The organism is Pseudomonas sp. RC2C2, from assembly GCF_018390435.1.
Lineage (GTDB): Bacteria > Pseudomonadota > Gammaproteobacteria > Pseudomonadales > Pseudomonadaceae > Aquipseudomonas > Aquipseudomonas donghuensis.
Genome location: NZ_JAHBAX010000002.1, coordinates 245,001 through 301,203, shown reverse-complemented (window position 1 = coordinate 301,203; position 56,203 = coordinate 245,001). Strand labels below are relative to the sequence as shown.

The 56,203-nt window shown below is 63.3% G+C and carries 51 protein-coding genes, 2 rRNA genes and 1 pseudogene (2 of these 54 only partly in view); 27 read left to right on the top strand and 27 right to left on the bottom strand.

Going from position 1 to position 56,203, the window contains the following annotated elements:
- Together KHO53_RS19835 and KHO53_RS19830 are read right to left on the bottom strand one after the other, a co-directional pair.
- A protein-coding gene (locus KHO53_RS19835) for an autotransporter assembly complex protein TamA (RefSeq protein WP_010220425.1) crosses the window boundary here: on the bottom strand, positions 1–624 show its start. It extends 1,119 nt beyond the left edge of the window; 624 of the gene's 1,743 nt are visible here — the first part of the coding sequence; its start codon is at positions 622–624; its stop codon lies beyond the left edge, outside the window.
- A 66-nt stretch (positions 625–690) separates the two neighbouring features.
- On the bottom strand, positions 691–1,341 hold the full coding sequence (locus KHO53_RS19830) for a GNAT family N-acetyltransferase (protein ID WP_010220426.1): 651 nt from the start codon (positions 1,339–1,341) through the stop codon (positions 691–693).
- A 162-nt stretch (positions 1,342–1,503) separates the two neighbouring features.
- On the opposite strand from KHO53_RS19830, the gene xthA reads away from it, so the two are divergent.
- The 3 genes from xthA (at position 1,504) to KHO53_RS19815 (ending at position 5,017) form a co-directional block, all read left to right on the top strand.
- Positions 1,504–2,316 (top strand): exodeoxyribonuclease III, encoded by an 813-nt coding sequence (gene xthA / locus KHO53_RS19825; RefSeq protein WP_010220427.1) that lies wholly within the window; start codon positions 1,504–1,506, stop codon positions 2,314–2,316.
- 196 nt (positions 2,317–2,512) lie between these two features.
- Positions 2,513–3,829: a substrate-binding domain-containing protein gene (locus tag KHO53_RS19820; protein ID WP_010220428.1), complete on the top strand. Its 1,317-nt coding sequence runs from the start codon at positions 2,513–2,515 to the stop codon at positions 3,827–3,829.
- Between the two features lie 165 nt (positions 3,830–3,994).
- Positions 3,995–5,017, top strand: a complete 1,023-nt coding sequence (locus KHO53_RS19815; RefSeq protein ID WP_100783299.1) for a TerC family protein — start codon at positions 3,995–3,997, stop codon at positions 5,015–5,017.
- Here the strand turns inward: KHO53_RS19815 and KHO53_RS19810 are convergent.
- Positions 5,011–6,240: an acyl-CoA dehydrogenase gene (locus tag KHO53_RS19810; protein ID WP_010220430.1), complete on the bottom strand. Its 1,230-nt coding sequence runs from the start codon at positions 6,238–6,240 to the stop codon at positions 5,011–5,013. The genes KHO53_RS19815 and KHO53_RS19810 overlap by 7 nt on opposite strands.
- 138 nt (positions 6,241–6,378) lie before the next feature.
- On the opposite strand from KHO53_RS19810, the gene KHO53_RS19805 reads away from it, so the two are divergent.
- Positions 6,379–7,317: a LysR family transcriptional regulator gene (locus KHO53_RS19805; protein WP_036994511.1), complete on the top strand. Its 939-nt coding sequence runs from the start codon at positions 6,379–6,381 to the stop codon at positions 7,315–7,317.
- A 32-nt stretch (positions 7,318–7,349) separates the two neighbouring features.
- Here the strand turns inward: KHO53_RS19805 and KHO53_RS19800 are convergent, their stop codons facing one another.
- On the bottom strand, positions 7,350–8,279 hold the full coding sequence (locus tag KHO53_RS19800; protein ID WP_213570697.1) for an IS110 family RNA-guided transposase: 930 nt from the start codon (positions 8,277–8,279) through the stop codon (positions 7,350–7,352).
- A 311-nt stretch (positions 8,280–8,590) separates the two neighbouring features.
- On the opposite strand from KHO53_RS19800, the gene KHO53_RS19795 reads away from it, so the two are divergent.
- Positions 8,591–8,992, top strand: a complete 402-nt coding sequence (locus KHO53_RS19795) for a MerR family transcriptional regulator (RefSeq protein WP_010226535.1) — start codon at positions 8,591–8,593, stop codon at positions 8,990–8,992.
- 19 nt (positions 8,993–9,011) lie between these two features.
- Complete coding sequence (locus KHO53_RS19790) at positions 9,012–9,911, top strand: hydroxymethylglutaryl-CoA lyase (protein WP_010226536.1); 900 nt, start codon at positions 9,012–9,014, stop codon at positions 9,909–9,911.
- 538 nt (positions 9,912–10,449) lie between these two features.
- Here the strand turns inward: KHO53_RS19790 and KHO53_RS19785 are convergent.
- A complete protein-coding gene (locus tag KHO53_RS19785; protein WP_010226538.1) occupies positions 10,450–10,971 on the bottom strand; it encodes an MgtC/SapB family protein in 522 nt (173 codons plus the stop codon).
- A gap of 142 nt (positions 10,972–11,113) precedes the next feature.
- Here KHO53_RS19785 and KHO53_RS19780 point away from each other — a divergent pair, with 142 nt between their 5' ends.
- From KHO53_RS19780 to KHO53_RS19760, 5 genes are all read left to right on the top strand, one after another.
- Positions 11,114–11,356, top strand: coding sequence for a DUF3203 family protein (locus tag KHO53_RS19780; protein ID WP_010226539.1), 243 nt, complete (start codon positions 11,114–11,116; stop codon positions 11,354–11,356).
- 121 nt (positions 11,357–11,477) lie between these two features.
- On the top strand, positions 11,478–12,890 hold the full coding sequence (gene ccoG / locus KHO53_RS19775) for a cytochrome c oxidase accessory protein CcoG (RefSeq protein WP_010226540.1): 1,413 nt from the start codon (positions 11,478–11,480) through the stop codon (positions 12,888–12,890).
- A 41-nt stretch (positions 12,891–12,931) separates the two neighbouring features.
- Positions 12,932–14,341 carry a GntR family transcriptional regulator MpaR gene (mapR, locus tag KHO53_RS19770; protein ID WP_010226541.1) on the top strand — a complete coding sequence of 470 codons (1,410 nt, stop codon included), beginning with the start codon at positions 12,932–12,934 and terminating at the stop codon, positions 14,339–14,341.
- A 65-nt stretch (positions 14,342–14,406) separates the two neighbouring features.
- Complete coding sequence (locus tag KHO53_RS19765) at positions 14,407–16,341, top strand: PoNe immunity protein domain-containing protein (protein ID WP_249684627.1); 1,935 nt, start codon at positions 14,407–14,409, stop codon at positions 16,339–16,341.
- Positions 16,342–16,423: 82 nt separating this feature from the next.
- On the top strand, positions 16,424–18,517 hold the full coding sequence (locus KHO53_RS19760; RefSeq protein ID WP_213570695.1) for a hybrid sensor histidine kinase/response regulator: 2,094 nt from the start codon (positions 16,424–16,426) through the stop codon (positions 18,515–18,517).
- On the opposite strand, the gene KHO53_RS19755 is transcribed toward KHO53_RS19760, so the two are convergent.
- Together KHO53_RS19755 and KHO53_RS19750 are read right to left on the bottom strand one after the other, a co-directional pair.
- A complete protein-coding gene (locus tag KHO53_RS19755; protein ID WP_213570694.1) occupies positions 18,518–19,264 on the bottom strand; it encodes an SDR family oxidoreductase in 747 nt (248 codons plus the stop codon).
- 61 nt (positions 19,265–19,325) lie between these two features.
- A complete protein-coding gene (locus KHO53_RS19750; RefSeq protein WP_213570693.1) occupies positions 19,326–20,483 on the bottom strand; it encodes a sterol desaturase family protein in 1,158 nt (385 codons plus the stop codon).
- A gap of 175 nt (positions 20,484–20,658) precedes the next feature.
- On the opposite strand from KHO53_RS19750, the gene KHO53_RS19745 reads away from it, so the two are divergent.
- Genes KHO53_RS19745 through KHO53_RS19730 form a run of 4 tightly spaced genes read left to right on the top strand, consistent with a single transcriptional unit; the run spans position 20,659 to position 24,145 of the window.
- Complete coding sequence (locus KHO53_RS19745) at positions 20,659–22,368, top strand: copper resistance system multicopper oxidase (protein WP_010226551.1); 1,710 nt, start codon at positions 20,659–20,661, stop codon at positions 22,366–22,368.
- Complete coding sequence (locus KHO53_RS19740) at positions 22,361–23,257, top strand: copper resistance protein B (protein ID WP_213570692.1); 897 nt, start codon at positions 22,361–22,363, stop codon at positions 23,255–23,257. The genes KHO53_RS19745 and KHO53_RS19740 overlap by 8 nt, the downstream gene beginning before the upstream one ends.
- Before the next feature lie 14 nt (positions 23,258–23,271).
- Entirely contained in the window at positions 23,272–23,700 is a 429-nt protein-coding gene (locus KHO53_RS19735; protein ID WP_010226555.1) for a DUF411 domain-containing protein, read from the top strand.
- 10 nt (positions 23,701–23,710) lie between these two features.
- A complete protein-coding gene (locus KHO53_RS19730) occupies positions 23,711–24,145 on the top strand; it encodes a YqaA family protein (protein WP_010226557.1) in 435 nt (144 codons plus the stop codon).
- Here KHO53_RS19730 and KHO53_RS19725 read toward each other — a convergent pair.
- The 6 genes from KHO53_RS19725 to KHO53_RS19700 form a co-directional block, all read right to left on the bottom strand.
- Positions 24,142–24,726 carry a DinB family protein gene (locus tag KHO53_RS19725; protein ID WP_010226559.1) on the bottom strand — a complete coding sequence of 195 codons (585 nt, stop codon included), beginning with the start codon at positions 24,724–24,726 and terminating at the stop codon, positions 24,142–24,144. The two genes, KHO53_RS19730 and KHO53_RS19725, sit on opposite strands and share 4 nt — an antisense overlap.
- Before the next feature lie 10 nt (positions 24,727–24,736).
- Positions 24,737–25,855 (bottom strand): cell division protein ZapE, encoded by a 1,119-nt coding sequence (gene zapE, locus KHO53_RS19720; RefSeq protein WP_213570691.1) that lies wholly within the window; start codon positions 25,853–25,855, stop codon positions 24,737–24,739.
- A 189-nt stretch (positions 25,856–26,044) separates the two neighbouring features.
- The gene (locus tag KHO53_RS19715; protein ID WP_213570690.1) at positions 26,045–27,193 is read right to left on the bottom strand and encodes a PQQ-dependent sugar dehydrogenase; all 1,149 of its coding nucleotides are present in this window, start codon (positions 27,191–27,193) and stop codon (positions 26,045–26,047) included.
- A 30-nt stretch (positions 27,194–27,223) separates the two neighbouring features.
- Positions 27,224–27,544: a hypothetical protein gene (locus KHO53_RS19710; protein WP_100782865.1), complete on the bottom strand. Its 321-nt coding sequence runs from the start codon at positions 27,542–27,544 to the stop codon at positions 27,224–27,226.
- 125 nt (positions 27,545–27,669) lie between these two features.
- Positions 27,670–28,629: an agmatinase gene (speB, locus tag KHO53_RS19705; RefSeq protein WP_100782864.1), complete on the bottom strand. Its 960-nt coding sequence runs from the start codon at positions 28,627–28,629 to the stop codon at positions 27,670–27,672.
- A gap of 21 nt (positions 28,630–28,650) precedes the next feature.
- Positions 28,651–29,730, bottom strand: a complete 1,080-nt coding sequence (locus KHO53_RS19700; protein ID WP_213570689.1) for an extracellular solute-binding protein — start codon at positions 29,728–29,730, stop codon at positions 28,651–28,653.
- Positions 29,731–29,830: 100 nt separating this feature from the next.
- Between KHO53_RS19700 and KHO53_RS19695 the strand changes: the two genes are divergently transcribed.
- The gene (locus KHO53_RS19695; protein WP_036994498.1) at positions 29,831–30,721 is read left to right on the top strand and encodes a LysR family transcriptional regulator; all 891 of its coding nucleotides are present in this window, start codon (positions 29,831–29,833) and stop codon (positions 30,719–30,721) included.
- Position 30,722: 1 nt separating this feature from the next.
- Here KHO53_RS19695 and KHO53_RS19690 read toward each other — a convergent pair whose 3' ends face one another.
- The 3 genes and pseudogenes from KHO53_RS19690 to KHO53_RS19680 all read right to left on the bottom strand — a co-directional run.
- Positions 30,723–33,158, bottom strand: a complete 2,436-nt coding sequence (locus KHO53_RS19690; protein WP_213570688.1) for a TonB-dependent receptor — start codon at positions 33,156–33,158, stop codon at positions 30,723–30,725.
- A gap of 199 nt (positions 33,159–33,357) precedes the next feature.
- Positions 33,358–34,233: a FecR family protein gene (locus KHO53_RS19685; RefSeq protein ID WP_026001517.1), complete on the bottom strand. Its 876-nt coding sequence runs from the start codon at positions 34,231–34,233 to the stop codon at positions 33,358–33,360.
- 7 nt (positions 34,234–34,240) lie between these two features.
- Positions 34,241–34,744 (bottom strand): annotated as a pseudogene (locus KHO53_RS19680) (RNA polymerase sigma factor); the annotation flags it as partial.
- 135 nt (positions 34,745–34,879) lie between these two features.
- Here KHO53_RS19680 and KHO53_RS19675 point away from each other — a divergent pair.
- A complete protein-coding gene (locus KHO53_RS19675; RefSeq protein WP_036994493.1) occupies positions 34,880–35,356 on the top strand; it encodes an LEA/WHy family protein in 477 nt (158 codons plus the stop codon).
- Between the two features lie 3 nt (positions 35,357–35,359).
- On the opposite strand, the gene KHO53_RS19670 is transcribed toward KHO53_RS19675, so the two are convergent.
- The gene (locus KHO53_RS19670) at positions 35,360–36,289 is read right to left on the bottom strand and encodes a carbon-nitrogen hydrolase family protein (RefSeq protein ID WP_213570687.1); all 930 of its coding nucleotides are present in this window, start codon (positions 36,287–36,289) and stop codon (positions 35,360–35,362) included.
- A gap of 87 nt (positions 36,290–36,376) precedes the next feature.
- Between KHO53_RS19670 and KHO53_RS19665 the strand changes: the two genes are divergently transcribed.
- Entirely contained in the window at positions 36,377–37,285 is a 909-nt protein-coding gene (locus KHO53_RS19665) for a LysR family transcriptional regulator (protein WP_213570686.1), read from the top strand.
- Positions 37,286–37,288: 3 nt separating this feature from the next.
- On the opposite strand, the gene KHO53_RS19660 is transcribed toward KHO53_RS19665, so the two are convergent.
- Positions 37,289–37,543, bottom strand: a complete 255-nt coding sequence (locus KHO53_RS19660; protein WP_010226580.1) for a hypothetical protein — start codon at positions 37,541–37,543, stop codon at positions 37,289–37,291.
- 130 nt (positions 37,544–37,673) lie between these two features.
- Between KHO53_RS19660 and KHO53_RS19655 the strand changes: the two genes are divergently transcribed.
- Positions 37,674–37,994, top strand: coding sequence for an ElaB/YgaM/YqjD family protein (locus KHO53_RS19655; RefSeq protein WP_036994490.1), 321 nt, complete (start codon positions 37,674–37,676; stop codon positions 37,992–37,994).
- A 54-nt stretch (positions 37,995–38,048) separates the two neighbouring features.
- Here KHO53_RS19655 and KHO53_RS19650 read toward each other — a convergent pair whose 3' ends face one another.
- Both KHO53_RS19650 and KHO53_RS19645 read right to left on the bottom strand, forming a co-directional pair.
- The gene (locus tag KHO53_RS19650; protein ID WP_010226584.1) at positions 38,049–38,663 is read right to left on the bottom strand and encodes a response regulator transcription factor; all 615 of its coding nucleotides are present in this window, start codon (positions 38,661–38,663) and stop codon (positions 38,049–38,051) included.
- Position 38,664: 1 nt separating this feature from the next.
- A complete protein-coding gene (locus KHO53_RS19645; RefSeq protein ID WP_283772030.1) occupies positions 38,665–40,470 on the bottom strand; it encodes a PAS domain-containing sensor histidine kinase in 1,806 nt (601 codons plus the stop codon).
- Positions 40,471–40,661: 191 nt separating this feature from the next.
- Between KHO53_RS19645 and KHO53_RS19640 the strand changes: the two genes are divergently transcribed.
- From KHO53_RS19640 to KHO53_RS19630, 3 genes are all read left to right on the top strand, one after another.
- Positions 40,662–42,284, top strand: coding sequence for an acyl-CoA synthetase (locus KHO53_RS19640; protein ID WP_010226591.1), 1,623 nt, complete (start codon positions 40,662–40,664; stop codon positions 42,282–42,284).
- Between the two features lie 24 nt (positions 42,285–42,308).
- Positions 42,309–44,078 (top strand): acyl-CoA dehydrogenase C-terminal domain-containing protein, encoded by a 1,770-nt coding sequence (locus KHO53_RS19635; RefSeq protein WP_213570685.1) that lies wholly within the window; start codon positions 42,309–42,311, stop codon positions 44,076–44,078.
- A 192-nt stretch (positions 44,079–44,270) separates the two neighbouring features.
- Positions 44,271–45,272, top strand: coding sequence for a FecR family protein (locus KHO53_RS19630; protein WP_010226595.1), 1,002 nt, complete (start codon positions 44,271–44,273; stop codon positions 45,270–45,272).
- Between the two features lie 26 nt (positions 45,273–45,298).
- Here the strand turns inward: KHO53_RS19630 and KHO53_RS19625 are convergent, their stop codons facing one another.
- Entirely contained in the window at positions 45,299–46,618 is a 1,320-nt protein-coding gene (locus KHO53_RS19625; protein WP_010226597.1) for a Na+/H+ antiporter family protein, read from the bottom strand.
- Between the two features lie 269 nt (positions 46,619–46,887).
- Here KHO53_RS19625 and KHO53_RS19620 point away from each other — a divergent pair, with 269 nt between their 5' ends.
- The 3 genes from KHO53_RS19620 (at position 46,888) to KHO53_RS19610 (ending at position 51,023) form a co-directional block, all read left to right on the top strand.
- Positions 46,888–49,035: a methyl-accepting chemotaxis protein gene (locus KHO53_RS19620; RefSeq protein ID WP_213570684.1), complete on the top strand. Its 2,148-nt coding sequence runs from the start codon at positions 46,888–46,890 to the stop codon at positions 49,033–49,035.
- Positions 49,036–49,188: 153 nt separating this feature from the next.
- Positions 49,189–50,175, top strand: a complete 987-nt coding sequence (locus tag KHO53_RS19615; RefSeq protein WP_010226601.1) for an ABC transporter substrate-binding protein — start codon at positions 49,189–49,191, stop codon at positions 50,173–50,175.
- On the top strand, positions 50,172–51,023 hold the full coding sequence (locus tag KHO53_RS19610; RefSeq protein ID WP_026001520.1) for an ABC transporter permease: 852 nt from the start codon (positions 50,172–50,174) through the stop codon (positions 51,021–51,023). Before KHO53_RS19615 ends, KHO53_RS19610 begins: the two co-directional genes overlap by 4 nt.
- Positions 51,024–51,089: 66 nt before the next feature.
- Here KHO53_RS19610 and KHO53_RS19605 read toward each other — a convergent pair whose 3' ends face one another.
- Genes KHO53_RS19605 through KHO53_RS19590 form a run of 4 tightly spaced genes read right to left on the bottom strand, consistent with a single transcriptional unit; the run spans position 51,090 to position 53,696 of the window.
- Positions 51,090–52,409: a sensor histidine kinase gene (locus KHO53_RS19605; protein ID WP_010226605.1), complete on the bottom strand. Its 1,320-nt coding sequence runs from the start codon at positions 52,407–52,409 to the stop codon at positions 51,090–51,092.
- Complete coding sequence (locus tag KHO53_RS19600; protein WP_010226607.1) at positions 52,406–53,074, bottom strand: response regulator transcription factor; 669 nt, start codon at positions 53,072–53,074, stop codon at positions 52,406–52,408. The genes KHO53_RS19605 and KHO53_RS19600 overlap by 4 nt, the downstream gene beginning before the upstream one ends.
- The gene (locus tag KHO53_RS19595) at positions 53,074–53,376 is read right to left on the bottom strand and encodes a PepSY domain-containing protein (protein WP_010226609.1); all 303 of its coding nucleotides are present in this window, start codon (positions 53,374–53,376) and stop codon (positions 53,074–53,076) included. The genes KHO53_RS19600 and KHO53_RS19595 overlap by 1 nt, the downstream gene beginning before the upstream one ends.
- Positions 53,377–53,387: 11 nt before the next feature.
- Positions 53,388–53,696: a PepSY domain-containing protein gene (locus KHO53_RS19590; RefSeq protein WP_010226611.1), complete on the bottom strand. Its 309-nt coding sequence runs from the start codon at positions 53,694–53,696 to the stop codon at positions 53,388–53,390.
- A gap of 159 nt (positions 53,697–53,855) precedes the next feature.
- On the opposite strand from KHO53_RS19590, the gene KHO53_RS19585 reads away from it, so the two are divergent.
- Both KHO53_RS19585 and queD read left to right on the top strand, forming a co-directional pair.
- The gene (locus KHO53_RS19585; protein WP_159388327.1) at positions 53,856–54,938 is read left to right on the top strand and encodes a patatin-like phospholipase family protein; all 1,083 of its coding nucleotides are present in this window, start codon (positions 53,856–53,858) and stop codon (positions 54,936–54,938) included.
- Between the two features lie 49 nt (positions 54,939–54,987).
- Positions 54,988–55,344, top strand: a complete 357-nt coding sequence (gene queD, locus KHO53_RS19580; RefSeq protein WP_010226613.1) for a 6-carboxytetrahydropterin synthase QueD — start codon at positions 54,988–54,990, stop codon at positions 55,342–55,344.
- A gap of 150 nt (positions 55,345–55,494) precedes the next feature.
- On the opposite strand, the gene rrf is transcribed toward queD, so the two are convergent.
- Together rrf and KHO53_RS19570 are read right to left on the bottom strand one after the other, a co-directional pair.
- A 5S ribosomal RNA gene (gene rrf, locus KHO53_RS19575) occupies positions 55,495–55,610 on the bottom strand.
- Between the two features lie 137 nt (positions 55,611–55,747).
- Positions 55,748–56,203, bottom strand: a 23S ribosomal RNA gene (locus KHO53_RS19570) (it continues 2,434 nt past the right edge of the window).

Here is a 56,203-nt window from a genome sequence, read left to right as displayed (position 1 = left end):
GTCTTCATCGAGCGGCGTATCGCCAGCAAAGCTGACCTTGCCCAGGCGGTAGCGCGGACCACTGTCGTAGATCAGCTCGATATCGGCAACGCCAGCCTGGGGGTCGACCGCCAGGCGCTGGCGGACGAAGCGGCCACTGAAAAACCCGTAGCGCGAGGCCTGGTTCTGGATCAGGCGCTTGGCGTCTTCGTAGTGGCCATGGTTGAGCACCGCGCCTGAGCGCAACGCCTTGCTGTCGGGAATGCGGAAGGCCTTGAGTTCACTGGCCGGGCCATCGATGCGAATGGTCACATCACGCAAGTGCACCGGCTCGCCTGGGTCGATCGTCAATACCAGCTGCGGGCCCTTGTCGGCCTTGGCCGGCGGTTTGACCTCGCTGTCGATCTGCGCCTGGTAATAGCCCAGGGCCTGGGAGGCCTTGCGTGCCTGCTCGACTGCGCCGCGACTGAAGCGCAGCAGCGCCTCTTCATCGCGTTTACCAAGGCTGCCGATATAGCCTTCGACATTGGCCTTGAGTTCGTTATTGGCAGGTTTGACCCGGACAACCAGCTCGCTTTGCGCATACGCGCCGATGCTGGCAACCCATAGAATCAAACCGCAGGTAAATCGTCCTGAATACGTCATAGGCGCGGATGCTACCAGAGCTTGGCGGCAGCATGGAGCCCGAGGTTTTCCTCACTGCTACGCAATTCAGGCCGATACCTGCTGTGACGACTGCGGATTGGGGTGAAAGAACACGTGTTCGCGGACCGGGCCTACAGCGATCTCGCCAATTTCCTGGTAGCCCTGACGCTGGTAAAACGCCAGGTAGTGCTCGTTGCCGGTGTCCAGCACCACGCCTTGGGAATGCTCATCCACGGCACACCAGTCGTGCACAGCCTGTAACAACTGTTCGCCGTAGTGCTTGCCCTGAAACTGCGGGTGGATCCCCAGCAGCGGCAGTACATGCACCGCGTCACTGGGCAGACAGGCCGCCAGCGCAGCCTGGTAATCCAGGTAGCGGCGGGTACAGCGAAACCCGGTGCTGAGCACCATGCGCATGCGCCAGGCCCAGCTTTCGGTGATGCCCAGACGCCGCTGCGGCGGGGCAATCAGGGCGATGCCGATCAAGCGGTCTTCAACCAGCAGGCCAATGGCGGGTAAATCCTGGAGAAAATGCTGCTTGACCCGCTCGCGCACGGTGGCGCGAATACGCTGGTCGAACCCGGGACGCTGGGCCTCGAACAGAAAGGCAAAGGTCGGTTCGTGGCGATAGGCGTGATACAACAGGGAGCGCGCCTCGCGGCTGTAGCCGCCATCGAGCAGACGGACTTCAGCCGGTGCGGCAGTCGATTCGGGCATGCTGGCAAACCTCCGGAAATGGGCATTCATTGCCTTTGAGGTGTGCGGGGTGCCAACGTTCACCTCGTGCCACAGGTTAGCAACCTCTCGAGTGGATCGCCATGCTGGCCGACGTCGCCGATGTCGGCTAGGATCCTGGGTTTTACCAGGATTGTGCTGCCCATGAAGATCGTCTCGTTCAACATCAATGGCCTGCGTGCCCGGCCCCACCAGTTGGCGGCGTTGATCGAAAAGCACCAGCCCGACGTCATCGGCCTGCAGGAAACCAAAGTCAGCGACGAGCAGTTCCCGCTCGCTGAGGTCCAGGCCCTGGGCTACCACGTGCACTTTCATGGCCAGAAGGGCCACTACGGCGTCGCCCTGCTCTCGCGCCAGGCGCCACTGAGCCTGCACAAGGGTTTCAGCACCGATGAAGAAGAAGCCCAGCGACGCTTCATCTGGGGCACCTTCGCTGATGCCGATGGCACCCCGATCACCATCATGAACGGCTACTTTCCCCAGGGCGAGAGCCGCGACCACCCAACCAAGTTCCCGGCCAAGCAGCGCTTTTACAGCGACCTGCAGACACTGCTCGAGACCCAGTTCCAGAACGACCAGCCGTTGCTGGTGATGGGGGATGTGAACATTTCGCCGGAAGACTGCGACATTGGCATCGGCGCCGACAACGCCAAGCGCTGGCTGAAGACCGGCAAGTGCAGCTTCCTGCCGGAAGAGCGCGAGTGGATGGCGCGTCTGAAGAGCTGGGGCCTGGTCGACAGCTTCCGCCACCTGCACCCGGAAGTGGCTGACCGTTTCAGCTGGTTCGACTACCGCAGCCGCGGCTTTGAAGACGAGCCCAAACGCGGCCTGCGCATCGACCTGATCATGGCCTCCCAGGGGCTGCTGCCACGGATCAAGGATGCCGGGGTCGACTATGACCTGCGCGGGATGGAAAAACCTTCGGACCACGCGCCGATCTGGCTTGAGCTGGGCTAGTTCAGACGCAGCCCCTGTGGGAGCAGCTTGCCAGCGATGAGACCCGGCTGGCCAAGCACGGTTCGGCCGTGGAAAAGCATCGCCGGCAAGCCGGCTCCCACAGGATTGGCGCAGGTTGGCAAAAACGCTGTCATCTTTTGGTCACCCTTCCGTCTTAATCTCCCGGCACACCCTTTGCCCATGAGTGCCAGACGGCATGTTGCGCCACCTCTCCCTGCTTGTGCTTTGCCTGTTCCCGCTGATTGGCGCCGCTGCCCCGCAGGCGCAATTGCGTATCCAGGGCTCCAACACCATCGGTGCCGCGTTGGCACCGGCGCTGGTCACAGGCTTGCTCGAGCAACAAGGCGCCAGTGCCATCAGCATCGTCAGTGGCGACGCCGCCAACGAACGCCAGGTCCGTGCCCGAGACAGTAACGGCCAGGCCTTGCGCATCGATATCGCCGCCCACGGATCCAGTACCGGTTTCACCGCACTCAAGTCCGGCCAGGCGGAACTGGCTGCCTCCTCCCGTCCGATCAAGCCGGTTGAGCTGAGCGAGCTGCAAGCCCTGGGTGACCTCAACAGTGCCGCCGCCGAGCAGGTCATTGCCCTGGATGGTGTCGCGGTGATCGTCCACCCCGACAACCCGTTGCCGCAGCTGACCACTGTCCAGCTGGCACAGGTTTTTTCCGGGCAAATCCGCAATTGGGAGCAATTGGGTATCGGCAGCGGCCCCATCAACCTGTACGCCCGCGATGACCGCTCCGGGACCTTCGAAACCTTCAAGGCCCTGGTGCTCGACCCAGCACAACACCCCCTGGCCGACACTGCCCGGCGCTTCGAATCGGCCGAGCAACTGGCCAGCCAGGTGCTCGGCGATCGCCAGGCCATCGGCTTCAGCAGCCTGGCCACGGTGCATGGCGCCAAGGTCGTGGCGATTGCCGACGGTGCGTCCCAGGCCATGCTGCCGACACCGGCCCTGGTGGCCAGCGAAGACTATCCGCTGTCGCGACGGTTGTTCTTTTATCTGCCGCCCGGTCAGGCCAATCCACTGGCCCGCGCCCTGGTCGAGTTCGCCCAAAGCGCCCAGGGCCAGGCCATCGTTACCCATAACGGCTTCGTCGGCCAGCAGGTGCAGAGCATCAAGGTACAGCCACGCAAGGAGATGCCCCGCCGCTACCTTGACCTGGCCAGCGATGCCCGGCGCCTGTCGGTGAATTTTCGCTTCCAGGAGGGCAACGCCAGCCTCGACAACAAGGCCCTGCGCGATGTGCAACGGGTGGTCCAGTACCTGCAGGCGCAGCACAAGCTGGCCAACAAGGTGGTGCTGGTGGGGTTTGGCGATGCCAAGGATGACCCGCAGCGCGCCGCCCTGCTCTCGCGGCTGCGAGCCATGGCGGTGCGTCGGGAACTGGCCCGCAGCGGCGTTGAACTGCGCGAGATCATCGGCCTGGGCGATGAACTGCCGGTGGCGGCCAACACCGCCGAACAAGGGCGGATCCGCAATCGCCGCGTCGAGGTGTGGGTCTACTGAGCTGCCGAAGGCTGGCCTGGGCAAACAATTGTTACAGGCTCGATTGGGCGCTCACCCTCCCCGGGGCTAGGCTTGTCCTTAGTGACGCCGGGCCCCTCTGACGGCTGCCAAGCCGCCATGTCGGAGTCACTGTTGCTCAGCAACGTCGACATCAAGGAGGGGCTCATGGCAGCTCTACAGGTATTTCTCGATAACGACTTCCTCGGCACCAGCCTGTGGTTCTGGCTGGCCTTTCTCGGCATCGTCCTGACCCTGCTGGTGCTGGACCTGGGCGTACTGCACCGCAAATTGCACGAAATCGAAATGCGCGAAAGCCTGCTGCTGTATGCCGGCTACTTCAGCGTTGGCGTGCTGTTCGGCGTATGGCTGTGGTTCGAGCTGGGCGCGCAGAAGGCCCTGGAATTCTATACCGGCTTTCTCATCGAGCAGTCGTTGTCGATGGACAACGTGTTCGTCATGGCAATGATCTTCAGCTTCTTCGCCATCCCCCGCCGCTACCAGCACCGGGTGCTGTTCTGGGGCATTCTCGGGGTAGTGGTGCTGCGGGCGATCATGATTGGCCTGGGCAGTGCGCTGGTGCAGGAGTTCGACTGGATCCTCTATGTGTTCGGTGCCTTCCTGCTGTGCACGGGAGTGAAAATGCTGTTCTCCGGCACAGAACCCCACCCGGACCTGGCGAACAATCCGGTGCTCAAATTCGTCCGCCGACACCTGCGGGTCACCGACGAGCTGCACGGCCCGCGTTTTTTCGTGCACATCACCCCGGCCGGGCAGAGCAAGGCGCTGCGCTATGCCACGCCGCTGTTCCTGGCCCTGGTACTGATCGAGCTGGCCGACCTGGTGTTCGCCGTCGACAGCGTGCCGGCAATCTTTGCCATCACCCAGGACCCGTTCATTGTCTACACCTCGAACATCTTCGCCATTCTCGGGTTGCGGGCGCTGTACTTTGCCCTGGCGGCGCTGATGCACCGCTTTATTTACCTCAAGTACGCCTTGGCGCTGGTGCTGGTGTTCATCGGCAGCAAGATTTTCTACCACGGCCTGATCGGTGCCGTGCCGCCGATGCTGTCGCTGGGGGTGACCATTGCCCTGCTTAGCGCTGGGGTGTTGTGTTCACTGTACTCGACCCGTTCGCGGGGCAAGCCCGCCCCAGGAAAAGAGACGGGCTTGCGCGGCAAGCATCAGTGACCGCTACGGAGCAGTTCCCTGGGCACGTACTTGCCGATCTCGTACTTGCCGATCGCCGCGCGGTGCACTTCGTCCGGGCCGTCGGCCAGGCGCAGGGTGCGCTGCATGGCGTACATGTAGGCCAGCGGGAAATCAGCCGAGACGCCGGCGCCGCCATGGATCTGGATTGCCCGGTCGATGACCTTGAGGGCCACGTTCGGTGCCACCACCTTGATCTGGGCGATTTCGCTGCGGGCGACCTTGTTGCCGACGGTGTCCATCATGTACGCGGCCTTGAGGGTCAGCAGCCGGGCCATGTCGATTTCCATCCGCGAGTCGGCAATCTTGTCGACGTTGCCACCCAGGCGCGCCAACGGCCGGCCAAAGGCGGTACGTTCCACCGAGCGCTTGCACATCAGTTCCAGGGCACGCTCCGCCATGCCGATCGAGCGCATGCAGTGGTGGATGCGCCCCGGGCCAAGGCGCCCCTGGGCGATCTCGAAACCGCGGCCCTCGCCGAGCAGCACGTTCTCGTAAGGCACGCGCACGTTCTCGAACAGCACTTCGGCATGGCCATGGGGCGCGTCGTCGTAGCCGAACACCGGCAGCGGGCGCACGATCTTCACCCCGGGAGTGTCGGTGGGCACCAGGATCATCGAATGCTGCTGGTGACGCGGGCCTTCCGGGTTGCTCAGGCCCATGAAGATCATGATCTTGCAGCGCGGATCGCAGGCCCCGGAAGTCCACCACTTACGACCATTGATCACCCACTCGTCACCGTCGCGCACGGCGCGGGCGGCCATATTGGTAGCATCGGACGAAGCCACATCGGGTTCGGTCATGGCGAACGCCGAGCGGATATCACCACGCAGCAGCGGCTCAAGCCATTGGCGCTTCTGTGCTTCATTGGCGTAACGCACCAGCACTTCCATGTTGCCGGTGTCCGGCGCCGAGCAGTTGAACGGCTCGGGGCCGAGCAGCGAGCGGCCCATGATTTCCGCCAGGGGGGCATACTCGAGGTTGGTCAGGCCCGCGCCCAGCTCCGACTCGGGCAGAAACAGGTTCCACAAGCCCTCGGCCTTGGCCTTGGCCTTGAGCTCTTCCATGATCGCCGTCGGCTGCCAGCGATCGCCTTCGGCAACCTGGCGCTCGAACACCGCTTCGGCGGGATAGACATAGGCCTCCATGAACGCCGTGACACGTTCACGCAGCGCCTGGACCTTGGGTGAATAGGCGAAATCCATGGGCAGTACCTTCAGTAGAAAAGGGATCTGATATCGATCCTAGATCAGCAGGCAAAATCCACCTAGTCTATTCTCAGCGTGTATAAACATTCATAACCGATATATGATCCACGGATAACACCAATAAGAGCAGCGCCCATGAACCTGAGCAAGGTCGACCTGAATCTGTTCATCGTCTTCGATGCCATCTACACCGAAGCCAACCTGACCCGGGCCGGGCAGATCGTCGGCATTACCCAGCCGGCGGTATCCAACGCCCTGGCGCGCCTGCGCGAAACCTTCAATGACCCGCTGTTCGTGCGCACCGCCCAGGGCATGGTGCCCACGCCGATGGCGCAAAACATCATCGGCCCGGTGCGCAATGCCCTCTCGCTGCTGCGCGTGTCGGTGCAGGAGAGCCGCATCTTCAACCCGCTGCAGGCCAACAAGACCTTTCGCATCAGCATGACCGACCTCACCGAGGCGGTGATCTTGCCGCTGCTGTTCCAACGCCTGCGCCGCCTGGCGCCGGCGGTGGCGATCGAAAGCTTTTTGTGCAAGCGCCGGGAAACCACCAAGGAACTGGCCGCCGGGCGCCTGGACTTTGCCGTCGATGCGCCGCTCAACACCGACCCGCAGGTGCGCCACGTCAAACTGATGCAGGACCGTTACGTCTGCGCCATGCGCCAGGGCCATCCGCTGTTCAAGGACCCGCTCAGCCTGGACGACTACCTGGGCATGACCCACATTCATATCTCCAGCCGGCGCAACGGCCTGGGTTATGTCGACCTGGCCCTGGGCAAGATGGGCGTGCAGCGCAAGATTGCCCTGCGCTCCCAGCATTACCTGATGGCTTCCCAGGTGCTGCAGCAGACCGACATGGTCATGACCGTTCCGGAGCGTTTCGCCCGTCGCCACCAGCTCAACCATGTCAGCCTGCCGGTGGATGTACCGCCACTGGAAACCCATCTGTATTGGCACGAAAGCACCGACCAGGACCCGGCCAACCGCTGGATGCGCGAACAGATCATCGAGCTGTGCCAGGGCGTGGTGGCGCAGGATGAGCGGGCGGCCAAGGCTGAGGTGCCGTTGCAGTGAACACAGAGCCATTGTGGGAGCAACTGTCTTGATCAGGCTGTTTGCACTCGCCAAGGGGTATTGTCCCGCAGCATTGCATTCAGCCTGACGATCAGCACCCGCATGCAGGCTACGAGGGCCACTTTGGCGCACTTGCCACGCTCCCGAAGTGCTTCGTAGCGTGCTTTAAATTCCGTGTTGTGGCGGATGATGATCCAGCTCGACATGTACAGAACTCGCCTTACATGCGCCCGCCCCCCCCATATCTGGCGGTGCCCTCGATGGCTACCGCTATCGTTGTTGTAAGGCGCTACGCCCACCCGCGCGGCGATTTGACGGCGGTCCAACTGCCCCAGTTCAGGCAGTGAGGCGAGCAGATTTGCGGCGGTTACCCGACCGATTCCGCTCACCGCCAACAACTGACGCGCCCTGGTATCGTCAAGTTGCACCATCGCCTGGTCAATTTCTTCGTCGAGGCGTTTGATCAGCACTTTCAGCTGTTCTATGTGCTCATCAAAGTGGGCCATCACCATTGCCGAGCGGCATTGCAGGCGACGCCGTTTGTAGTCATCACGGCTCTGCACAAATTGGGCGCGCTGCTTCACCAACTCGCGCAGTTCTTCGCGTTCCGGGCTGATCGGTTGGCCTTGAGGAGCGCTGAGGTGTGCAGCGAAGTCCGCAAGGACCTCGGCGTCGATCTTGTCGGTTTTGGCTTTTTTACCCATGGCATCGGCGAATTTCCGCGCACGGGCTGGATTGATGCAGATGGTTTCGAAACCCGCCGAGCGCAATGCAATCAGCACTTCTTTCTCGTAGCCGCCGGTCGCTTCGATCAGCACTCGACTGATCTTGAAGTCCTTCAGACGCTCAAGCAACGCCTCGAAGCCTGCGGAGTTGTTGGCCACTTCGAAGCGGATTTTCTGAGGTTTGATGCAGATTTCCAAAGTGGCTTTGGCAGTGTCGATTCCAACAGAAGACAACATGGCTGAACCCTCTTACACTCAGTTGTGAGAGCGCTCTGGCTTGGCCCACGCTTGTGATTCGAGAGGCGCTCAATCAACTGTTCGGGCTCGGGCCAGAGTGGAGAGGTGAATGGCAGCTTTGCTCCCACGCGTGCTTTAAGCACTACCGGCGTACAGCTTGCCATTCACCGCTCTCACTTCTGATTCTATTCCTACCTCAAGACACAAGCCGGCGTTACCGGCGATGCAGGGCATAGCCCTGCCAATCCCTGCTTGACGTATACGTCAACCTGCAATTAGCTTAGCTCCATGCCCTTTTACCGAGCCAAGCAATGAGCAGCCAGACCTACAGCATTTCCGACCTGTCCCGCGAGCTGGACATTACCACCCGGGCGATCCGCTTCTATGAAGAACAGGGCCTGCTCAGCCCGGAACGCCGAGGCCTGGAACGGGTCTACTCGGCCCGCGACAAGGTCAGCCTGAAGCTGATTCTGCGCGGCAAGCGCATTGGCTTTTCCCTGGCCGAATGCCGTGAGCTGATCGAGCTCTATGACCCTTCCAGCGGCAACCTGAAGCAGTTGCACAGCATGCTGGCGAAGATCGCCGAACGCCGTGCCCAACTCGAACAGCAACTGCTCGACATCCAGCAGATGCAACTGGAGCTGGATACAGCCGAGGAACGCTGCGAGCAAGCCCTGGCCGCGACCCTGAACAACCAGAAAAACAGCCATTGAGCCCTGAGGAACCCTGCCCATGTCATTGCCTGAAAAAGTCCGCCTGGTCGAAGTCGGCCCGCGCGACGGCCTGCAGAACGAAGCCCAGCCCATCAGCGTGGCCGACAAGGTCCGGCTGGTCGATGACCTGAGCGCCGCCGGCCTGTCTTACATCGAGGTGGGTAGCTTCGTTTCGCCCAAGTGGGTGCCGCAGATGGCCGGTTCCGCCGAGGTGTTCGCCAATATCCAGCAACACAGTGGCGTGACCTACGCAGCCCTGGCGCCGAACCTGCGCGGTTTCGAAGATGCGCTGGCAGCCGGGGTCAAGGAGGTGGCCGTGTTCGCGGCGGCGTCCGAGGCGTTTTCCCAGCGCAACATCAACTGCTCGATCAGCGACAGCCTGCAGCGCTTCGCGCCGATCATGGCAGCGGCGCGTCAACACGGGGTGCGGGTGCGCGGTTATGTGTCCTGCGTGCTGGGTTGCCCCTATGAAGGCACGATCAGCGCCGAGCAGGTCGCCCCGGTGGCCCGCGAGCTGCACGACATGGGCTGCTATGAAGTGTCGCTGGGCGACACCATCGGCACCGGTACCCCCGGGGCCACCCGGCGCCTGTTCGAAGTGGTCGGCGCCCAGGTGCCACGCGAGCAACTGGCCGGGCACTTTCATGACACCTATGGCCAGGCCCTGGCCAACGTCTATGCCAGCCTGCTCGAAGGCATCAGCGTGTTCGACAGCTCTGTTGCGGGCCTCGGCGGCTGCCCCTATGCCAAAGGCGCCAGCGGTAACGTTGCCAGCGAAGACGTGCTGTACATGCTCCAGGGCCTGGGCATCGACACCGGTATCGACCTGGAGCGCTTGATTGCCGCGGGCTTGCGTATCAGTGCGGTACTCGGCCGTACCACCGGTTCGCGGGTGGCACGCGCGCGGAACGCACGCTGAACACAGGCGGTAACAGCCCAATCACCCCCTGGGTGTTACCGCGCCCGCACTTTTCAGGGAAATTCCGGGTAACACGGAAACAAATCGACAGAATTTCCCGGGACCGTTTTTTGATAAAACCTTCAAGCCATTGATTTTATTGGGTTTTAAAAAGTTGGCACGGCACCTGCTATATCTCAGGTACAAGAACAATAAAAAGTGCGACATACCCAATAAAAATAAGACGAAACGACTCTGACATAACAAGAACAACACGACAGAGGCGCAGCTAACAGATTTTTTTGGAGAGGATGTGCTTTCCAGGGGCTTGCCCCGCAACCGGACACAAAACAATAAAACTACCCCAAGGTAGCGCAGGTCACGGTTGGATCAGCAATGATGAAGGTAGATCAGCGCTCAAAAAAATACGTTTGCTCTTGATCCCGGATGGGGATCGCCAGTGATGCAGAGGCAACGGTCACCAAAAACAACAATAGGCCGCCCTCCAATAACAAAAATGAGAGCACGCAACAATCTTTGAGGGGAGCTTAGGCTCCCCTCAGTGCTTCCCGCCCTCGCCGTTTTCGTCCTCGTCCTTCTCAAAGCGATTGACCACCAACGGCATCACCCCCAATACCAGCAAGGCCAGCACGGTGCTGATCACCGCCGTAGCTTCACGCCCCATGCCCGCTGCCACGCCGATCGCCGCTGTCATCCACAGGCCCGCCGCGGTGGTCAGGCCTTTGACATTGCTGACGTCCTGGTCGTGCCCCTTGAGAATGGTCCCGGCGCCAAGAAAACCGATCCCGGCGACGATCCCCTGCACCACCCGGCTCAATGCCGCATCGTCGGCCCCGGCCATGCGCGGCACCAGTACGAACAGCGCCGCGCCGAGGGCCACCAGCATATGGGTGCGTACCCCGGCGGCCTTGCCCTTGAGCTCGCGCTCAAAGCCGAGAATGGCACCCAGCAGCGCGGCCATGACCAGGCGCACTGTCACCTGGGTAAGCTGCTTGGCATCGGTGATGTCGGCAAACTCCGCCACCAGGGTAATCCAGACTTGATGCCACCAGGCGTCCATGGGCTTTGTCCGTGCAGGAGGGATTATTCGATGGACAACGGCCGCACCTGCAAGTGCGCCACTGACCGCTGATCGGTTGCCGCCAGCATCCCGTGCGCTCGCGCGGTCCCAAACATAGGACCCCAGCAACGAGGAAGCGGCCATGCCTATTGAAATTGACCAGACCAACCAGCGCTGCACCCTGATCGGCGATCACAACGCACGCATCGAGGGCGAAGCCACGCAGGTGCGGATCGTCACCGACGAAGCCCTGCGCATGTCGGTTGCCGAGCTCAACGGCGAACGCGTACCGATCACTGAACAAGAAGCCGACGCCCTGACTGTAGCGGGTGCGGTGGATGGTCGCAGGCACCTCAAGAGCACCGAGGAGGGCTCGATAATCTGAGGCCTGCAGGCTTTTTACGGAAAATCTGATACGGTTTTTATCGAAATAGCTGAGCCTGTTATGCAAACAGATGGGGCGCCATAGTGCTCTGGCCTGATCGAGGCCTGATGAGCGACGAACCATGAGCGATAGAATTCCCGTCCAGATCGTTGAAATTGCTGAGCCTTCCACTTTCAAGAAGAAGCCTGCCAGCAGCGACAGACAGATCCACACCCGTAGTTTCACCGGCTTGTTTCGTAACCTGCGCCTGGCGGGTGCGGGTTTTCTGTTTTTGCTGTTCTTCGGCACCGTCTGGTTGAACTGGGACGGTCGTCAGGCCGTGCTTTGGGACTTGGCCGATAGCAAGTTCCACATTTTCGGCGCCACTTTCTGGCCACAGGATTTCATCCTGCTCTCGGCCTTGCTGATCATCTGCGCCTTCGGCCTGTTTGCCATCACCGTGTTCGCCGGCCGAGTCTGGTGTGGCTATACCTGCCCACAGAGTTCCTGGACCTGGATCTTCATGTGGTGCGAAAAGGTCACCGAAGGTGAACGCAACCAGCGCATCAAGCTGGATGCCGCGCCGTGGAGCCTGAACAAACTGGCCCGGCGCTCGGCCAAGCACACCTTGTGGCTGGGCATCAGCCTGCTCACCGGGCTGACCTTCGTCGGCTATTTCACCCCGATCCGCCCGCTGGCCGAGGAACTGTTCACCCTGCAACTGGGCGGTGTCAGCCTGTTCTGGATTCTGTTCTTCACCGGCGCCACCTACATCAACGCCGGCTGGCTGCGTGAAGCGGTGTGCATGCACATGTGCCCGTATGCGCGTTTCCAGAGCGTGATGTTCGACAAGGACACCCTGACCGTCGCCTACGACCCGGCCCGTGGCGAGTCCCGCGGCCCGCGCAAAAAGGAAGTCGACCACAAGGCCAAAGGCCTGGGCGATTGCATCGATTGCCATATGTGCGTGCAGGTCTGCCCGACCGGTATCGACATCCGTGACGGCCTGCAGATGGAGTGCATTGGTTGCGCTGCCTGTATCGATGCCTGTGATTCGATCATGGACAAGATGGGCTACGCCCGCGGCCTGGTCGGCTACAAGTCCGAACACACCCTGCAAGGCGGCACCACCAACTGGCTGCGGCCGCGCCTGCTCGGTTACGTCACCGCCCTGGTGGTAATGATCGGCGCCCTGGTCATCGCCCTGCAGCAGCGGCCGATGGTGTCGATGGACGTGATCAAGGACCGTGGCCTGTTCCGCGAGAACAATGCCGGGCAAATCGAGAACATCTACACCCTCAAGGTCATCAACAAGACCCAGCAAGCCCAGCACTATCGCCTGCGCCTGCTCGATGCCGAAGGCTTCGAACTGCACGGCAAGACCGAGTTCAGCCTGGCAGCCGGGGAAATGAGCGACTTGCCGGTGTCGGTGGCGATGTTGGCCGACCGTCCGCAAAGCAGCTCCCAGGACATCAGCTTCGAACTGGTCGACACCGACGAACCGGGCATCCGCAGCGTCGCCCACAGCCGTTTTGTCGCGCCTTTGAACCGCTGATCCCATACACTGCCCGAGCATCCGAAACCTTTCGAGCCATGATGAAACGCTACGAGAAATTCGCCGACGACATTGCCGAACTGATTCGCTCCGGGGTCCTGGGCCCCGGCCAGCGCGTGCCGTCGGTGCGATACGCCAGCCAGACCCACGGCGTCAGCCCGTCCACGGTGTTCCAGGCCTATTACCTGCTGGAGCGCCGCGGGCTGATCCGCGCGCGGCCGCGCTCGGGCTACTTCGTCAACGCCCACGCGCCGCGTCAGTTCAGCGAGCCGCAGATCATCGAGCAAGCCAGCGAGTCCACCGAGGTGGATGTCAGCGAGCTGGTGTTCTCGATTCTCGACTCGATCAAGGACCCGCAAACCGTGGCCTTCGGCTCGGCGTTCCCCAGCCCCAACCTGTTCCCGCTGCCGCGCCTGGCCCGCTCCATGGCCAGCGCCAGCCGCGAGATGGACCCGCGCATGGTGGTCACCGACCTGTCGCCGGGCAACCCGCAACTGCGCCGGCAGATTGCCCTGCGCTACATGGTCGGCGGCCTGATGCTGCCCATGGAAGAACTGCTGATCACCAACGGCGCACTGGAGGCCCTGAACCTGTGCCTGCAGGCGGTGACCGAGCCGGGCGACCTGGTGGCCATCGAGGCACCGGCTTTTTATGCCTGCCTGCAAATCCTCGAGCGGCTCAAGCTCAAGGCGGTGGAAATCCCCGTGCACCCGCGCGAAGGCATCGACCTCGGGGTGCTGGCCCAGACCCTGGCCAAGCACCCGGTCAAGGCCGTGTGGTGCATGACCAACTTCCAGAACCCGGTAGGCGCAAGCATGCCGGAGGAGAAGAAACAGCAGCTTGTGGAGCTCTTGCGCGAGCATCAGGTGCCGTTGATCGAAGACGACGTCTACGCCGAGCTGTACTACGCCCAGCAGGCACCGAAACCAGCCAAGGCCTTCGACACCGACGGCCTGGTGATGCACTGCGGCTCGTTCGCCAAGAGCCTGGCCCCCGGCTACCGGATCGGCTGGGTGGCCGCCGGGCGTTATGCGCAGAAGATCGAACGACTGAAGCTGATGACCTCGCTGTGCGCCTCGATGCCGGCCCAGGCAGCGATTGCCGACTACCTGCAGCACGGCGGCTACGACCGCCACCTGCGCAGGCTGCGCTACGCCCTGGAGGAACAACAGGCGGCGATGCTCGCGGCCATTGCCCGGTATTTCCCGCCACAGACCCGGGTCAGCCATCCAGCTGGCGGTTACTTCCTGTGGCTGGAGCTGCCCGAGCAAATGGACTCGCTCAAGCTGTTCCAGATGGCCCTGGCCCAGGGCATCAGCATCGCCCCGGGGCCGATTTTTTCGCCGACCCGGCGCTTTCGCAACTGCATCCGCCTCAACTATGGCAGCCCCTGGACCGAGCAATCGGAAAAGGCCATGGAGACCCTGGGCAAAATCGTCCGTTCGTTCTGAGCGGCGGTTGAACTTCGAGCGCGCTTGCTGCACCCTGCGCGCTCGAACGCCCAGGGATGGATGAGATGTACAAGCGACAGCATTTTCTTACGCCGCAGCGTTACCAACGCTTCCTGGAAAACTACCAGGAGTCCCGGGCATTCTTGCAGGACAATCGCCTGCAGGCCAACTCCGATGAACAGGAAGCAGTGTTCCGCGCCCGGCATACGAAAGGCTGGGCCTTTGACCACGTGCTGATCAGCTACACCGCTGGCGTCTCTATCGACACCCTGCCCGCCTTGCTTGCGGTGCTGATCGATGAGTACCAACAGCTGCAACACAAGATGGCCGTCTACACCGAGGCGCCAGACGTCGCCCCGCTGAATCTGGACGATGTCGAAGAGCATCACGAATGCATGCAGGTCATCAGCCTGTGCATCCTGCTCGGCCGCCACGACCTGCTCGAACGCTTCGTCGCGCTGATGGACAACGGCGGCTACGCCGAACAAGACACCCTCTATGAAGACCTGCTGAGCCGGATACTGCCCGACCGTTACGATGTCGATGAGTGGTACCAGGATTACGCCACGCCGTTGGTGCAAACCATCTATGCCACCAGCCCCGAGCAAGCGGCCAGCCGCCTGCAGGGCTACTGCGAGCAATGGTACGAACACTTCCTGCACGCCAGCTGGTACGACACCCATGGCGACGATATAAGCGGCTACGTTGGCTACTGGTCGTTCGAGGCCGCAGCCGTGGCCCTGCTTTACGGCATCGATACCCGCGCACTGCTGCACGTGATCTTCCCCCATGACTTGCTCGAACACGCCCGCAAACTGCCGGTTTACCAAGCCATACGCTGGGAGTGCCTGGGCGACGCTGAAGACCCGCAGGAGGACGAAGAAGTTATCGACGAAGAGGACGACGAAGACAGCGACGATGACTTCGCCTACGACATCAAGGCTGCCGGCGTGACCCTGTCCGATGCCATCGACGCCGGCAACATCCCGCACCTGGCCCAGGCCCTTAACACCTATGACACGGTCGAGGCGATCCTGGCCCTGAACCTTGCTGGCGACGCTCAGGAGCAGGACGACGCCTATTTCGACCTGGCCCTGGCCCTGCTCGGCTGGGTACCCGGCCCCGGCCACGGGCTCAAGCGGGTGCTGCGCCTGGTCAATCGCGACCCGAAAAAACACGCCGAGCAGCTTTACGATTTGCTGCGCCATGTGCTGCTCAACTGCAAACTGAAGACCAGCCCGGATGCCCTGCTTGAAGAAAGCCTGAATGCCGAGGTGCTGCGTGCAGAGCTTGCGCAGATCATCATGGCGGTATGTGCCAGTGCGACCTTCCTGGCACTCGATGAGCAACGCCAGGCGCTGGTGCTGAGCGACCTGGAGCAGGCCGGTGAACACCTGGACGATCTGATCGAACGCATCGACGAACGCCTGATGCCGTGGCTTGCGGTGCAGCGTAATAGCTCTGCCGAGGCTTCGGGCAGCAGCCTGCGCATCCCGGCGCAAACCAGCAAACCGCAGTCGCGGCGCGTCGATAGCCTGCGCGAGCACGGTACGGTCAGTACCCATCCGGCGGCCACCGATGCCGGCAAGCTCAGCCGGGAGCAGATCAACCCGGCGGCCACCAGCAACTGGCTGGAGCTGAGCCTGGACGACGGCAAGCTGGGCGGGGTTCCCGGCGCGGCCTACAAGGTGATCTTCGCCGACGGCAGCATTGCTGAAGGCCATTTGAACAACCTCGGTCATATCCGCCTTGAGGGCGTACCCTTCGGCCCGGCCAAGGTGTATTACGGTGAAGACCCGCGCCCCTACCAACGCCAGCCGATCAAGGCGCTGGACAGCAGTGCAGCGCTGATCGACCGAGACCTGCGCAGCCTGGGTTTCATCCCCTCGAAACTCGACCGGGACGACCTGTATGCCGAAACCACCGGGCGGATTGCACCGTACTGCGAACTGAACGCCCTCTGGTGGGAATGGGCCAGCGCTCGCTACCACGGCCATTGATCCGCCCGACCTGCAGCCGCGCAGTTGTTGAGTGCTGCGCGGGACGCTACATTTGCCGCAGTCCCCAGGTCGGAACACGCGCATGTCGTCGAACGAACTGCAGTCCCTTCGCCAGCAACTTGAGCAGTTGCAGCAGCAAAACAATCTGCTCAAAGTACAGCTGGCCGAGCGCAACGGCGCAGGCCATGAACCAGACAATCAGGCCCTGGCCGACACCCAGCAGCGCTACCGCTTTCTGTTCGAGGCCATGGACGAAGGCTTTTGCATCATCGAATTCTTCGACGGCCCCCACGGCCCGCTCAGCGACTATATCCACATCGAAGCCAACGCCGCCTACGCCAAGCATGCCGGGATCGACAACGTGGTAGGCCAAACCCTGCGGCAGCTGGTCCCCGATGAGGCCGAAGGCTGGATTGCCCGCTACGGTCCGGTGCTGCACAGCGGCAACCCGATCCGCTTTGAGCAAGAACTGGTGGCCACCGGCCGCCACTTGGATATCTGCGCCTTTCGCATGGAGCCGGCCAGTCGCAAGCAGGTCGCAGTGCTGTTCCAGGATGTGACTGCACGCAAGCGCGCCGAATCCGCCCTCAGGCGTCTCAACCAGGAGCTGGAACAACGGGTTGCCCAGGCGGTGGCAGAACGCAAGATCCTCACCGATGTGGTCGAAGCCACCCTGGCGCAGATCCAGGTGGTGGATCTGGACATGCGCTGGCTGGCTATCAACCGCGCTGCCCGCGATGAGTTCCAGCGGCTTTTCGGCCTGACGCCGAGCGTCGGCGACAGCTTGCCTGATCAAATGGCCAAGCATCCCGAGGACTGCGCCCGCGGCCTGCTGCTCTGGACACGGGCGCTCAAAGGTGAAGCGTTCGTCGAGATTGCCGAGTTTGGCGCAGGCGACCAGCACCGCCACTACGAACTGCGTTTCAGCCCGCTGCATGACCCGCACGGGCAGTTGATCGGCGCTTACCTGTTCGCCTACGACATCAGCGAGCGGATCCGTGAGCAAAAACGCCTGCGCAAGACCGAAGAGGCCTTGCGCCAGGCGCAGAAAATGGAAGCGGTAGGCCAGCTCACCGGCGGCATCGCCCATGACTTCAACAACCTGCTGACCGGTATCAGCGGTTCCCTGGAGCTGTCGCGCAACCTGATCGGGCGCGGCCGTCACCAGCATATCGATCCCTACCTGCGCACCGCCCAGGACGTGTGCAACCGCGCAGCGTCCCTGGTCCACCGGTTGCTGGCCTTCTCCCGGCGCCAGACCCTGGAACCGCGCACCATCGATGTCAACCGCCTGGTCAGCGGCATGACCGAACTGATCCGCCGTAGCGTCGGCCCGCATATCGAGATCGAGTTGTTTACCGCCAGCGCTACCTGCCGGGCCAGCATCGATTCATCGCAACTGGAAAACGCCCTGCTCAACCTCTGTATCAATGCCCGCGACGCCATGCCGGGCGGTGGCCGGATCACCATCGAAACCCGCCATCTGCAGGCCGATGACCAGATCGCCGCGCACCTGGACCTGCCCCCCGGTGACTACCTGGCCCTGAGCGTCAGCGATAACGGCAGAGGCATGTCGCCGCAAGTGCTGGCACGCGCCTTCGACCCGTTCTTCACCACCAAGCCGGTGGGCCAGGGTACGGGCCTGGGGCTGTCGATGGTCTATGGTTTCGTGCGTCAGTCCGGTGGCCAGGTGCGGGTCTATTCGGAGCCTGGCCAGGGCACCAGCGTGCACCTGTACCTGCCGCGCCTGGACAGCGCCAGTTTACCCGCCAGCGAGCCGCTGCCGGTTGCCCGCACGCCGCGTGAACTGCGCGACATGACGGTGATGCTGGTCGATGATGAAGCAACCATTCGCATGCTGGTGGGCGAGGTACTCAGCGACCTGGGTTACACCAAAATCGAATTCGGCGACGGCCACAGCGCCTTGGCGGCACTGCAAAACGGCGCGGCCATTGACCTGTTGATCAGCGATGTCGGCATGCCCGGCGGCATGAACGGCCAACAACTGGTGGCGGCCGCCCGCCAGTTGCGGCCCGGATTGAAAGTGCTGTTCATCACCGGCTACGCCGAACAGGCGGTGCTGGGCGGCGGTGTGTTCGAGCCGACTACCCGGGTGCTGAGCAAGCCGTTCAGCCTCGATACCCTGGCCCAGCGTATCGAGGAGATGATCGGCTGATCAGCGCCCACCCCCCAGGTCAAGGAAACTGCCAGTGGAGTAAGAGGCTTTGTCTGACAGCAGCCAAAGAATCGCCTCGGCCACTTCTTCTGCCTGCCCGCCCCGGCCCATGGGAATGCCCGGCGCCAGCTTGCTGACCCGATCCGGGTCGCCGCTGAGCGCATGGAAGTCGGTGAAGATGTAACCCGGGCGCACGGCATTGACCCGCACACCTTCACCCGCAACTTCCTTGGCCAGGCCCAGCGTGAAGGTGTCCAGCGCCCCCTTGGAGGCGGCATAGTCGACGTACTCGTTGGGCGAACCCAGCCGTGCCGCTACCGATGAAACGTTGACGATGCTGCCGCCCTGCCCGCCATGGCGGGTCGACATGCGCTGCAGCGCATGCTTGGCGCACAGCATCGGCCCGACCACGTTGGTTTTCATCAGCTTGAGCAGGCGAAACTCCGACACTTCCTCGACCCGGCTCTTCTGGCCGATGGTGCCGGCATTGTTGACCAGTGCGGTGACCGGCCCGAGCTCGGCATCCACGCGCAGAAACAGCTGGATGATCTCATCCTCGACACTGACATCGGCCTTGACCGCGATGGCTTCGGCGCCCAGCTCGCGGACCTCGGCCAGCACCCGCTGGGCAGCCTCGTCATCGGTCAGGTAGTTGATGCAGATACGGTAACCGACGCGTGCGGCCAGGCGCGCGGTGGCGGCGCCAATGCCGCGGCTGGCGCCAGTGATCACGATAACCTTGTCCATGGATACTCCTTGCGTTGACCCCTCAAGGCTAACGCAGTCAGGGGCCGGGCACAAAGCCGCTTCAGGCAGCCGGTGGCGGTGGCGGCGCCTTGGGCTCGGCCTTGCGTAGTGGGTACAGGTGCTGGCTAACGATGCCGTCTGGCAGGTCCTTGCCGAACACACCATAACGCGCCGGCCATTCCTTGGGTGGCAGCTTGAAGGTGCCGAACAGTATGTCCACCAGCGGTGTGTGGATCGCGTAGTTCTTGTAAATGTAATCCTTGTGCCGGGCGTGGTGCCAGTGGTGATAACGCGGCAACACCAGCAAGTAGTTGAGCCAGCCGCCATCGATACGCACGTTGGCGTGGGCCAGTACCGCCTGCACGCCGACCAGGATCACATAGGCGTTCATCGCCTGGGGCGAGAAGCCCAGCAGGATCAAGGGCGCCAGCACCCCGGTGCGGGTCAGGAGAATCTCGCAGAAGTGGATACGCGAACCGGCCAGCCAGTCCATGTGCGTGCTCGAGTGGTGCACCGCATGAAAGCGCCACATCCACGGCACCACGTGATACAGGCGGTGCAGCCAGTACTGGCCGAGGTCGGCGACAAACACCGCGAGCAGAAACTGCACCACGATCGGCAGGCTTTGCACCTTGGCCTGCAGGGTATCGGACACTACCCAGGCGGCCAGCCAGCTGGATGAGGCGGTGACGAAAATAAGGATGAACTGCACCAGCATGTGGCTGACGAAAAAGTAACTGAGGTCGGTGCGCCAGTGCGGGCGCAGGATGTTCTGCTGCGGGTCCTTGGCGTAGAGCTTTTCCAGCGGGATGAAGATCACCGCCGACACCAGCAGCGCCAGCACGAACCAGTCCAGGCCCAGCGAGTACGGGGTCTGGCCAATGACTTCGGTCTGGATGTTGGTACCGCCCAGAAACATCGCCAGCCCCGCTGCGCTGATGCCGGTGAAGCCCAGGCGCTTGCGCTTGTTGAGGAGGATGTTCAGGGTGCCCAGGGCAAAGGCCAGGATCAGCCCGATCAGCAGTACGGTGCGGGCGAAGTGCACGCTGTAGACCTTGCGGAACTCGGCAAAGGTCAGCCACTGCGGAAACAGGAAACACAGCACCGCCAGCAGGCTGAGCAGCCCCAGGGCAGCCGAGATGTAACCACTGATGCGCCCTTCGCCAAGCTTGAAGGGGTCGTGGCCGTGGCGTTTGAAATAGGCCTTGATTGCCTGCATGAATCGCTGTTCCTTGATGGTGATGGGCTCCGTGCGGCGCGGAGTATACCGACCTGCGGCCGCCAGTGAACCGCCACCTGCACCGGCAACTGACAAATCTGTAATCCACTGCTCAGTTTACTGACAGTCAGCGCTGGCTAAGGTCGTGTCATCCCCGCCCCTGGAATGGCACCCTATGCTTCGACACCCGACCCGCCGAACCTTCGTCAAGGGCTTTGCCGCCGGCAGCGCCCTGGCCGGCCTCGGCCTCTGGCGCCTGCCGGCGTTTGCCGCACCTGCGGTGTTCAGCAATGAACTGAGCGGCCAGCACTTCGAGCTGTTCATCGGTCAGACGCCGGTGAACATCACTGGCCGCTCGCGCACGGCCCTGACCATCAACAACAGCCTGCCCGGCCCGACCCTGCGTTGGCGGCAAGGCGACACGGTGACCCTGCGGGTGCGCAACCGCCTGGGCGAGCCGACCTCGCTGCACTGGCACGGGATCATCCTCCCGGCCAACATGGATGGCGTGCCGGGCCTGAGCTTTGCCGGCATCGAGCCCGGTGGCGAGTACCTGTACCGCTTTACCCTGGAGCAGAGCGGTACCTACTGGTACCACAGCCATTCCGGCTTGCAGGAGCAGGCCGGAGTCTATGGCGCCATTGTCATCGAGCCCAAGGTGCCCGAACCCCATCGCTATCAGCGCGACTACGTGCTGTTGCTCAGCGACTGGAGCGACCAGGCCCCCGGTGAGCTGATGGCGACCCTGAAAAAGCAGTCGGATGCCTTCAATTACCACAAGCGCACCGTTGGCGACTTCATCGACGATGTCGCCAGCAACGGCTGGCAGCAAACCGTCACCGAGCGCAAGGCCTGGGCAGCCATGCGCATGAGCCCTACCGACCTTGCCGACATCAGCGCCGCCACCTACACCTACCTGCTCAACGGCCAGCCGCCAGACGGCAACTTCACCTGCCTGTTCGAGCCCGGCGACACCGTGCGCCTGCGCCTGATCAACGGTTCGGCCATGAGCTACTTCGACTTTCGCATTCCGGGCCTGAAGCTCACCGTGATTGCCGCCGACGGCCAACCGGTGCAACCGGTCGAGGTCGACGAGTTGCGCATCGCCGTGGCCGAGACCTACGACGTGCTGGTGCGGGTCGGTGACCTGCCCGCCTACACCCTCTATGCCCAGAGCATGGACCGCAGCGGCTATGCCCGTGGCACCCTGGCCCGCCGCAACGGCCTCAGCGCCGAAGTACCGGAACCGGACCCGCGGCCGATCCTGTCGATGGCCGATATGGGCCACGGCGCCATGGCGGACATGGGCGCCATGGACCACAGCCAGATGGCCGGCATGGACCACTCGATGATGGCCGGCATGCAACAGCACCCGGCCAGCGAAAGCGGCAACCCGCTGGTCGACATGCAGACCATGAGCCCCAAGCCCAACCTCGCCGACCCGGGCATCGGCCTGCGCAACAACGGCCGTCGGGTGCTGACCTACGCCGACCTGAAGAGCACTTTCGCCGACCCCGATGGCCGCGAGCCGTCACGGGAGATCGAACTGCACCTGACCGGGCACATGGAGCGCTTTGCCTGGTCGTTCAATGGCATCAAGTTCTCCGACGCCGAGCCGCTGCGCCTGACCTATGGCGAGCGCCTGCGCATCACTCTGGTCAACGACACGATGATGGCCCACCCGATCCACCTGCATGGCTTGTGGAGCGACCTGGAGGACGAACACGGGCGCTTCCAGGTGCGCAAGCACACCCTCGACATCCCCCCGGGCAGCCGGCGCAGCTACCGGGTCAGCGCCGACGCCCTGGGGCGCTGGGCCTATCACTGCCACCTGCTCTATCACATGGAGATGGGCATGTTCCGCGAGGTACGCGTCGATGAATGAGCCGATCTTGCGACCGCTGCTCGGCGGCTTCGCCCTGCTGGCCTTGCTGGCCAGTGAAGAGGCGCGCGCCGAGGCCATGGATCACGCCGCCATGGGCCACGGCGCCATGAACCATCAAGGCATGCCCGCGCAGAACATGAACCACCAGGGCATGAACCACGGCATGATGCCGCAGACGCCACGTACACCACTAAGGCCGATTACCGACGCCGACCGCCAGGCCGCCTTCCCGCCCCTGCCCGGCCATCAGGTCCACGACCGGCAGAGCAACTGGGCGGTGATCGTCGAGCAACTGGAATACCAGAACTTTGACAGCAGCAGTGCCCTGAACTGGAACGCCAACGCCTGGATCGGCGGCGACATCGACCGCCTGTGGCTGCGCACTGAAGGCGAACGCGAACGGGGCGTGACCCACAAGGCCGAGCTGCAGGCGCTCTGGGGCCATGCCATCAGCCCTTGGTGGGAACTGGTCGGCGGCCTGCGCCAGGACTTCAAACCGGCCAGTGGCCAGACCTGGGCCGCCTTCGGCATCCAGGGCACGCCACTGTACGGCCTGGAGCTGGAGGCCACCTTGTACGCTGGCGAGCGCCAGCAAACCGCGCTGCGCCTGGAGAGCAGTTACGCTATCCTGCTGAGCAATCGCTGGATCCTCGAACCGTCGCTTGAGGCCAACTTCTATGGCCGCAACGACGCGACACGGGACCAGGGCAGCGGCCTTGCCGACAGCGAGATCGGCCTGCGCCTGCGCTACGAAATCACCCGCGGCTTTGCCCCGTACCTGGGCATCAGCTTCAACCGGGCCTACGGCAACAACGCCGAACAGATCCGTGATGAGCACGGCGATATCGGCCAGACCCGCCTGGTCGCCGGGGTTCGCCTGCGTTTCTAGAAGTGGAGAAGTACATGCTGAGCAAAAAAATTGTCGCCTTCGGCCTGCTGGCCTTGAGCACCCTGGCCCAGGCCGGGCAAACCATCGACGTGTACCGCGACCCCAACTGCGGCTGCTGCAAGCAATGGATCAAGCACCTGCAGGACAACGGCTACACGGTCAACGACCATGTCGAGCCAAACATGAGCGCAGTCAAGCAGCGCCTGGGCGTCGAGCCGCGCCTGGCTTCCTGCCATACCGGGGTGATCGACGGCAAATTCGTCGAAGGCCATGTACCGGCCGAACAGATCAAGCTGTTGGCCAAGCGCCCGGACCTCAAGGGCCTGGCCGTACCGGGCATGCCCATGGGCTCGCCGGGCATGGAAATGGGTGACCACAAGGACGCCTACCAGGTCATCGGCCTGACCGCCGAGGGCAAGGACGAAGTGGTCGCCAACTACTGATCCGGCCCTGATGCTCAGTTACTGGGCGCTGTTTCTCAGCGCCTTCGGCGCCGCGACCTTGCTGCCGCTGCAATCGGAAGCCGTGCTGGTCGGCCTGCTGCTGCGCGAGCCCGAGGCGCTGGTCAGCCTGCTGCTGATCGCCACCGCCGGTAATGTCCTCGGTTCAATCGTCAACTGGCTGCTGGGCCGTGGCATCGAACACCTGCGTGACAAGCGCTGGTTTGCGTTCAAGCCCGAGCAGCTGGAAAAGGCCCAGCAACGCTACCAGCGCTACGGCCAGTGGTCCCTGCTGCTGAGCTGGATGCCGGTGATCGGCGACCCCCTGACGCTGATTGCCGGGATCATGCGCGAGCCGTTCTGGCGCTTTGTCATGCTCGTCACTGTCGCCAAAGCCGGCCGTTACCTGGTCCTGGCGCTGCTGACCCTGGGCTGGATGCAGCACTAGCGCCCCCAGATCTGCGCCTCGGTCCAGCCCAGCTCGGCGAAGTCCTGGGCGCGCAGGTGCGCTTCATCCTCACAAAAAAACTCGTCCAGCTGCGGCGGTCGCACCGAGGTGTCGTACAGCATCGCGTGCACCTGGCCACGGTGGTGGATCTGGTGCTCGAACAGGTGCGACAGCAGGCGCAGGCGTTGCTCGCGCTGCACCCAGTCGGGGCGCACGATGTTCACGTAGCGGTGTAACTGGTCGTCACGCAACTGGCGGCAGTAGGCGATCAGCCGGTGGTCGGCCTGCACCTGCTCGGCGTGCAGCTCCAGGCAGGTGGCATAGGGTTCCTCGGGCTCGAAGAAGCGCTGGCTGTCCGGGTCGGGCGCTTCGCCGCGCTGCTCGCACTCCAGGGCCTGCAGGTAAAACCAGTCGACGGTGAGGAGGTGGTTGAGGGTGGCCTTGATCGACGGGAAGAAACTCGCCCGCGGGGCGACGAACTCATCCTGGCTCAGTTGCCTGCAGGCCTTGTACACCCTGTGGTTGGCCCAGCCATTCTGGTAAGCCATGGTCAGCAGGTGATGCGAGAGAGGCTCGGTCATTATCGATTCCTCAGCAGAAGCGTTGCAGTTGCATCTCCCGCAAGCGGCTGAGCGTACGCCGGAACGGGAACTCCAGATACCCTTGAGTGTAGAGCGCTTCAAGCGCTACTTCGGCTTCCAGGTACAAGGCGATGCGCCGGTCATAGCATTCATCGACCAGGGCGATGAAGCGCCGTACGCTGTCGTCTTGCACCGACAGTTGCGGCAGTTCGCGGTCCCCGGCCACCACCCGCTGGGCGCCGTCTTCGGTGCCGCGGGCAATCTTCGCCGGGCGCTGGCGGGCGCCGAGGGCCGGCACCTCGCCCAGCAGGATGGCCTGGAAACTGTCGCACAAGGCCATGAAATCCATGGCGGCAAAGGGTTGCTCACAGAGGTCGGCGTAGCGACACCAGAGCACGCGGTCGCAGCGTTGCACCACGTTCAAGCTGCGCGAGCCGATCTGCAGCGGCTGGCCAGCGCTCGCTTGATCACCACGCAACTGGGCGAAGACCTGCTCAAGGGCACTGGGCCGGCCGTTGTCGCGTACCCAGTAGCGTTGCTGCGCCGCGCCCGGATGCAGGCGATGGTCCTGCTCCCCTGCTACGGCGACCACCTGCATATGCTGCTCGATGGCGGCAATCGCCGGCAGGAAGCGCTCGCGGTTGAAACCGTCGCTGTAGAGCTGCTCGGGCGGCTGGTTGGACGTGGCCACGATCACCACCCCTGCCTCGAACAGGACCTGGAACAGACCACCGAGAATGATCGCATCGCCGATGTCATTGACGAACAGCTCGTCAAAACACAGCACGCGGATCTCTTCGGCCAGGGACAAGGCCAGGGCCCGCAACGGCTCGGCCGTGCCGTTGAGCTGGAACAGGCGTTGATGCACCCAGCGCATGAAGTGGTGAAAGTGCTGGCGCCGGGCCGGTACCTGCAGGCAGGCGTGGAACTGATCCATGAGCCAGGTCTTGCCGCGCCCGACCGGCCCCCAGAGGTAGACCCCCTGCGGGGTCTCGCCACGCTGCAGGGCCGCGAAGCAGGTTTGCAGGGCGCTGGCGGCCTGCAACTGGGCCGGGTCGCTGACAAAGCCCTGGCTGGCTATGGCCTGCTGGTAGAGGGTCAGTGGGGACTGTTCGGTGAAGCAGGACATGCGTGGCGTCCATCGCAAAAGGGGGCATTCTGCGGCTGCAGCGCAGTATGGGGCAAGCCTGCATCCTGTGGGAGCTGGCTTGCCAGCGATGGGGCCAGTACAGCCTGCACATCAGCAGGCGCCTGGATTACGACCGCTGCGCGCTCGATCGCAGGCAAGCCAGCTCCCACAGGGTTCGGGCAAACCGCTCTACAAATCCAGCCCGACTTTGAGCAAAGCCCCATCACGCTCATCGGTCAGCAGATACAGGTATCCATCCGGCCCCACCCGCACATCACGAATGCGCGCCTTGAGCTCACCCAGCAGGCGCTCCTCATGCACCACCTTGTCACCCTTGAGCTCCAGGCGAATCAGCTCCTGGGCCGCCAGCGCGCCGATGAACAGGCTGTGATCCCAGGGTTTGAAACGCGGGTTGTCGTAAAACGCCATGCCGCTGATGGCCGGGGACTTTTCCCAGACATGGTGCGGGTCGACCATGCCATCGACGTGCTCGCCCTTGGCCTCCGGAATCGGCATCAGCGAATAGTTGATGCCGTGGGTGGCGATCGGCCAGCCATAGTTCTTGCCAGGTTTGGGGATGTTGATTTCATCGCCGCCACGGGGCCCGTGCTCGTGGGTCCACAGCTCGCCGGTCCACGGGTTGAGCGCTGCGCCCTGCTGGTTGCGGTGGCCGAACGACCAGATTTCCGGGCGCACGTTGTCGCGACCGACAAACGGGTTGTCCTTGGGCACCATACCATCCGGCAGGATGCGCACCACCTTGCCTTGCAGTTTGTCCAGGTCCTGCGAGGTCGGCCGCTGGTTGTTCTCGCCCAGGGCAATGAACAGGTAGCCATCGCGGTCGAACACCAGGCGCGAGCCAAAATGGTTACCGCTGGAGAGCTTGGGTTGCTGGCGGAAGATCACGTTGAAGTCTTCAAGCTTGGCGTTGTCGCGGGACAAGCGCCCGCGGCCCACCGCGGTGCCGGCCGTGCCGCCGTCCCCGCCACCTTCGGCATAGGACAGGTAGACCATGCGGTCCTGCTTGAAGGTCGGCGACAGCAGCACATCGAGCAAGCCGCCCTGGCCCTCGGCCCACACCTCGGGGACCCCGCCCAGAGGGGGCCCGACCTTGCCTTCGGGGCTGACCATGCGCAGGTTGCCGGCCCGCTCGCTCACCAGGATGCCCTGGCCGTCCGGCAAGAACGCCATGGCCCAGGGGTTGCGCAGGCCCTCGGCGAGGGTGCTGACCTTGACGCTGCCCTCCTCGCTGTTGAAATCGCGCTCGGGCGCGGCATGGGCCAGCAGCGGCAACAGCGCCGCGGTCATCAGGGTGGGTAGCCAGGTGCGTGGGGACATCAGCGATTCCTTCCAGGGAGGGCCTGTTACTCAGGGCGTACGCGCAGGTTCGCGCGGCGGCCGGCTGGGCTCCAGGCGCGGGGTGGTCTGTTCGCGGCGGATGTTCTCGCCATTGCCGATACCGCGGTTCTCAAGGGTAGGCGGGCGCGGATTGGGCTGGGTCGAAGGGCCGCGCACGGGCGGCGTGGCCGGCACGCTGCCCTGGCGACTGTTGGGGTTGGCGCGCATGATCGGGCTGTTGTAGGGGTTGTTGCTGCTGGCCGCCAGCTGCAACGGCCCGGCAGCGGGCGCCGCCTGCAGCGGCGAGCTCAAGAGCAGGGCCATTGCCAGGCCCGACAGGGATCGGTTCACGCTATTCACCTCCGGCACCACGCGGCGCCGAAAACCAGCGCGCCCAAGCGTTGGATAGCCTAAGGCGCGACAGGTTCGCCGGGAAACCTCAATTTGCCCCGCAGGTGATTCATTTTGTTACCGGATCAGCCATCGACCTTATGCCGGGCGGCATACAGGCAGAGCATCTCCATGGCCAGGGTCGCGCCGGCCAGGGCAGTAATATCGGCATGGTCGTAGGCCGGCGCGACTTCCACCAGGTCCATGCCCACCAGGTTGATACCGCGCAGCCCGCCGAGGATTTCCAGGGCCTGCACCGTGGTCAGACCGCCACACACCGGGGTGCCGGTACCTGGGGCGTACGCAGGGTCCAGGCAGTCAATGTCAAAGGTCAGGTACACCGGCTGATCGCCGACCCGCTGGCGGATCGCCTCGATGATCGCCTGGGTACCGCGTTGATGCACCTGACGGGCGTCGAGCACGGCAAAGCCCTGGGTCTCGTCATTGGTGGTGCGCAGGCCGATCTGCACCGAGCGCGCCGGGTCCACCAGGCCTTCGCGGGCGGCATGCCAGAACATGGTGCCGTGATCGACACGCTGGCCCTCCTCGTCCGGCCAGGTGTCGCTGTGGGCATCGAAGTGGATCAGCGCCAGCGGCCCGTGCTTGCGAGCATGAGCCTTGAGCAACGGGTAGCTGATGAAGTGATCACCGCCCAGGGTGAGCATGGCACAGCCGGCTTCGAGCATCTGCTCGGCATGGGCCTGGATGCTGTGCGGCACGGTATGCGGGCTGCCGTAATCGAAGTTGCAGTCGCCGTAGTCGATCACGGCCAGGTGATCGAACGGGTCGAACTCCCACGGCCAGTGCCGGGCCCAGGCCTGCTGCACCGATGCGGCACGAATCGCCCGTGGCCCGAAGCGCGCGCCCGGGCGGTTGCTGGTGGCGGTGTCGAATGGCACGCCGCTGACCACCACATCGACACCGCGCAGGTCGCGGCTGTAGCGACGGCGGGAGAAACTGGTGATACCGGCAAAGGTGTTTTCGGCGATGGTGCCGTACAGGCTGTCGCGGGTGATGGCCTGGTCGTTGTCGGGGGCGAGGTCCATGGTCGGGCTCCTGGTCTGTTGTTACTGGCGGCTACGGAAGGTGGTCCACAGGCGGGTGCGCTGGCGCATGTCGGCCAGGCTCATGCTGCGGTCGGCAAACAGCCGCGCGCGCACTTCGGCCGAGGGGTAGATGTCCGGGTCGCTGCGCACCGCCTCGTCCACCAGGGGCGTGGCCGCCTGGTTGGCATTGGCGAAGAACAGCGTGTTGGTCAACGGCGCCACCGAGTCGGGACGCAACATGAAGGCGATGAAGGCGCGGGCGGCGTCCGGGTGCGGGGCGTCCTTGGGCATGACCAGGTTGTCCTGCCAGATCAGCGTGCCTTCGCGGGGAATGCGATAGATCACCTGGTACGGCTTGCCGGCCCTTTGCGCCTGATCGGCAGCCATGGCGGCATCACCGTTGTAGGTCAGGGCCAGGCACACGCTGCCGTTGGCCAGGTCGTTGATCTGCCGGCCGTTGGCGACATAGCTGATCGATGGCTGCAATTGCTTGAGCAGCGCCTGGGCGGCCGCCAGGTCGTTTTTGTCGCGACTGTAGGGATCCTTGCCCAGGTAATTCAAGGCTACGCCAATCACCTCCTGGGGCGAGTCGGACATGGCAATCCCGCAATCCTTGAGCTTGCTGGCGTACTCGGGCTTGAACAGCAGGTCGAGGCTGTCCAGCGGTGCATCGCCCAGCCGCTGGCGCACCGCTTCAAGGTTCATGCCCAGGCCCAGGGTGCCCCAGGTGTAAGGCACGGCGTACCGGTTACCGGGGTCAACCTCGGCGAGCTTGGCCAGCAGGTCATGGTCGAGGTTGCTGTAACCGGGCATGGCCTGGGCTTGTAGCGGCTGCAAGGCGCCTGCAGCCAGGGCGCGGGCCAGCAGGCTGGCGGACGGCACGACAACGTCATAGCCACTGCCACCGGTGAGCAACCTGGTTTCCAGCACTTCGGTGGTGTCGAAGGTGTCGTAGCGCACCTTGTAGCCGGTTTCCTGCTCGAAACGCTGCAAGGTCTCGGGGGCGACGTAATCGGCCCAGCTGTACAGGTTGAGGACTTTTTCCTCGGCCTGCACCGGCAAGGCCAAAGCCAGGGACAACAACCACAGGGATGTACGCATGTCGGGCACCTTTGTCAGTGGATGCCGCCAGCATGCCTGCCGGGTTACATTACTAAAATGGCAAGTCAATTAACCTGACATTCATCAGGAGCAATGTTTGATGTTGGGACAACTGCACGACCTCGACCTGCACCTGCTGCGGCTGTTCGTCACTGTAGTCGAGGCCGGTGGCTTCAGCGCCGCCCAGGGCGTGCTGGGCCTGAGCCAGCCGAGTATCAGCCAGCAGATGGCGCGCCTGGAAACCCGCCTGGGGTATCGCTTGTGCAGTCGCGGCAAGGGCGGCTTTGGCCTGACCGCCAAGGGTGAAGTGCTGCTCAAGGCCACCCGCGAACTGCTGGTGCAGATCGACGCGTTTCGCCATCAGGCCAATGGCGTGGCTGGGCGTTTGCTCGGCGAGGTGCGCATCGGCATTTCCGAAGCCCAGGAGAGCAGCGTGACCTTGCGCCTGGCGCGGGCCATCGAGCGTTTTCGCCAGCGTGACGAGTCGGTGCGCCTGGAGCTGGTCAGCGCCATGCCGGCAGACCTTGAGCGCCAGCTTTTGCAGCAGCGCCTGGACCTGGCCATCGGCTATTTTTCCGGCAAGCAGGCAGCGTTCGATTACACCCCGTTATTCGAGGAAAACCAGCGCCTGTATTGCGCCAGCCATCATCCGCTGGCTGGCCAGCTTGACGTGAGCCTGGAGGCGCTGCAACAGGCCGACCAGGTCGAACACCCCTACCGTTTCCAGAGTCGCCAGGAGCCCTTTGACGGCACCAGTGGCACCGCTCGTTCCGAACAGGTCGAGGGCGCGCTGACCTTCATCCTCTCCGGCCGGCACATCGGTTACCTGCCCTGCCACTATGCCGACCCCTGGGTCGCGCGTGGCCTGCTGCAGGGCCTGGACCCGGCGCTGGATTTCGCCGTGCCGTTCGTGCTGGTGCGCCACCGCGCCCAGGTGCCCAGCGATGCCCAGCAGGCCTTTGCCGCCGACCTGTTGGCCGCCTTCGCCTGACTCAGTAGGCCAGCGACCAGGTCAGGGTGTAGGTGCGGCCACGGCCTTGATAATCGTAGAGGTAGGCCGGGCCATAGGTCGGCGAGTAGAACAGCGTCGCACGCTGGCCCCAGACGGTGCTGTACTGCTTGTCGAGCAGGTTCTGGATACCGGCGCTGAAGGTCCCGAAACCAGTGTCCTGGCTACCCAGCAGGTCGAAGGTGGTGTAGCCGCTGATCTTGTGCTCGGCATCGTCCTTGAGGGTGAAGGCGTGGTTGGCCTGCAAGCGGGCACTTTGGCCATCGCCCTTCCAGCCAACGAAGGCGGTGGACTTGGACAGCGAAGCATAACGGGCATCGCGCTTGATCCAGTCGCCCTCCTTGTCTTGCTCTTCCGAGCGCACCAGGTGCAGGGTGCTGCCGGCTTCCCAGCCGCTTTCGAAGTGGCGGGCCAGCGCGCCTTCAAAACCGAAGTCACGGCTTTTCTGGTCTTCGACGTTGATGGTCAAAGTGGCCATGTCGGTGGTGATGATCTTGTCCGACCAGATGTAGTACACCGCCGCCTGGGCATCCCAGTCCAGGTCGGCGTAGCGCCAGCCCAGTTCCACCTGGCGGCTCTTGATCCCGGCCAGCGGGTTGTCTTCAACGCTCAGGCCAGGCTTGCCGTAGTACTTGGCCGGGTCTGGCAGGTCGAAACCTTCGCCGTAGTTGCTCCAGAGCTGGTGACCGTTCTTGAAGTCGTAGATGGCGCCAAGGTTGAACAGGTTGACCTGGTAGTCGTTGTTACCGCCGGGGACGTTCTTGAAGTCGCCGACATCGACGTCCATCTGCTGGCGACGGGCGCCGCCGGAAACGCTCAGGTTGTCGGTTGCCTTCCAGTCCAGCTGGGCGTAGGCCGAGAGGCCATCGACCCGGTAGCTGGGGTAGCGCGCCGCCTTGCTGGCTTGATCCAGGTCCAGACCGCCGCTTGCGGAGGAGGTCCGGGCATCGAAGGTGGTCTGCTCGGCGTTGAAGCGCTCGCGGTCCAGGTCCACACCGTAGGTCAGCTTGAGGCTGTCCCACTGCTTGGCAAACAGCGCCTTGAGGCTGCTGACCTCGAAGTTCTGCTGCGAGGCGGCAAAGTACACGCCCTTGGAACCTGCCGGCTTGCCGGCGTTGTAATACGGGAACGGATAGAAGTTGTCGTCTTCCTTGCGGTACGAGGCCTGCAGGTAGAAGTCCTGGCCGAGCACATCGCTGTGGTGGTAATTGGCGTTGAACAACAGGCGCTTGGTGCGCGGCTCAAGGTCGGTTGAGTAACCACCGCGCAGCTCGGCGTCTTCCAGGTCCGAAGGGCCGTTGTAGTTGAGGTTGGGGAAGTAGATACCGGTGCTGCCATGGTTGCCCGAGTCGTAGTACTGGGCCAGCAGGTCGAGGCTCTGCTCGTCGTTGAGCCTAAGACCCAGGCTGCCGAGCACGTCGATGGTGCGGTTGTACTGCAAGTCGGTCTGGGTGTTGTCAATGAAGATCTGCTCGCCGGCGCCATCGTAGAACGCCTCGTTCTGCTCGGCGGATACGCCCAGGCGCGCATTGATACGCTCGTTGCCGCCGCTGATCGACTGGGCGATGCGGGTCGACAGGTCGTCGCTGTTGTTGAAGCCGCTGCTGGCGCCCAACCGGGTTTCAAAGCGCGCCGCGCCCGCCTCGCCCTTCTTGGTGACGATGTTGATGATCCCGCCGGTGGCGCCGCCGCCGTAGAGGGCGCTGGCGCCGGAGAGCACCTCGACGCGCTCGACGTTGAACGGCGAGATGCTGTCGAACTGGCGCGACAGGCCACGTGAGCTGTTCTGGCTGACGCCGTCGATCATCACCAGCACGTTGCGCCCGCGCATGTTCTGGCCGTAGTTGGTCCGCCCTTCCGGCGCCAGGTCCAGGCCCGGGACCAGCTTGCCGATGGCTTCCTTGAGGCTGACGCCGCTGTCGATCTGCTCGCGCAGTTGCTGCTGGTCGACCACCCAGACGGTACCGGGGATTTCACTGATCGAGGTGCTGGTACGCGAGGCGACGCTGACTTCGATAGGCTTGAGGCTGACACTTGGCGCCGCCGCGCTCTTGCGCAGAATCACCGTGTTCTGCTCGCTGAACTGCCAGCTCATGCCGCTGCCGGCCAGCAGGCTTTGCAGGGCCTGGGCGATGCTGTAGTGCCCCTTGAGTGCCGGGCTTTGGCGGCCGGCCACGTCCTGGCTGGTGAACAGCAAATGCAGGCCGGCCTGGTCGGCGAAGGCCGTCAGGGCCTGGTCGAGGTTCTGCGCTGGCAGGTCCAGGGATACTTCACGTTCCTGCTGGGTGCCGGCAGCTTTTAGCACTTCGCCGGCGTGCACCTGCAGGGTGCCGAGCAACGCGGCAACGGCGGTCGAGGCCAACAGGGCATGTTTGAAATAACCGGTGCAACGGGCGATTGGCTTGAGCGGACCCTTCACTGTTTTCTTCCAGGCAAATGGTTGTAAATGAGAATGGATTGCTGATCAGTCTCACTACGACGATTGGGCGGGGAAGAACTTGCAGTGGGAATTTGAAAATATTTTTTGCGCAGTTACGACCCTATCGCTGGCAAGCCAGCTCCCACAGGTACGGTGCATGCAATACCTGTGGGAGCTGGCTTGCCAGCGATGAGGCCCGTCAGTACACCACCGCCAGCCAGGGCAGGTAGGTAACTTTCAGCGCATAGCGCTGCTCCAGGGTGCGCAACAACCCTTCAGGGTCATTCAGGTCAAACACCCCGCTGACCTGCAGCGCCGCCAGCTGCTGGTCAGACAGCACGATGCGCCCGTGCTGATAGCGTTCAAGCTCGGCCAACACTTCCCGCAGCGGCTTGCCGTTGAAGATCAACTTGCCGCGCTGCCAGGCAGTTTGCGCGCGAGCATCGGGCGAGGTTTCCAGCCACTGCCCGCCGACCCGCGCCTGCCCCTGGGCAACCACCACGCGGTTGCGCACACCGTCACGGCGCACGCTGAATACCGCCGCACTGCCCTGCACGGGTTCAGCCCCGGCATCGACCACGAACGGCCGTGGATCGGCGGCCGGTTCGAACAAGGCCTCACCGGCCTTGAGCACAACGCGACGCTCGCCACTGCTGAAGTCCACCGACAAGGCACTGCCACTATTGAGCGTGACCTGCGAGCCATCGACCAGGGTGATCCGCTGCTGCTGGCCAACCCCGGTGTGGTAGTCGGCAAGCAAGGCCGGCGCCTGTTGCAGGCCGCCGTATCCGAGCAGCGCCAGCACCAGCGAGGCGGCAAGTTTCGAGCCCCAGCGCCGCCGGCCTGGCGCCGTCACCGTGACCTCAGCCGCCGCTCGGGTCTGCCCGAGGTCCGCCCACAACGCCTCGGCTTCACTCGCGGCCTCGGCATGAGCCGGGCTCAGCGCGCACCAGCGCCGGTAGCGTTGTTGGTCGCTGGCGCTGGCGTTGCCCGAATGCAGCAGCACCTGCCAGTCGAGGGCATCATCGGACAAATCGCTGATCGGCTGCGGCGCGGGCATATGAGCATCAGTCATGATTGTGTTTGAGCCAGTCGCGGCAATGGCGCAGGGCCTGGCCGATGTATTTTGCCACCATGCTCTCGGAAACGCCCAGCCGTTGTGCGATCTGCGCCTGGGTCAGGCCTTCGACGCGGTTGAGCAACAAGGCCTGACGGGCGTTGGGCGACAGTTGCAGCAAGGCTTCATCGAGCTGCTCCAGGCGTTCACTGGCCAGCAACGCCGCCTCCGGCGCTGGCGCCGGGCACGGCACCTGGCGCGCCACTTCGCTGTCGTCGAGACTGCTGCTCATGCGTTGCTCGCGGCGCAGGGTATCGATCGCCAGGTTGCCGGCCACGCGAAAGATGAAACGGCGTGCATGCAGCACCGGCAGGTCCTGCTGCTCGATCTTCACCAGTTTCAGGTAGGTTTCCTGGGCGACGTCGGCGGCCCGCTGCCGATCGCTCATACGCCGGGTCAGGAACTGCAACAGGTCATCGTAATGTTCCTGGAAGCTCGCTAGCAGCCCGGACACGGGAGACGTCAACATGAAGGACTCGATGGGCCAGTAAGAGAAATTATCGGGCGTTAATGAGAACAAGTATCTTTCATAAGTCACACTACTTTCAACGCCACTGTGCATTTGTCACACTCGGGGCTGTTCTCCTGTTCTGGAGCTGTGCCCGTGACCCGATGCCTACGCTTGTGCCTGGCCCTGTTGTTGATCGGCGGCCTGAATGCCTGCGCCCTGTTCCAGCCCCGCGACCCGGTGAACATCAGCGTGATTGGTATCGATCCCCTGCCAGGCCAGGACCTGGAACTGCGCATGGCGGTGAAGATCCGCGTGCAGAACCCCAATGAAACCGCGATCGACTACAACGGCATCGCCCTTAACCTTGAGGTCAATGGCCAGCCGTTGGCAGCAGGCGTCAGCGACCAAAGCGGTCGCATCGGCCGCTTCAGCGAAGGCGTGCTGGTGGTGCCAGTGAGCATCACCGCGTTCTCGGTGCTGCGCCAGGCCGTGGGCCTGAGCCAGGTGCGCAGCCTCGATGGCCTGCCGTACACCGTGCGCGGCAAGCTGGCCGGCGGCGCGTTCGGTACCCGGCGCTTCAGCGACAGTGGCCGGCTCAACCTGCCGCAACCGGCCAGTGCGCCCTGGTAACCCTCAATCCTGATTGATGAAGCGCACGCCGGGTTTGCTGCGCTCATCCACGCTCAGTTCGAAGATATCCGGCCGTGCATAGTGGCCGACGACGTCGAAGTCATAACGGGCGCGCACCAGTTCCTCGGTATCGATTTCCGCGCACAGCAGCCCGCGCTCAGCTATCAGCGGCCCGGCCAGCACCTCGCCCAGCGGCCCGACGATCACGCTGCCCCCGGCAATCAGCTGGCGCTCGCCCGGCCAGTCGGCGACCTCGATGCCCAGCGCGTTGGGCGAGTCCTGCACCTGGCAGGCGCTGATCACGAAGCAACGGCCTTCGGCAGCAATATGGCGCATGCTCATCTGCCACAGCTCGCGCTCGTCCACCGTCGGTGCACACCAGAGCTCCACGCCCTTGGCGTACATCGCCGTGCGCAGCAACGGCATGTAGTTTTCCCAGCACACCGCGGCGCCGATGCGCCCGGCACGACCTTCGATCACCGGCAGGGTCGAGCCGTCGCCACGGCCCCAGATCAGCCGCTCGGTGCCGGTGGGCATCAGCTTGCGGTGCACCGCCACCAGGCCCTGCTCGGGCTCGAAGAACAGCACGCTGCAATACAGGGTATGGCCGCTGCGCTCGATCACCCCGAGCACCAGGCTGGCGCCGGTGCGCGCCGACAAGCCAGCGAGGGCGTCGGTCTCGCTGCCGGGCACCTCGATGGCATTGGCAAAGTAGCGGGCGAAGGCTTCGCGGCCTTCGGGCAGGCGGTAGCCCAGGCGCGTGCCGAAGATCTCACCTTTGGGGTACCCCCCCAGCAGCGCTTCGGGCATCACCACCAGGCTGGCGCCCGCCTCACTGATGGCCTGCTCGTAGGCAAGGATCTGTTCCAGGGTATGGGCTTTGCCTTCAGGCGATGAACCGATCTGCAAGGCGGCGACGACGGACGTGGTCATTAGCGGGTGCTCCGGATGGGCGATGGGTATTGCAGATTGTCGGCGCCGGGCCAATCATGAATAAAGCCAACTTCGTTTCTGAATGATATGAATCCTGCGAATATCACCGATATCGACCTCAACCTGCTCAAAGTCTTCGAAGCCCTGCATGACGAAGTCAGCGCCAGCCGCGCCGCCGTGCGCCTGGGCTTGACCCAGTCGGCCGTCAGCGCCGCGTTGCGGCGTTTGCGCGAGGTGTATGGCGACCCGCTGTTCATGCGCACCGGGCGCGGCCTGGCGCCGACCCTGCGTGCCAACCAGCTCAAGCCGCTGATCAGCGAAGCGCTGAACAAATGCCGGCAAAGCCTGGCCCTGCTCGACCCGCAGGCCGAACAGTTCGAAGGCCGGGCGGTGACCCTGGGCTTGTCCGATGATTTCGAGATCGCCTACGGCCGGGCCCTGATCGAGCAGGTGCAACGGCTGGCGCCGGGCCTGCGCCTGATCTTTCGCCAGACCCACAGCCAGATTGTCGCCCGCGCGTTACTGGATCGCAGCCTTGATCTGGCGCTGACCTCGGGCGGGTTTTCCGCCCGCCTGCTCAGCCGCCGGGTGCTCGATGAAGGGGATTACCTGTGCCTGGTCGATCCGCATAGCCTGATGCCCGGGCAACGCGGCTTAAGCCTGGAAGCGTTCGTGGCGCGCGAGCAGATCCTGGTGTCGTCGGGAGGCTTCATCGGTATCGTCGACGAAGCGTTGGCCGAGCTGGGCTTGAGTCGCCGGGTGGCGGCCTCGACCAGCCATTTTGCCGCCCTGGCCTATCTGCTCAAAGGCAGCGAGCGCCTGGCCACCCTGCCCGGCCATGCCGCCCGGGCCATTGCCGACACCGCTGGCCTGGTGGTGCTGCCTTGCCCGCTGGCCTTGCCGCAGTATCCGGTGGAACTGGGCTGGCGCACCGGCGGGCAACCGGACCCGGCGCTGGAGAAGGTGCGTGAAGCGGTACTGGCGGTGTTTGCCTGAAACTTACTTGGCGGCGGCCATCAGCTTGTTGACTTCACTGCGGACCATATTGGCGTATTCGGGCGGCGACATGCCGTCCAGCTCTGCCCGTACCCATTCAGCCCATTTGCCCTTGCGCCGCGGCTTCTCGGCGATCAGCCGGGCGGCATCGGCCTTGGCCTTGCCCAGGTTGGTCTGCCAGAGCTCGAACAGTCGTGCTTTCTCGTCCTCGATCTGCGCCCGTTCGGCGAAGCTCTTGTTGGCCAGATTGAAACTCATGAGGGGTGTCCTGCCGCTGGAAAATAGGCGCTATCTTACACTGTAGCCGCCAGCGCTCGGCAAACTGCTGCAACTTTCCATGCCCGCTGGCATCCACTGTTCAATGCCATCAACTGACGAGGAAGCGCTCATGGCCAGGAGAACCACCGTGCAAAACGATGCCGAGCAAATCAAGGATCAGGCGTTCAGCGAACTGCAAGCGTTGATCGAAGAATCGGAAAAATTGCTCAGCGACAGCGCAGCGCTAGTTGGCGAAGAAGCCGAAACCCTGCGCGCCCAGGTCGGGCTGAAATTGAAGCAGGCCCGCAAGGCGGTCAACGGCGTGCGTAGCAAGGCGCGGCCGGTGGTGGATGCCACCGAGGACTACATCGGCGGCCATCCGTGGCAGACGGTGGCGATTTCGGCGGGGTTTGGCCTGGTGGTCGGTTTGCTGCTGGGGCGCAGGCCTTAAAAGCATCGCAGGTCCGGCTCGCTCCTGTGGGAGCGGGCTTGCCCCGCGATCAATTCAACGCAAGTTCAACGGCTGCACCAACCCACAGGCGATCGCCATCCCCACCAGCGCCGGCAAGTGCTCGGCCTGCATGCGCTTCATCACCCGCGAGCGATACAGGTCGACCGTCTTGACGCTGACCTCGAGCTGCTCGGCAATTTCCCGATTGGTATAGCCCTGCACCAGCGGCAGGAGCACGTCCCGCTCACGGGGCGTGAGGCTATCGATGCGCGCCTGCACGGCCTCCAGCGGCCCGGCATGGCGCGCTCGCCCGAGGGCATCCTGAACGCTGTCGAGCAGCAACTGATCGTTGTAGGGCTTTTCGATGAAATCGCAGGCCCCGGCCTTGAAGGCCCGCACCACGATCGGCACATCGGCATGGCCGCTGACGAAGATCACCGGCAAATCGATACCGCGGGCGCGTAACGCTTCCTGCACACTCAGGCCGCCCATGCCCGGCATGCGTACATCCAGCAGCACACAGGCCGGCAAGTCACCGTCGCAGGCGTCGAGAAACGCCTGGCCGCTGGTGAACGGCAGCGCTTGCAAGCCCACCGATTCGAGCAGCCACACGGTCGAATCGAGCATGCCCTGATCGTCATCGACTACATACACCCGCGGTTCCTGCATATCACTCCCCACTGTTGGCCACCGGCGCCAGCCGACAGCACAAGATCAATCCGCCCACCTCGCCTGGCTGGGCATGCAAAGTGCCACCAAAGCCTTCGACGATACTGCGACTCATGCTCAGGCCCAAACCCAGGCCATCCGCCTTGCTGGTGGTGAACGGGGTGAAGATGCCGTCCAGGCGCTCGGCCGCCACCCCCGGCCCTTGATCGCTGACCCGGATCATTAGCCAGCCCGCCTCAAGCGCTGCGCTGAGCAGGATACGCGAGGCCTGGCCTTTATGTTGCTCGCGGTTGGCGTCGATGGCATTGCGCAACAGGTTGAGCAGCACCTGCTCAAGCAGCACCCGGTCGGCATAGACCGACGGCAGCCCCTCAGCCACCCGCTGCTCGATCCTGACCTGGTCACGGCTGGCTTCCCAATCGCACAGGCGCACCGCTTCACCGACGACATCGACAATCGCCAAGGCCTGCAAGCGCCGCGGCTCCTTGCGCAAAAAGGCGCGCAAGCGTTTGATCACTTCGGCGGCATGGGTGGCTTGTTCGTTGATGCGTTGCAAGCCATGGGCAATGCGCTGCGCAGCCTGCGGATCGAGATCCAGCGCCTGCAGGTAGCGTTGACTGGCACTGGCGTAGTTGACCACCGCCGCCAGTGGCTGGTTGATTTCATGGGCAATCCCCGAGGCCAGCTCGCCCAGGGTGATCAGCCGGGCACTGTGGGCCAGTTCGTCCTGATGGCGACGTTGCTGGCTTTCGCGCAACTCACGCTCGGTCATGTCGCGGGCCACCAGCGAGTAGTAGCGCTCACCGCCAGTCGCGCGATGGGCCAGCAGCACCAGCGACACCGGGAACGCCGTGCCGCCCTGATGCACGATCAGCCGCGCCTCGGCCTGCCATACCCCGTGTTGCTCGGCACGCTGCCACCCTTCGTTGTGCAGGCGCTGCTGCAGTGCCGGGTCGAGCAACGCTTGCAGCCTGGGCAGCGGTTCTACGCCCAGCAAGCCCAGCGCCCGGCGCGCCGACTGGTTGAGGTAGCTGAGCTGGCCGTCGCGGTCGCTGAACAACACCAGGTCGGTATTGGCTTCCACCACCTCGGCGAGGCGCCGGCGGTTTTCCTGCGCCTCGATGCGCACGCTGATGTCCCGCGAGACACTGACAATCTCGACCACGGCGCCGGTGTAGGTCTCGCGGATCGCGCGGCTGGCGATCTCGAACCAGCGGTAGCGCCCATCGCGGTGCAGCACCCGGCAGGTCATGGTCTGGTAGCCGTCCTGCTCCAGCGCCTGGGACGCTTGCAGCAGTGATTGCTGGCGATCCTGGGGGTGAAACAGCGTCTGCACCGGCACCCCGCGCAATGCTTCCGGCCAGTAGCCGAGCAGGCGGTACGCGGCGGGCGAGGCATCGATAAAGCTGCCGTCAGGCGTATGCCGGGAAATCAGGTCGGTGGTGTTCTCGGTGATCAGCCGGTACAGGCGCCGGGCCCGGCTGGCCTCACGTTCACCCTGGCGCTCCAGGGTGGCATCCCGACAACGCGCCAGGACCTGTTGGCCGGCGTCATCGGGGATGAAGGTCCAGAGCAGGATCTGCCCAGCCACCTGCGCCTCGACCTCACTGATCGCCCGCGCTTGCTCCAGACAGGCCTGCACCAGTGCCTGATAGTTGCTCGGCAAGCAGAAGTCGGCGTCACCCTGCGGCCAGGACCCGAGCATGGCCCGCAAGGCCGGGTTGCTGGCCAGCACGCTGGCCGCAGCATCCAGCAACAGGCTGGGCTGTGGATCCTTGGCCAGCAGCAGGGAGAAAGGAGTATCCAAAGCGGTGCCTCAGGGCTTTTATAGTATTTATACCATATTGCTATAGTCTATCTTCCATCTACCATAGCAATTCACGTAAAACTGCGACACCGGAAGGGCCTGCTCCTTCCCGAAACCTGATCAGAGCTAACAATCAGCCATCGGAGGTTTCAGTTCGCCACAGGCGGCTGCCTCCTGCACAGGACGACCTCATGTCGATTTTCTCCCAGGGCCTGGCGCCCGCCCCTGTCAATCATGTTGCCTTGAGCCCCTTGAGTTTCATCGAGCGCACCGCCGCCGTCTACGGCCAGTACCCGGCGGTGATCCACGGCGCCATCCGGCGCAACTGGCAGCAAACCTACGAACGTTGCCGGCGCCTGGCCAGCGCCCTGGCCGGGCGCGGCATCGGCCAGGGCGATACGGTGGCGGTGATGCTGCCGAACATTCCGGCGATGCTCGAAGCGCACTTTGGCGTGCCGATGATCGGCGCGGTGCTCAATGCCCTCAACGTGCGCCTGGACGCCGAAGCCATCGCCTTCATGCTCGAGCACGGCGAAGCCAAGGTGCTGATCACCGACCGCGAGTTCCACAAGGTCGTAGAAGCGGCCCTGGCGCTGATGAAATACCCGCCGCTGGTGATCGATGTCGATGACCCGGAGTACGGCGAAGGCCAGGCGGTCAGCGACCTGGACTACGAAGCGTTTCTCGCCGAAGGCGACCCCGCGTTCGCCTGGCACTGGCCCGAAGACGAATGGCAGGCCATCTCGCTGAACTACACCTCCGGCACCACCGGCAACCCCAAGGGCGTGGTCTATCACCACCGTGGCGCCTACCTCAACGCCCTGGGCAACCAGATGACCTGGGCCATGGGCAATCACCCGGTGTACCTGTGGACCTTGCCGATGTTCCACTGCAACGGCTGGTGCTATCCCTGGACGGTCACCGCCCTGGCCGGCACCCATGTGTTCTTGCGCCGGGTCGATCCGCAGAAGATTCTCACCCTGATCCGCGAACATCAGGTCAGCCACCTGTGCGGCGCGCCGATCGTGCTCAATGCGCTGATCAACATGCCCGACTCGGCCAAGGCGGCCATCGATCACCCGGTCAATGCCATGGTCGCCGGTGCGGCGCCACCGGCCAAGGTCATCGGCGCGGTGGAAGAGATGGGCATCAAGGTCACTCACGTCTATGGCCTGACCGAAGTCTATGGCCCGGTGACCGTCTGCGCCTGGCATGCCGAGTGGGATGAACAACCGCTGGCCGAGCGTGCCCGGATCAAGTCACGCCAGGGCGTGCGCTACCCGACCCTCGAAGGCCTGATGGTCGCCGACCCGCAGACCCTTGAGCCAGTGCAACGCGACGGCAACACCCTGGGCGAGATCTTTATGCGCGGCAACACGGTGATGAAGGGCTACCTGAAAAATCCCGAAGCCACCGCTGAAGCCTTCCGTGGCGGCTGGTTCCACACCGGCGACCTGGCGGTCTGGCATGCCGACGGCTACGTGGAGATCAAAGACCGGCTCAAAGACATCATCATTTCCGGTGGCGAGAACATCTCCACCATCGAAGTCGAGGACACCCTCTACAAGCACCCGGCAGTACTCGAAGCCGCCGTGGTCGCCCGCCCCGACGAGAAATGGGGTGAAACCCCCTGCGCCTATATCACCCTCAAGGCCGGCTGCGAGGGCACCCGAGAAGCCGAGATCATCGCCTTCTGCCGCGAGCACCTGGCCGGCTTCAAACTGCCGAAAACCGTGGTATTCAGCGAACTGCCGAAGACGTCCACCGGCAAGATCCAGAAGTACCTGTTGCGCGACTGGGCCAAGGCGCTCTGACCCCTATTGACTGCGAGAACGGCCATGCCTGAATTCAATGCTCCCCTGCGCGACATGCGCTTTGTCCTTCATGAAGTGTTCCACGGCCCGGCCTTGTGGGCACGCCTGCCAGCCCTGGCCGAACGGGTCGATGCCGACACCGCCGACGCCATCCTTGAAGAGGCGGCGAAAATCACCGGCCAGTTGATCGCCCCGCTCAACCGCAGCGGCGATGAACAGGGCGTGGCCTTCGAGGCGGGCGCCGTGCGCACCCCGGACGGCTTTCGCCAGGCCTGGCAGACCTACCGCGACGGCGGCTGGGTGGGCCTGGCCGGTAACCCGGCGTTTGGCGGCCTGGGCATGCCGAAGATGCTCGCGGTGCAATTCGAAGAGATGCTCTACGCCGCCAACTGCAGCTTCAGCCTGTACTCGGCGCTGAGCGCCGGTTGCTGCCTGGCTATCGACGCCCACGCCAGCGCAGCGCTCAAGGCCACTTACCTGCCGGCGCTGTACAGCGGCCAATGGGCCGGCACCATGTGCCTGACCGAGCCCCACGCCGGCACTGACCTTGGCATCATCCGCAGCAAGGCCGAGCCCCAGGCCGATGGCAGCTACAAGGTCAGCGGCACCAAGATTTTCATCACTGGCGGCGACCAGGACCTGACCGAGAACATCATCCACCTGGTGCTGGCCAAACTGCCGGATGCGCCGGCCGGGCCCAAGGGCATTTCGCTGTTTCTGGTGCCCAAGTACCTGGTCAATGCCGACGGCAGCCTTGGCCAAGGCAACGCGGTCAGCTGTGGTTCGCTCGAGCACAAGATGGGCATCAAGGCCTCGGCCACCTGCGTAATGAACTTCGATGGCGCCACCGGCTACCTGATCGGTGAACAGAACCGTGGACTGGCGGCGATGTTCACGATGATGAACTACGAGCGCCTGTCGATCGGCATTCAGGGCATTGGTTGCGCCGAGGCCTCCTACCAGAATGCCGCGCGCTATGCCTGCGAACGCCTGCAGAGCCGGGCGCCCACCGGCGCCCAGGACCCGCAACGGATTGCCGACCCGATCATCGTCCACCCGGATGTACGGCGCATGTTGCTGACCATGCGCGCCCTGACCGAAGGCGGACGCGCCTTCGCCACCTACGTCGGCCAGCAACTGGATATTGCCAAGTACGCTGAAGACGCCGAGGAGCGCGACGCGGCGCAACACCAGGTGGCGCTACTGACACCTGTGGCCAAGGCCTTCTTCACCGACAATGGCCTGGAGAGCTGCGTACTTGGCCAGCAGGTGCTTGGCGGCCACGGCTATATTCGCGAATGGGGTCAGGAGCAATTGGTGCGCGATGTGCGCATTGCGCAGATCTACGAGGGCACCAACGGCATCCAGGCGCTGGACTTGCTCGGCCGTAAAGTGGTGGCCGATGGCGGCCAGGCGCTGGCTGCCTTTGCCGCGCAGATTCGCGAGTTTGCCCAGGCACAACCGCCTTTTTGCCAGCCGCTGCTTAACGCCCTGAACGAGCTGGAAGACCTGAGCCAGTGGCTATGCACGCAAGCGAGCCGCGACCCGAACGCCATTGGCGCAGCCTCAGTGGAGTACCTGCAGTTGTTCGGCTACGTCGCCTACGCCTACATGTGGTCACGCATGGCCGCCGTCGCCCGCGACGCGCTGGTGCACGACCCGGCGTTCTACGGCGCCAAGCTGGCCAGCGCCGGGTTCTTCTTCGAACGCCTGCTGCCACGCACGCTGTCGCTGCAAGCCAGTATCCGCGCCGGCAGTGCCCCGTTGTTCGAGTTGGATGCCGCGCAGTTCTGAAACCTGGCCTGCGACGCTGAACAGGCGTCGCAGGCTTACCTTCCGTCCGTGATTTTGTAAGCAATCATTGTCAGATCCGCGGTTTTACGCGGGTTTGACGGTAAAAAAGCCTACAACTGATAGTCATTCGCCATTATCTCGGTTCTCGCCCACCTACCCTGCAAGGTAGAATGGACAAAACCGGGAGTTTCAATGAATCACACCAGTCTCAGCGCCGCCGAATACGATGCCATCACCGATGCCGCCGCGCAGTGGTGCCTGCGCTTGCAAGCTGAAGACTGCACAGCCGCCGAGCGGCGCGCGTTCGAGCAATGGCTGAGTGCCAACCCGCTGCACCTGCAGGAATATCAGGCGATGCTGGAAATCTGGCAGACCGCCGACCATCTGCCCCGCAGCGTCCCGGACAACGTGGTGCCCCTGCCACAGCGCCAGCGCAACCACTGGCAGCGTTTCGCCACGGCGGCAGCCATCGCCCTGGTGGCGCTGCCAGCCGGCGCCTGGGTCGGTTGGGAGCAAGGCTGGTTGCCCAATAGCTATCAGCACCTGGAAAGCAACGGCCAGCTCAGCCGCGTTGTGCTCGGCGACGGCAGCGAGGTCGAACTGAACCTCAATACCGAGCTGCGCTTTAGCAACTACAAGGATGAGCGCCGGGTCACCCTGATCAAGGGTGAAGCCTTCTTCAAGGTCAGCCATGACAGCCAGCATCCCTTCGTGGTGCATGCGGCCAATGGCTGGACGCGGGTCACCGGTACCCAGTTCAACGTGTGGAAGTACGATGATCAGGTCAAGGTGACCCTGGTCGAAGGTTCAGTGCTGGTCAGCAGCGATGGCCAGGCCAGCGACAGCAGCTATCGTCTGGGCCCGGGCATGCAGGCCAGCTACAAGGCCGGCGACTACGAGCCACGCCTGAGCCAGACCTACAACCAGGACAACAGCCTGGCCTGGCGCAGCGGCAAGCTGATCCTCGACAACCAGAGCCTGGCCCAGGCCTTGCCAATGATCAACCGCTACCTGGACAAACCGTTGCTGCTGGCCGATGCCAGCACTGGCAGCATCCGCATCAGCGGTATCTACAACACCAGCGAAATCAAGCGCCTGGTCAGCGCCTTGCCCAAGGTGTTGCCGGTCTACCTGACCCGGAACAAAAACGGCAACATGGTGCTCAACCGCATCTCGCCACCTGCCAAAGGCTGAGCCTTGCGCTCAGCCCGTCGCCTGCGTCAGAGCATCATCGCCGCCAGCCAACCGAATGCCAGCAATGGCAGGTTGTAATGGATGAAGGTCGGTACCACGGTGTCCCAGATATGGTGATGCTGACCATCGACGTTCAGGCCCGAGGTCGGCCCCAGGGTCGAGTCCGACGCCGGTGAACCGGCATCCCCCAAGGCTCCAGCGGTACCGACGATGCACACTGTCGCCACAGGATCGAAGCCCAGTTGTACGCACAACGGCACGAAGATCGCCGCCAGGATCGGCACGGTGGAGAACGAGGAGCCGATGCCCATGGTCACCAGCAGGCCGACCAGCAGCATCAACAGCGCACCAATGCCCTTGCTGTGATTGATCCAGGCCGCCGAGGCCTCGACCAGGGACTTGACCTCGCCAGTGGCCTTCATCACGTCGGCGAAGCCTGATGCGGCGATCATGATGAAGCCGATCATGGCCATCATCTTCATGCCTTCGGTGAACAGGTCATCGGTGTCTTTCCAGCGCACGATGCCCGAGACCGAGAAAATCAGAAAACCGGCCATGGCGCCGATGATCATCGAGTCCAGCCACAGCTGGATGATGAACGCCGCCGCAATGGCAACACCGGCCACCAGCAGGGTCAGCGGGTTGTAGCGCACCGTGACCTGCTCGACCTGCTCGATTTTCTCCAGGTCATACTCACGCTTCTTGCGATAGCTGATGAACACCGCCACCAGCAGGCCAAAGAGCATGCCCGCGGCCGGGATGGCCATGGCGTGGGTAACGTTGACGCCGCTGACATCCACGCCGCTGCGGCTGACACTGCCCAGCAGGATCTGGTTAAGGAAGATGTTGCCAAAGCCCACCGGCAGGAAGATATACGGGGTGATCAGGCCGAAGGTCATCACGCAGGCCACCAGGCGCCGGTCGATCTGCAGCTTGGTCAATACATACAGCAGCGGCGGCACCAGCAACGGAATGAAGGCGATATGGATCGGCAGAATGTTCTGCGACGAAATCGCCACCACCAACAGCAGAGCAATCAACAGCCATTTGACCTTGCCGCCGTTGCTATGCCCCTGCCGGTCGATCATGGCCAGGGCGCGATCCGCCAAGGCATGGGCCATGCCCGACTTGGCAATGGCTACGGCGAAAGCGCCAAGCAACGCGTACGACAACGCCACCGTGGCACCGCCACCCAGCCCGCCATTGAAGGCCTTGAGCGTGCCTTCGATGCCCAGGCCACCGACCAGGCCACCCACCAGGGCGCCGACGATCAGGGCGATCACCACATGCACGCGGGACAGGCTCAATATCAGCATGATGCCGACCGCGGCAATTACTGCATTCATTCTGTGACCTCTAGAAACCAGACAAAAAGCGACCGATCCGGCGACAGACTGCTCGCAAGCAGTGGCCGAACGACAGGTATTTTTATGGAGGGCGCACACTCTGAAGCAGACCCCCGCGCTTGTCAAAAAAACGGAGTGTTGCGCCTGCGACAATAAGTCGCCTCAGCGACCGAAAACGACGCATTTCAATTGAACGTTTGAATAAAGAAAACGGCCTCGCGGCCGACATAGTCGGCAGCCTCAATCTTTCAGGATCTAAGGACTTCGCCATGTCGTTCAGACAACTTTCCATACAGTGGAAGATCACCCTGCTGGCCGGCCTGTGCCTGGCTGGCATCGTTACCCTGCTGGTGGGCCTCTCGCTGTATCGCATGGAGCACAGTACGCAACTGGTCAAGGCCAGCAGCATGCAGATGCTCACCGAAGCGGCCCAGGGGCGCATCGAATCCCAGGGCGAAGTCCAGGCCTTGAACATCCGTCGCCAGTTCATGGATGCCTACCAGTACGGTGCCGGTTTCGCCCGCCAGGTGCTGTTCCTGCGCGAACAGGCCGAGAAGCGCTTTCTCGATGCCTTCGACCTGCGCGAGGACATGACCCGCCAGGTACGCGCGGCGCTGCAGGCCAACCCCGATCTGCTCGGCCTGTCGCTGGTGTTCGAACCCAACGCGCTGGACAACAAGGACGCGCTGTTCGTCGACCAGAAGGAACTGGGCAGCAACGAGAAAGGCCGCTTTGCCCTGTACTGGTCGCAACCGACCCCGGGCCAACTGACCTCCATGGCGCTGCCTGAGCGCGACATGAACGACACCAGCATCGGCCCCAGCGGCGAGCCGGCCAACACCTGGTCGGTGTGCCCGCGCACGACCCGCAAGGTCTGCGTGATCGAGCCCTACTTCTATGAGATCAACGGCCAGCAGGTGCTGATGACCAGCATCGTGTTCCCGCTGATGGCCGCCGACAAGGTGATCGCCACCCTGTCCATCGACATCAACCTCAACAGCCTGCAGGCCTTGAGCCAACAGGCCAGCCGCAATCTTTACCAGGGCCAGACCCAGGTCAGTATCCTCAGCCCGGTAGGCCTGCTGGCCGGCTACAGCCCGGATGCCGGCAAGCTGGCCCAACGTTTCGACCAGGTCGACGCGGAAAAAGGCGCCGAGCTGATCCGCCTGCTGGGCGACAGCACGCCGCTGCACAGCCTCCACCACAACCAGCGCCTGAAGGTGCTGGCCTCGTTCGCGCCGATCCCTGGCGGCAAGCCTTGGGGCGTGTTGCTCGACGTACCGGAAAGCGCCCTGACCGGCCCGGCCGAAGCCCTCAAGCAAGAGCTCGACCAACGCAACACCAGCGGCACCCTGATGGAACTGGGCCTGGGCCTGCTGGCGGCCATCGTCGGCCTGCTGCTGATCTGGCTGATGGCGCGCACCGTGACCCGGCCGATCCTCGGCGTGGCGGCCATGCTCAAGGACATCGCCAGCGGCGAAGGCGACCTGACCCGCCGCCTGACCTACGACAAGCGCGACGAACTGGGTGAGCTGGCCGGCTGGTTCAACCGCTTCCTCGACAAGCTGCAGCCGACCATTGCCGAGGTCAAGCGCTCGGTCCAGGCCGCCCGCGATACCGCCGACCAGTCCTCGGCGATCGCCAGCCAGACCAGCGCCGGTATGGAACAGCAGTATCGCCAGGTCGATCAGGTGGCCACCGCTTCCCACGAGATGAGTGCCACCGCCCAGGACGTCGCCCGTAGCGCCGCGCAAGCCGCCCAGGCTGCCCGCGACGCCGACCAGGCCACCCGCCAGGGCCTGGCCGTGATCGACCGCACTACCAGCAGCATCGACACCCTCGCCGCCGACATGAGCACCGCCATGGGCCAGGTCGAAGGCCTGGCCGAGAACAGCGAAAAGATCGGCTCGGTGCTGGAAGTGATCCGCTCGATCGCCGAGCAGACCAACCTCTTGGCGCTGAACGCCGCCATCGAGGCCGCCCGCGCCGGTGAAGCCGGTCGAGGGTTTGCCGTGGTCGCCGACGAGGTGCGCAACCTGGCCCGGCGCACCCAGGAATCGGTTGAAGAAACCCGCCAGGTGATCGAAGAGCTGCAGGCCGGCACCCGCGAAGTGGTCGGCGCCATGGACAGCAGCCATCGCCAGGCCCAGGGCAGCGTCGAGCAGGTCGGCCAGGCGGTCACCGCCCTGCAGCAGATCGGCAATGCGGTCACGGTGATCAGCGACATGAACCTGCAGATCGCCAGCGCCGCCGAAGAGCAAAGTGCGGTGGCTGAAGAGATCAACAGCAACGTGGCTACCATTCGTGACGTCACCGAATCGCTGTCGGAACAGGCCAACGAATCGGCGCGGGTCAGCCAGTCGCTCAACAGCCTGGCCAACCAGCAGCAGGGGCTGATGGATCAGTTCCGGGTGTAACCCCGTGGGAGCTGGCTTGCCAGCGATCGAGCGCAAAGCGCTCGCAGGTGGAGCCTCATGCAGGCCTCATCGCTGGCAAGCCAGCTCCCACAAAAACCTGCCGGCTCTCCTCTACTACACTTGCCAGACTCCCTACCTTGCGAGCGAGGCACAATGAAGCCGATCACCACCCTGCTGACCAGCGCACTCCTTGCGCTGGGGCTGATTACCTGCAGCCACGCCGCCGACAAATCCATGCCCATCCACTTCGGTGACATCACCTGGGAAAGCGGCAGCCTCACCACCGAGATCCTGCGGCTGATCGTCGAGAAAGGCTACGGTTACCCCACCGACACCCTGCCCGGCAGCACCGTGAGCATGGAAGTCGCGCTGGCACGCAACGACATCCAGGTCATCGGCGAAGAATGGGCCGGGCGCAGCCCGGCCTGGGTAAAGGCCGAGCAGGCCGGCCAGGTATTCAGCATCGGCGATACGGTGAAGAATGCCGATGAAGGCTGGTATGTGCCGGCGTACGTAATCAAGGATCTGGCGCCGCACCTGCGTTCGGTGGCCGACCTCAAGCAGTACAAGGCCGTGTTCAAGGACCCGGAGTCCCCCGACAAGGGCCGCTTCCTCAACAGCCCCAGCGGCTGGACCTCCGAGACCGTCAATAGCCAGAAGCTCAAGGCCTATGGCCTGGACAACGACTACGTGAACTTTCGCAGCGGCTCGGGTGCCGCCCTCGATGCCGAAATCACTTCAGCCATCCGCCGCGGCAAACCGGTGCTGTTCTACTACTGGAGCCCTACCCCGCTCATGGGCCGCTACGACCTGGTACGCCTTGAGGAGCCGCCGTTCAACGCCGAGGCCTGGCAGACCCTGACCGATGCCAGCCATCCAAACCCGCAAGGCACGCGCTCACTGCCGGCAAAATTGTCCATTGGTGTTTCTGCGCCATTCAAAAAGGATTATCCGCAACTGGTCGAGTTCTTCGCCAAGGTCGACCTGCCCATCGACACCCTCAACAAGACCCTGGCGCAGATGAGCGAAAAGCGCGAGTCGCCCAAGGAGGCAGCACTCAGGTTCATGCGTGATAACCCGAACATCTGGAAAGCCTGGCTACCCGCCAAGATCGCGGGCAAGGTCGAGGCGAGCCTGTGAGTGGAGGCTTTCCCGAAACGTTGCACTTCTCCTTTGCCGACGCCGTTAACCGCTTCGTTGATTGGCTGGTACTGGCTTACGGCGATCAATTGCGCAATGTCTCCGATGGCCTGCTGCAGGTACTGGTCGGCCTGGAAAACCTGCTACGCCTGACGCCTTGGTGGCTGTTGCTGGTGATCGTTGCACTGATGACCTGGCACGCCAGCCGCAGTGTCGTCCGTGCCCTGGTGCTCAGCGGCCTGTTGTTTCTGATCGGCGTGGTCGGCCTGTGGGACAAGCTCCTGCAAACCTGTGCGCTGGTGCTGGTGAGCACCGGCCTGTGCGTACTGATCGGCATCCCGGTGGGCGTCCTGCTGGCCAGCCGGCCCTTGGCGCGCAAGCTGCTGATGCCGGTGCTCGACGTCATGCAGACCCTGCCCAGCTTCGTCTACCTGATCCCGGTGTTGATGCTGTTCGGCCTGGGCAAGGTGCCGGCCATCTTCGCCACCCTGATCTATGCCCTGCCGCCCCTGATCCGCCTGACCGAACTGGGCCTGAGCCAGATCGACCCGAGCCTGACCCAGGCGGCTCACGGCCTGGGGGCCAGTCGCTGGCAGCGACTGCGGCGGGTGCAACTGCCGCTGGCGATGCCGAGCATCATGGCCGGGCTCAACCAGTCGGTGATGATGGCCCTGTCGATGGTGGTGGTCGCCTCGATGATTGGCGCGCGCGGGCTGGGAGAAGATGTGCTGGCGGGGATTCAGACGCTCAATGTTGGCAAAGGCGTGGAAGCCGGCTTGGCGATTGTGGCGCTGGCGATGGTGATTGACCGGATCACCCAGGCGTATGGCCAGCCGCGTCATAGTTAGCGATTGAGGGCCTCATCGCGGGTCAAGTCGGATCGCCGCACCGCAGCTCCTACATGACCCGCGATGCTATCTGACCTTGCGCGGCAGCTCGATGCTGACCCGCAATCCACCCAACGGGCTTTCCAGCAAACGCATCTGCCCACCCCAGGCCTCGACGATGTCGCGCACGATGCCCAGACCCAGGCCGTGACCATCGACCTGCTCATCAAGCCGGGTCCCGCGCTCAAGGACTTGCTCGCGCGCCTTCTCCGGGATGCCCGGGCCGTCATCATCGATCCACAGGCAATAGTGTTGCGCTTGTTCTTCGATGCTCAGCCGCACTTCGCTGTCAGCCCATTTGCAGGCGTTGTCCAGCAGGTTGCCCAGCAGTTCGAGCAGGTCTTCACGATCCCAGGGCAGCAACAAACCTGCGGGTACCTGCTTGCTCAGTTCCAGGCCTTCACCATGGATCATGCCCAGGGTCGACAGCAACCCCGGCAGCTCGGCATCGCAATCAAACAGGGCGCCCGGCAATGCGTCACCGGCCAAACGTGCGCGGTTGAGTTCGCGACTCAGGCGCTGCTGGATCTGCTCGAGCTGGTCTCGCAACTGGGCACGGACTTCCGGCAGGTCCCTGAGGCGTTCGCTGGAGGCCAGGCTGAGCAGCACCGCCAGAGGCGTCTTCAGCGCATGCCCAAGGTTGCCCAGGGCATTGCGTGAACGACGCAAGCTGTCTTCAGTGTGGGCCAGCAAGTGGTTGATCTGTGCGACCAGGGGCTCGAGCTCTGTCGGCACCTGGGTATCGAGCTGTGACCGCTGGCCCTGCTGCAACTGGGCGATCTGCTCGCGGGCACGTTCCAGCGGGCGCAATGAACGGGTCACGGTGATGCGTTGCAGCACCAGGATCAGCAACAGCGCGACCAGGCCCAGGCCCAGGCCGATCTGCTGCATGCGCCTGAAGCCATCGCGCACCGGGGTATAGTCCTGGGCGACACTGATGGAAATCGCCTGGCCCAGTCGCCGGTAGTCGGCTCGCAGGACCAACAGTTGCTGGCCCTCGGGTCCAAGCTGCAGCCCGGTGTGCAGGCCCGGTGTTGCCGGAGCCGGCATGTCCATGTCCCACAACGAACGCGAGCGCCAGTTGCCGCCGTCGAAGTCGATGCGAAAGTAATAGCCCGAGAACGGCCGCTTGTAGGCCGAGGAGATCCGTCGCTCGTCCAGTTCCAGCCCAGTCTGGCCGCGCACCAGGGCAACCAGCAGGTTTTCACTCTCCTTGCGCAGCCCCGTCTCCAGGTAGCGTTGCAGTCCGGCTTCGAACAGCCACAGGCTGAGCTGGGCCAGGACCAGCCCGACCAGCACCAGTACCGCAATCAGGCCAAGGCTCAAGCGTGCCTGGATCGACTTCACTCGCTGCTCCCGGCATAGCGGTAGCCCTGGCCGCGGCGGGTCTCGATCACACTGCGGCCAAGCTTGCGGCGCAGGTGGTTGACGTGCACTTCCAGGACGTTGGAATCCCGTTCGGTTTCACCGTCATAGAGGTGTTCGGCCAGGTGACTTTTCGACAGGATCTGTTGCGGGTGCAGCATAAAATATCGCAGCAGGCGAAACTCGGCAGCGGTGAGCTGGATGTCGACGCCGGCGCGGGTCACACACTGGCGGCCTTCGTCCAGCTGCAGGCCGGCGGCGTCCAGGGTCGGCTGGTTGGCAAGCCCGCGCGCACGGCGCAGCAGCGACTGGATACGCAGTTGCAGTTCTTCCGGGTGAAAGGGCTTGCTCAGGTAGTCGTCGGCGCCGGCCTTCAAGCCCTCGATACGCTCGGCCCAGGAGCCGCGCGCGGTGAGGATCAACACCGGTGTCGCCAGGCCAGATGCGCGCCACTGGGCCAGCACCTCGAGGCCCGGCAAGCCGGGCAGCCCGAGGTCGAGAATGATCAGGTCATAGGGTTCGCTGCTGCCCTGGTAGACCGCATCCCTGCCGTCGGCCAGCCAGTCGACCGCATAACCCTGGCGTTGCAGGCTCTGGGTCAGTTCATCTGCCAGCGGCACGTTGTCCTCGACCAGTAACAGGCGCATCAGTCATCTTCCTCGTCTTTGAGCAGCGCTCCATTGGTAGCGTCGAGCTTGATCTCGCGCACCACGCCTTCAGGGGTCAGCAATTCGACCTCGTACTCGTACCTGTCGTGTTTCTGTTCCAGCTCCGCCTCCAGCAATGTCGCCCCGGGATAGCGTCCCAGGGCGTCTTTGAGCAGTTGCTCCAACGGCAGGATGATGCCCCGCTCGCGCAGTTGCAGGGCTTCGTCCTGATCGAGGTCGCGGGCCGAAGCCAGCGAGCAGAGGGCCAACAGCGCAATGAGAACGGTCTGTGCTGCTCGCATGCAAGGGCTCATCAGGTGTCCTGAGCGTCCTTGAGGACTTCGCCGGTCTTGGCATCGAGATCAACGTCCCACTCGACGTTCTGGGCGTCACGCAGTTCGACCTTGTAGATATAGCGACCGTACTCGTCTTCCAGTTCGGAATCGGTGACGGTTGCGCCTGGGTGCTTGGCGATGGCGGCGGCCTTGAGTTCGTCCAGCGACTTGATGCTCTTGGCGTTCACCAGTTTTACCACTTCATCAGGCTGTACATCTTTAGCCAGCGCGACGTTGGCGCTCAGGGCAAGGGCAGCAGTGGCGAACAGGGCAGTCAAAGTTTTCATCGTGTCTCTCCGTTGAGATCAAAAATGTTTCTACGGGGCCTAGAGTACCCAACCGAACTTAATTGAAGCTGAAAACAACTGGCGACATGATAGCGCAGCCCTGCCCCACATCTGGACCGCTGTTCTTTATAATTACCGGCTCAAGACCGCGAGGCCCGTATGAGCGCAATCCATATCAAGTACCCGGCCCTGACCCTCAAGGCCGGCAGCCGTGCCCTGCAACGCATACGCGAAGGTGGCTTGCAGGCAGCGGATGTGGGTGTGTTGCCAGGCGCTGCGGGCGGCCCCAAGGCTTTGGGCATCCAAGGGCTGGACCTGGCATTGTTCGGCCAGTGGTTACCCGGCACACCGCGTGAACGGGCGCTGATCGGTGCCTCGATCGGCTCCTGGCGCTTCGCCAGTGCCTGCCTGCCCAACCCGGCCCAGGCCCTGCAGCGCTTGGGGCAGCTGTACACCGAACAGGACTTTGCCAAGGGTGTGACCCAGGCTGAAGTCAGCCGCAGCTGCGAGCGCATGCTCGATGAATTGCTCGAAGGGCGCGACGCGCAGGTCCTCGAAAGTTCGGACTATCGCCTGAACATCATGGTGGTAAAAAGCCACGGGCTGCTTGCCCATGATCATCGCGGGCGCCTGGGCATGGGCCTGTCATCGGTGATCGCCGACAACCTGATCGGCCGCCCGCGCCTGGCCCGGCACTTCGAACGGATCATTCTTCACGATGCCCGTAGCGGTCCGCCGTTGCAGGCACTGACCGACTTCCCGTCGCGCTACCTGGCGCTGGATATCAACAACCTGCGGCATGCCCTCCTGGCTTCCGGGTCGATCCCCATGGTCATGCAAGGCGTGCGCGATATCCCCGGCGCAGGCCAGGGGACCTACCGTGATGGCGGGCTGCTCGACTATCACCTGGACCTGCCCTACGCCGGTGACGATATCGTGCTTTACCCGCACTTCACCGACAAGGTCATCCCCGGCTGGTTCGACAAGGCCCTGCCCTGGCGCCGCGGTGACGCCCAACGCTTACGTAATGTCCTGCTGCTGGCACCCTCGCCGCAGTACCTGGCCAGCCTGCCCTACGGCAAGCTGCCGGACCGCAGCGACTTCAAGCGTTTCATGGGGGATGCCGGTAGCCGCCAGCGTTATTGGCACAAGGCAATGGCCGAAAGCCAGCGCTTGGGCGACGAGCTGCTTGAGCTGATAGAAACCGGCAAGCTGCACACGCATCTGCAACCACTGAAGTGACCATGCTGGTAAACTGACAGCCAGCATTGGTTTACAGAGTCAAGACATCGTGGAAATTTTCAAAGAGTTTACATTCGAATCGGCACACCGCCTGCCCCACGTCCCTGAAGGGCACAAGTGTGGTCGCCTGCATGGTCATTCGTTCAAGGTTGCCCTGCACCTGACCGGCCCGCTCGACCCGCATACTGGCTGGATTCGCGATTTCTCCGAGATCAAGGCGATCTTCAAGCCACTGTACGAGCAACTGGATCACAATTACCTGAACGACATTCCTGGCCTGGAGAACCCGACCAGCGAAGTGATCGCCAAATGGATCTGGGATCAGGTCAAGCCGCTGCTGCCGGAGCTGTCCAAGGTACGGATTCATGAGACCTGCACCAGTGGTTGCGAGTACTACGGCGACTGAATCGGTAAATGGATGTGAAGAGACCACCCTGCGGGGTGGTTTTTTTTCGGCTGGTTTTCACTCATGTGGGAGCGGCGGTGCGACGCTCCCACAGACGCCAGAAAGACAAAACCCCTACCTGCGTACGCAGATAGGGGTTTCGGAATTTAATCTTGACGATGACCTACTCTCACATGGGGAAACCCCACACTACCATCGGCGATGCATCGTTTCACTGCTGAGTTCGGGATGGGATCAGGTGGTTCCAATGCTCTATGGTCGTCAAGAAATTCTGTTGCCAGAAGGTCTTGTTTAAGACACTCCAGCGAATCGGGTATGTGATGTTTTGTGAGTTACAAATTCTCGGCTTTGCAGTCTTCACAACACCGCAATCTGGCTTTCGCTCAAATTGCTTGGGTGTTATATGGTCAAGCCTCACGGGCAATTAGTATTGGTTAGCTCAACGCCTCACAGCGCTTACACACCCAACCTATCAACGTCGTAGTCTTCGACGGCCCTTCAGGGAGCTCAAGGCTCCAGTGAGATCTCATCTTGAGGCAAGTTTCCCGCTTAGATGCTTTCAGCGGTTATCTCTTCCGAACATAGCTACCCGGCAATGCCACTGGCGTGACAACCGGAACACCAGAGGTTCGTCCACTCCGGTCCTCTCGTACTAGGAGCAGCCCCTCTCAAATCTCAAACGTCCACGGCAGATAGGGACCGAACTGTCTCACGACGTTCTAAACCCAGCTCGCGTACCACTTTAAATGGCGAACAGCCATACCCTTGGGACCGGCTTCAGCCCCAGGATGTGATGAGCCGACATCGAGGTGCCAAACACCGCCGTCGATATGAACTCTTGGGCGGTATCAGCCTGTTA

Excerpts from the sequence above, each read along its gene's own strand:
- KHO53_RS19755 (WP_213570694.1), bottom strand. The coding sequence starts at position 19,264 with ATGGACAAGGTTATCGTGATCACTGGCGCCAGCCGCGGCATTGGCGCC.
- KHO53_RS19740 (WP_213570692.1), top strand. The coding sequence starts at position 22,361 with ATGAATGAGCCGATCTTGCGACCGCTGCTCGGCGGCTTCGCCCTGCTG.
- KHO53_RS19650 (WP_010226584.1), bottom strand. The coding sequence starts at position 38,663 with ATGCAGGAACCGCGGGTGTATGTAGTCGATGACGATCAGGGCATGCTC.
- KHO53_RS19760 (WP_213570695.1), top strand. The coding sequence starts at position 16,424 with ATGTCGTCGAACGAACTGCAGTCCCTTCGCCAGCAACTTGAGCAGTTG.
- KHO53_RS19800 (WP_213570697.1), bottom strand. The coding sequence starts at position 8,279 with ATGTTGTCTTCTGTTGGAATCGACACTGCCAAAGCCACTTTGGAAATC.
- KHO53_RS19750 (WP_213570693.1), bottom strand. The coding sequence starts at position 20,483 with ATGCAGGCAATCAAGGCCTATTTCAAACGCCACGGCCACGACCCCTTC.
- KHO53_RS19585 (WP_159388327.1), top strand. The coding sequence starts at position 53,856 with ATGAGCGCAATCCATATCAAGTACCCGGCCCTGACCCTCAAGGCCGGC.
- KHO53_RS19765 (WP_249684627.1), top strand. The coding sequence starts at position 14,407 with ATGTACAAGCGACAGCATTTTCTTACGCCGCAGCGTTACCAACGCTTC.
- KHO53_RS19670 (WP_213570687.1), bottom strand. The coding sequence starts at position 36,289 with ATGACCACGTCCGTCGTCGCCGCCTTGCAGATCGGTTCATCGCCTGAA.
- KHO53_RS19600 (WP_010226607.1), bottom strand. The coding sequence starts at position 53,074 with ATGCGCCTGTTACTGGTCGAGGACAACGTGCCGCTGGCAGATGAACTG.
- KHO53_RS19685 (WP_026001517.1), bottom strand. The coding sequence starts at position 34,233 with ATGACTGATGCTCATATGCCCGCGCCGCAGCCGATCAGCGATTTGTCC.
- KHO53_RS19820 (WP_010220428.1), top strand. The coding sequence starts at position 2,513 with ATGTTGCGCCACCTCTCCCTGCTTGTGCTTTGCCTGTTCCCGCTGATT.
- KHO53_RS19790 (WP_010226536.1), top strand. The coding sequence starts at position 9,012 with ATGTCATTGCCTGAAAAAGTCCGCCTGGTCGAAGTCGGCCCGCGCGAC.
- KHO53_RS19805 (WP_036994511.1), top strand. The coding sequence starts at position 6,379 with ATGAACCTGAGCAAGGTCGACCTGAATCTGTTCATCGTCTTCGATGCC.
- zapE (WP_213570691.1), bottom strand. The coding sequence starts at position 25,855 with ATGTCCTGCTTCACCGAACAGTCCCCACTGACCCTCTACCAGCAGGCC.
- KHO53_RS19810 (WP_010220430.1), bottom strand. The coding sequence starts at position 6,240 with ATGGATTTCGCCTATTCACCCAAGGTCCAGGCGCTGCGTGAACGTGTC.
- KHO53_RS19815 (WP_100783299.1), top strand. The coding sequence starts at position 3,995 with ATGGCAGCTCTACAGGTATTTCTCGATAACGACTTCCTCGGCACCAGC.
- KHO53_RS19630 (WP_010226595.1), top strand. The coding sequence starts at position 44,271 with ATGAATCACACCAGTCTCAGCGCCGCCGAATACGATGCCATCACCGAT.
- KHO53_RS19615 (WP_010226601.1), top strand. The coding sequence starts at position 49,189 with ATGAAGCCGATCACCACCCTGCTGACCAGCGCACTCCTTGCGCTGGGG.
- KHO53_RS19715 (WP_213570690.1), bottom strand. The coding sequence starts at position 27,193 with ATGTCCCCACGCACCTGGCTACCCACCCTGATGACCGCGGCGCTGTTG.
- speB (WP_100782864.1), bottom strand. The coding sequence starts at position 28,629 with ATGGACCTCGCCCCCGACAACGACCAGGCCATCACCCGCGACAGCCTG.
- xthA (WP_010220427.1), top strand. The coding sequence starts at position 1,504 with ATGAAGATCGTCTCGTTCAACATCAATGGCCTGCGTGCCCGGCCCCAC.
- KHO53_RS19735 (WP_010226555.1), top strand. The coding sequence starts at position 23,272 with ATGCTGAGCAAAAAAATTGTCGCCTTCGGCCTGCTGGCCTTGAGCACC.
- KHO53_RS19620 (WP_213570684.1), top strand. The coding sequence starts at position 46,888 with ATGTCGTTCAGACAACTTTCCATACAGTGGAAGATCACCCTGCTGGCC.
- KHO53_RS19595 (WP_010226609.1), bottom strand. The coding sequence starts at position 53,376 with ATGCGAGCAGCACAGACCGTTCTCATTGCGCTGTTGGCCCTCTGCTCG.
- KHO53_RS19830 (WP_010220426.1), bottom strand. The coding sequence starts at position 1,341 with ATGCCCGAATCGACTGCCGCACCGGCTGAAGTCCGTCTGCTCGATGGC.
- ccoG (WP_010226540.1), top strand. The coding sequence starts at position 11,478 with ATGAGCGATAGAATTCCCGTCCAGATCGTTGAAATTGCTGAGCCTTCC.
- KHO53_RS19785 (WP_010226538.1), bottom strand. The coding sequence starts at position 10,971 with ATGGACGCCTGGTGGCATCAAGTCTGGATTACCCTGGTGGCGGAGTTT.
- KHO53_RS19730 (WP_010226557.1), top strand. The coding sequence starts at position 23,711 with ATGCTCAGTTACTGGGCGCTGTTTCTCAGCGCCTTCGGCGCCGCGACC.
- KHO53_RS19625 (WP_010226597.1), bottom strand. The coding sequence starts at position 46,618 with ATGAATGCAGTAATTGCCGCGGTCGGCATCATGCTGATATTGAGCCTG.
- KHO53_RS19665 (WP_213570686.1), top strand. The coding sequence starts at position 36,377 with ATGAATCCTGCGAATATCACCGATATCGACCTCAACCTGCTCAAAGTC.
- KHO53_RS19695 (WP_036994498.1), top strand. The coding sequence starts at position 29,831 with ATGTTGGGACAACTGCACGACCTCGACCTGCACCTGCTGCGGCTGTTC.
- KHO53_RS19590 (WP_010226611.1), bottom strand. The coding sequence starts at position 53,696 with ATGAAAACTTTGACTGCCCTGTTCGCCACTGCTGCCCTTGCCCTGAGC.
- KHO53_RS19635 (WP_213570685.1), top strand. The coding sequence starts at position 42,309 with ATGCCTGAATTCAATGCTCCCCTGCGCGACATGCGCTTTGTCCTTCAT.
- KHO53_RS19700 (WP_213570689.1), bottom strand. The coding sequence starts at position 29,730 with ATGCGTACATCCCTGTGGTTGTTGTCCCTGGCTTTGGCCTTGCCGGTG.
- KHO53_RS19640 (WP_010226591.1), top strand. The coding sequence starts at position 40,662 with ATGTCGATTTTCTCCCAGGGCCTGGCGCCCGCCCCTGTCAATCATGTT.
- KHO53_RS19660 (WP_010226580.1), bottom strand. The coding sequence starts at position 37,543 with ATGAGTTTCAATCTGGCCAACAAGAGCTTCGCCGAACGGGCGCAGATC.
- KHO53_RS19655 (WP_036994490.1), top strand. The coding sequence starts at position 37,674 with ATGGCCAGGAGAACCACCGTGCAAAACGATGCCGAGCAAATCAAGGAT.
- mapR (WP_010226541.1), top strand. The coding sequence starts at position 12,932 with ATGAAACGCTACGAGAAATTCGCCGACGACATTGCCGAACTGATTCGC.
- KHO53_RS19745 (WP_010226551.1), top strand. The coding sequence starts at position 20,659 with ATGCTTCGACACCCGACCCGCCGAACCTTCGTCAAGGGCTTTGCCGCC.
- KHO53_RS19780 (WP_010226539.1), top strand. The coding sequence starts at position 11,114 with ATGCCTATTGAAATTGACCAGACCAACCAGCGCTGCACCCTGATCGGC.
- KHO53_RS19725 (WP_010226559.1), bottom strand. The coding sequence starts at position 24,726 with ATGACCGAGCCTCTCTCGCATCACCTGCTGACCATGGCTTACCAGAAT.
- KHO53_RS19795 (WP_010226535.1), top strand. The coding sequence starts at position 8,591 with ATGAGCAGCCAGACCTACAGCATTTCCGACCTGTCCCGCGAGCTGGAC.